Source organism: Coprobacillus sp. AF33-1AC (assembly GCF_003475785.1).
Lineage (GTDB): Bacteria > Bacillota_I > Bacilli_A > Erysipelotrichales > Coprobacillaceae > Faecalibacillus.
Genome location: NZ_QRQB01000016.1, coordinates 1 through 53,130 on the forward strand (window position 1 = coordinate 1; position 53,130 = coordinate 53,130).

The following is a 53,130-nucleotide window of genomic DNA, read 5'->3' on the forward strand; positions in this document are numbered from 1 at the left end:
AAAAACCTATATCTTTATGTAAAGGTATAGGTTTGTCAACAATCTGAGAGAAATAGTTTTGACTATTTCTCGTTATTTAAGTTTTTAAAGGCTGTTGATAACATAAGTTTAATACGGTTTAACTGGTTAACTTCACTTGCACCTGGATCGTAGTCAATTGCTACAATGTTACTTTCAGGATATTTTTTACGTAAAGCCTTAATCGCTCCTTTACCAGTAACATGGTTAGGTAGACAACCAAATGGTTGCATACATACAATATTTGGTGCTCCTGATTCAATTAACTCTATCATTTCCCCAGTTAAGAACCAACCTTCTCCTGTTTGGTTACCGATTGAAACAATTTCATTTGCTTTTTTAGCTAAATGATCAATTGAAGCAGGTGGATCAAATCGATTAGATTTCTTCAATGCTTTAATCATATCTTTTCTTAAGTAATCAACAGCTTTAACACCAAAGTTACATAAACGGGCTGCATTTTTAGTAGCATTAAAATGTTCGTGTTCAAATTGTGTGCTATAGAAACAATATTGGAAGAAGTCAATTAAATCTGGCATGACTGCTTCGCCACCTTCTCTTTCAATAATATCAACAATTTGATTATTTGCTGTTGGATGGAATTTAACTAGGATTTCTCCTACTAAACCAACTCTTGGTTTTTTAATATCTAATAAAGGTAATTCATCAAATTCTTTAACAATTTGATAAACATTCTTTTTAAATTCTTTTAAACTTCCATTACATACATTTTGATTACAACGTTCTAACCATGATTCATATAATTCATTAGCACTATTTTTCTTAGCTTCATATGGTCTTACACGATAAAGAACACGCATAAATAAGTCACCATACATTGCCCCAATAATAACCTTTTTAGCTAGACTATATGTAATTTTGAATCCTGGGTTAGATTCAATTCCTTGTAAGTTAGCACTGATAACCGGAACTTGTTCCATTCCTGCATCTTTTAATGCTTTTCTAATAAAGGCAATATAGTTGGTAGCACGACATCCTCCACCAGTTTGCGAGATAATAACTGCTGTTTTATTGATATCATATTTTCCACTTGTTAATGCTTCCATCATTTGTCCAGCTACTAAAATACTTGGATAACATGCATCATTATTTACATATTTTAAACCAGCTTCAATAGCACCTTTATCTACTGATGGTAAGACAACTAAATTATAACCACTGTTTTGCATTGCTTTTTCTACAAATTGGAAATGAATTGGTGACATTTGAGGACATAAAATAGTCCATCCTTGTTCTTTCATTTCTTTTGTAAATGGGACTTTAGTTGGCTGATAACGTGGTGGTAAAGTTTCCGTTTGTTCTTGTTTTAAGATTGTTGCTTTTAAAGAACGGATACGAATACGAATAGCTCCTAAGTTACTTCCTTCATCAATCTTAATTAAAGTATAGATTTTATGACGAGCATTTAAGATTTCAGCAACTTGATCAGCAGTCACTGCGTCTAAACCACATCCAAATGATGTTAATTGGATTAATTGTAATTGTGGTTGGGTAGAAACAAATGAAGCTGCATGATACATTCTTGAGTGATATGTCCATTGATCTACAACACGCAATTCATCAAGTTCTTGATCTAAATGACAAACACTGTCTTCTGTAAGAACCGCCATTCCTTCACCAGTAATCAAATCAGCAATACCATGATTAATTTCTGGGTCAACATGATAAGGTCTACCTGATAAAACAACCCCCATCATATTGTTTTCTTTTAGATATTTTAAAACAGTTTCTCCTTGTTCTCTAATATCTAATCGACATTGTTGTAATTCTTGATAAGCATGTTCAATTGCTTTTTTTAGTTCACTATCTTTAATTTGGAATGATTTAAATTCATCTTTTAAGTTAGTAAACATTGTCTTTTTATTACTTAAATCCATAAATGGATTTCTAAAAATAATTTGATCTTCTTCTAAATGATCTACGTTATTTCTAATAACTTCAGGATAAGAAGTGACAACTGGACAGTTATAATGGTTTCCTTGATGAATATTTTCTATTCTTTCATAAGCTACTGATGGATAGAATATGTATTTAATTCCTTTTTCAATCAATGACTCAATATGTCCATGAACTAATTTAGCTGGATAACATACACTTTCTGAAGGAATTGTTTCAATTCCTTTTTCATATATCTTTTTACTTGAACGAGGAGATAAAACAACTCTAAATCCTAAATCAGTAAATAATGTATGCCAGAAAGGATAGTTTTCATACATATTTAATACTCTAGGAATACCTACCGTACCACGATATGCCTTTTCATTAGATAAAGAACGATAGTTAAAGATACGACGATATTTATAATCATATAAGTTTGGTAATTTTTTAGATACTGGAGGTAAGTTTGCTCCTCTTTCACATCTATTACCACTGATATGTTCACTACCATCATTAAATGTAGAAACTGTTAACATACAATGGTTAGTACATTTTTGACAATAACGAATAGAACTATCATATGTAAATTCATTTAATTGTTGGCGATTTAAAATTGTTGAGCCTTTTCCTTCATCACGTTCTCTTGCTAGTAAAGCAATTCCAAATGCTCCCATTAATCCTGCAATATCAGGACGAATAGCATGAATACCTGTTTCTTGTTCAAAGGCACGTAATACTGATTCATTATAGAATGTTCCCCCTTGAACTAATACTGATTGACCAATACTTTCTGGTGATCTTAATTTAATAACTTTATATAGTGCATTTTTAATAACTGAATAAGCTAAACCGGCTGAGATATCTTCTATCTTAGCACCTTCTTTTTGTGCTTGTTTTACTTTAGAATTCATAAATACCGTACAACGTGATCCTAAGTCAATTGGGGCTGTTGATTCTAATGCTAGATTAGCAAAATCTTGTACGTTATATCCTAATGATTTAGAAAATGTTTCGATAAATGAACCACATCCTGATGAACATGCTTCATTTAATAAGATATCTTGAATAATACCATCTTCTATTTTAATTGCTTTCATATCCTGACCACCAATATCAAGAATGAAAGAAACATCTTCTTTAAAATATTTAGCTGCTGTAAAGTGAGAAATTGTTTCTACTTCACTGGTATCTAATTTAAATGCTGCTTTAATTAAAGCTTCACCATACCCTGTTGATCCTGCATAAGCGAGTTCAACACCCTCAGGCATGACATCATATAATTCGTTTAATATCTTAACTACAACTTGAATAGGGTTTCCTTCATTAGAAGAATAGAAAGTATATAAGACTGATCCTTGATCATCAATTAATACAGCTTTAGATGTTGTAGATCCTACATCAATTCCTAAATAAGCTTTACCTTGATATGTTTTTAAATCATTTTTCTTTACTTTTGTATGATAATGACGTTCTCTAAATTCTTTTTTATCTTCTTCAGATTCAAATAATGGTTTTAATGTTTGAGTTTCATCATGAATACCATCTTTTAGATTTTCTAATTCAGTAACAAGATGTGCTAATGATGTTGTTTTAATTTTATCTTCTTTAGATAAAATACATGCTCCCATCGCCACAAATAATTGTGAATTTTGAGGGAAAATAATATCTTCATCTTTTAGATTTAAGGTATCTATAAAACGTTGACGTAATTGATCTAAGAAATATAATGGTCCTCCTAAAAAAGCAACTTTTCCACGAATTGGTTTTCCACAAGCTAAACCACTAATAGTTTGATTGACAACAGCTTGGAAAATACTCATTGCAATATCTTCTTTATTAGCCCCTTCATTAATTAAAGGTTGTATATCAGTTTTAGCGAAAACCCCACAACGTGATGCTATTGGATAAATCTGAGTATAATCTTTAGCTAATTCATTTAAACCTCCTGCATCAGTTTGTAATAAAGATGCCATTTGGTCAATGAATGCTCCTGTTCCTCCGGCACATGTACCGTTCATACGTTGTTCTAATGAAGATTCAAAATAAGTAATTTTTGCATCTTCACCACCTAATTCAATTGCTACATCACATTCAGGAATATAGGTTTCTACTGTCTTAGTACAAGCAATCACTTCTTGTACAAATTCAACATCTAAGTATTTTGATAATGATAAACCACCTGATCCAGTCATCACAACATTAACTGGTAAATCACCAAATTGGTCTTTGACTTCTTTTAATAAGGTTTCAATTGTTGCTTTTACATCAGAAAAGTGGCGCATATATTTTGAAAAAACACATTCACCTTGTTCATTTTCTAAATAAATCTTGACTGTCGTACTTCCTACGTCAATCCCCATATAATACTTCTTATCCATTTTTCTCCTCCTTATTGAGATTGTTTTTCATCTTATTTACCACATTAAAAAAACAATCAATCTCTTCTGGATTCAATCCTTGAATTAATTTTAATTCGATATCTTTTTTTCTCTCTGTAATACTTTGACTTATACATAACGCTTTTTCCGTAACCACCAATTTTTTTAACCTTGCATCATAGTTTACTTCTTCCTTTATAATATAACCTTGTTGTTCTAATGAATGAAGTAAACCTGTAGCAGTTGAACGACGAATATCAAATTCTCTTTCAATATCTTTTTGAAAAACATCTTCTTCACTACTCAATAAATAAGCAAGGATTAATCCTTGCGGTCCTGATATTTTTTCATTTGGCTGATTACAAATTCCATTTAACTTTCTACCAATTAATCTTGATAGAATCATAATTTCTAATCCGACACCTTTATGCATTTTTTTCTCCTTTTGTTAGGTCGCTAACATTATACTTTTTTATTCCTTAATGTCAATAAATAAGCCAAAATAAAAGTAGACAAAATTGTCTACTCATCTTTAAATAATGCTCTACCAATACGAATATATGTTGCTCCATGTTTTAATGCTTGATGATAGTCATTAGACATTCCCATTGATAACTGATTAAGTTCATACATTGGATAATCTTTTTGTAATCTTTGAAGTAATGCTTGTGTTTGTGCAAAATACTTTTCTGTTTCAGTCTCATCAATGTTAGGTGCCATCATCATGAGTCCTTTTACATCAATATGTTTATACTGTTGAACTTGTTGGAAAACTTCATCTATTTCTTCAACTTCAAAACCATGTTTACTTTCTTCTTTAGCAATATTGACTTGAATTAATACCGGCATCACTAAATCATGTTTTGCTGCCTGTTTTTCAATTTCTTTCATTAACGAATAACGATCTACAGCATGAATTAACTTAACTTTATCAATAATGTATTTTACTTTATTAGGTTGTAATGTTCCAATAAAATGAAAATCACCTTGACCATGATATTTTTCATATTTATCTAGAAAAGCTTGTACTCTATTTTCTCCAAAACATTGAACACCTAATGCTTCTAACTTTTCGATTTCTTTTTCATCTACATATTTTGTTGCTGCAACAAGTGTTGCTGGTTGTACTTCATTAAGTATTTGTTTTACTGCTGTTTCATTTACTATCATATTATCACCGTTCCTTTAATCATTATCTATTGTAAAACGAAACCAGGGTTATTGTCTAGGTTTTGTTTTTTATAAACTGTCCATTATTTTTTAGGCAAATTGGCTATTTTTTTAATGACAGTATAGTGATAACATAGGTTCAAGTTTTATAGAGGGGGAAAATAAAAATGAATAATAAAACTTTAAAGATTGCAACCGTAGGGTTAATGGCAGCTTTAGCTTACATTAGTTTTACATTCTTGCAAATAAAGATTCCAACACCTGGGGGTTATACTTCTTTCCATTTAGGAAATACCTTTGTTGTTTTAGCTGCCTTATTAGTAGGTGGTGTACCTGGTGGAATTGCTGGTTCTATTGGTATGGGAATTGGGGATTTACTAGATCCTATTTATGTTACATATGCGCCTAAGACAATTATTTTAAAATTAATGATTGGGGTTGTCACTGGACTTGTTGCTCATCATGTGTTTCACGTGAAGGAATTAGAAGGAAAAAGATTATATATTGCAGTAATTGTTTCAAGTATTGCTGGTTTATTCTTCAATGTTGTTGGAGAACCATTATTTGGATACTTCTATAACAGTGTCATTCTTGGTGCACCAGCAGATGCAGCAAAAGCACTTGCAGCATGGAATGGTATCACAACTTCAACAAATGCAATTATTAGTGTTATCGTTGCTTCATTATTATATATAGCTATTCAACCAGCATTAAAGAAATCTGGTTTACTTGATAAATTAGCTCCAAAAAAATAACAAGGTTCACATTGAACCTTGTTTTAATTTTATTCTTTCTGACTCTTTTTTTAATACCTTCATCAGTATAGGGGCACATATTAAATAGAAGAAGAAATTTCCAACAGCGTGAAACGTATCAAATAAAAGACCTGCTGTATAATAAACAATATATAAAGCTGGACCACCTAACATAAGCTGTTCTAATGAAACAACTATTCCAAATGCATAACCCATAAAAAATGAAAATATCGCCATAGGGAACACTTTCGGTTCCTTATTTATTTTCTTTAAAAAATCTAATAAAATTTGCGTTATTAAACAAATAACAACCCATGCAAGTATTTGAAAGAACGTCCATGTTCCCATTCCTAAAAACAAATTAGAAACAACTGTCGTCACTATACTTAATTTTACTCCAAAAGATAAACCAAATAACATAACAGAAATAATAATAATGGATGTTACTGGTTTAATGTTCGGTAATGCTTGAAGATATATTCTTGAAGCAATATTCACTGCTGCTAATATTCCTATTAAACTTATTTCCTTTACTTTATCTGAATTCATTTTTTATTCCTTTAATTATAATTGACATAGCGCCATACAATTTTATCATTATTTTCTAAACTATAATAACCACATGATTTATTGGGAAATACTCCATTAACACTATACATCCATCCCGACATATTACCATGTTGTTTTTCGAATAAATCGCCAATACCTTTTACATATATTTTACTTCCGTAAACACCTAGTCCATTTTGTGATGCAACTTTAGTCAAAACATCATAAACACTTGTTCCTTTTTCAACATTAACATTTCCACTCATCATTAAGTTTCCCATTCCATAAACTTGAATGCTCACATTTATTGCTTCTTCATTTGGGGTTTGAGATGTTGACTGATGATTTGATTGATTATTGTTTGTTGATTGACTTCCAGATTGTACTTGGTTATTTTGTGATGTACTGGTTTCACTATGACTCGATTTGTTTGCTTCATTACTTTTATTACTTGATGATGATGTTGTACTTTTGGAAGTACTTTGATTAGCCTCGTTACTAACAACATTACTTTGAGAATCTACATTTTTACTCTCCTCATTTTCTTGTTGATTAGTATCTTCTTTTTTTACTTTCTTTTTCTTAGTATTCTTTTGACTTATAGTATCTTTTTGTACTATCGATTGATTTTGATAATTTCCTGTGATTCCATTGTAAAATGAAAAACCACCTATAAAAACAAAAGAAATTGTAATAAAAATTATTACAATTCTTTTACTTAAATCTAATGCTTTAAATTTATTAACAAGCTTTTTCATTTTCTTTTCTTAATACTAAGAATAATCCTGCTGAAATCATAGATAATGAAACAAATACAGTAACACTTGTATTATCTCCAGTTTTTACAGCAGTAGCTGTTTGATCTTTTTTTGGTGATTGACTATCGTTTTTATTTTCTGTTTGAGTTGGAGTTTGAGCAGGTTTAACTTCTACTCTTGTTAATGTTGAATCAGGATTTCCATAACCGATTGCTTTATAAATTACGCTACCGTTAATAATAGTACCCATTGCTCTTGCAGCATCTTGAGTAGCATATCTATTTTCTTCTCCTGCATTATTGTACCAAAATGATCCTGTATCAGTATTTTGATAATTTAATAAAACATCAATTTGATTTGAATTATTTTTATTGTATAAACCATTTAATAAGTCATCTCTATTATATACAGATAATCCTTCAATTGCACAAGCTTGACTATCTGGGTTAACTGATCCATAATCAGGAAATCCTACATCATTTTGTTGTTCTTTTAAATATCCAATTGCTTTTTGAATAGTTGAAGAATATTGTTTTTTCCCTGCAATACTTAAAGCTTCAATACCCCAACCAGTAACATCACATCCTGAATTCTTTTTAGTTGAATCATAGTAGTCAAAATTCCAAAATCCACCATCTTCATTAATATCTGAGGCGATATGGTTTGCAACTAATTGGACTTTAGATGATGAAACTGATTCTAAAGCAAGTAATCCCCAAATATCAATGTTGCTTCCTAACTTTTTACCAAAACATCCCTTATCATCTATTTTGCTTTCTAATTCATTTACTAAATTTACTGATGAACCATTAATAGTTAAATTTGTAGGATCTTTCTTTAATAATTTTGCAACAATGATTTCTTTGGCAAGTGCATTTACAGTTGATATATTCCCATTTAAATTTGATTCAAAATCAGAAATATCAAAATCATCTTCTACTTCTCCACCTAAAGCTTCATAAGCAATCATATCATTGAGATAATCTCCTAAATTATTATAAGTTTGCCCATAATATTCATAAGTACTATATTTTGTTAAACCATTTTTCTTATAATAAGCTTTTACTTTATCTGCTGCATCTAACAATTTGTTTGTATCATATGTATTTGCTGCTGATACACCAGATATTGCAGTCATAAAACATAGTACAGATATCATAAGACTGCAAATAATTTTTTTCATTTTCATGTTCTTTCCCCTTTCAAATTAAATAACTTCTAAATAAAAAACTAGGCATAGTTATCCTAGTTAAAATCTAGAAGAACTACTTTATACTCCGTAAAGTGTATCCTTAGATATAGGCAAGTATTCCGACTCTGTTTCATTGTTTAAGCGTCTTCCCAGTTTTCCAGTGACTTTTGCTTATTCTCCACATTACGGCGGCGGGACCGTTCAGGTATTTCACCTGATTCCTTCTTAATTCAAGATAGTGTAAATATATTGAAACCTATAAATATTATTCAATTTTACTTTGTACTTGCCTATTATAATATATATCTTTTTAAAAATATAGTCATAATTAAAAAAACGCATGGTTTCATGCGTTCTTTTTACTATCTAATTGTTGTACCGTTAGGTAAGTCTCCAGCATCTAATACACCTAATACTTTTTTATCTCCACCTGCAAGAATCATACCTTGAGATTCTACACCTCTAAGTTTTGCAGGTTTTAAATTAGATACTACTACAACTTTTCTTCCTACAAATTCTTCTGGTTTGTATAGTTCAGCAATACCACTTACAATTTGTCTTGGTTGATCTTCACCAATATCAATTTGACTTACTAATAATTTATCTGCATTAGGATGTTTTTCACATTTTAATACTGTTCCTACTTTTAATTCTATTTTAGAGAAATCATCAATTGTAATTTCTTCTTTTGTTTCTAATTTTTCTTTTGCTTTTTTAATAGATGCTTTTTGCTTAGCTTCTATTTCAGATACTTTTTTAGCAATTTCTTTAGGATCCAATCTTGCAAATAACATTTCTGGTTTTTCAACTACTTTAGTACCAGATTTATATACACCAAATTCTTTTAAACTATCAAAATCTCTAGCATCTGTATTAATTTGATCTAAGATTTTTTGAGCTGTAGATGGAATATATGGAACTAACATAACCGCACTAAAACGAATAGCTTCAATTAAGTTATATAAAACTGTAGCTAAACGATCTTTTTTAGTTTCATCTTTAGCTAATGCCCATGGCATAGTTTCGTCAATGTATTTATTTGTTCTTCTTAATAAATTAAAGATTTCATCTAATGCATTTGATGCTTTATATTCATCCATTTTTTCAATGGCTTTTGCTGGCATTGCTAGTGCTAGATCTTTTAATTCTTGATCAACATCTTCAGATACGTTTTTATTTTCAACAATACCCCCAAAATATTTATTAGACATAGCTATTGTACGATTAACTAAGTTACCTAATACATTAGCTAAATCACTATTAATTCTTTCTACTAATAAATCCCATGTAATACTTCCATCATTATCATATGGAATTTCATGTAATACATAATATCTAACTGCATCTACACCAAATAAATCAACTAAGTCATCAGCATAAATAACATTACCTTTTGATTTAGACATTTTACTTTCACCTTGTAATAACCAAGGATGACCAAATACTTGTTTTGGTAAAGGAATATCTAATGCCATTAACATAATTGGCCAGTAAATTGTATGGAATCTAACAATATCTTTACCAATTAAATGTAAATCTGCAGGCCAATACTTTTTATATAAGTCACCATGATTTCCATCAACGTCATAACCTAATCCTGTAATATAGTTTGTTAAGGCATCAATCCATACATACACAACATGTTTTGGATCAAAGTCAACTGGAATAGACCATTTAAATGATGTACGAGATACACATAAATCTTGTAAACCTGGTTTTAAGAAGTTATTCATCATTTCATTTTTTCTTGATACAGGTTGAATAAATTCTGGATGTTCTTCAATATGTTTAATTAAACGATCTTGATATTTGGATAATTTAAAGAAATAAGCTTCTTCTTTTGCATCATGTACCGGTCCACCACAATCAGGACATTTACCATCTACTAATTGTGATTCTGTGAAAAATGATTCACATGCTGTACAATATTTACCTTCATAATGTCCTAAATAAATATCACCTTGATCATATAATTTTTTAAAAATCTTTTGAACTTGTTTTTCATGATATTCATCAGTTGTACGCATAAAACGATCATATGTTGTATCCATCATATCCCAAATACGTTTTACTTCACCAGCTACTTTATCAACATAAGCTTTAGGTTCAATTCCTGCTTCATTGGCCTTAATTTCAATTTTTTGTCCATGTTCATCTGTACCAGTTTGAAAATAAACATTGTAACCTTCTTGTCTTTTAAATCTCGCTATTGCATCAGCTAAAATAATTTCATATGTATTTCCAATATGAGGTTTACCTGATGTATAAGTAATTGCAGTTGTTAAATAAAAATCTTTTTTTTCTTTCATACTTTCCTCCCAATAAAAAAATCGTCCTTCTGTAAAAGGACGAATAATCGCGGTACCACCTTTTTTACATACAATACAATGTATGTCACTCAAAACTTTAACGCAGTTAACGTTTATCCTTAACTATTCAGGATAACTGCTCATGGCCCATCACATAAAGCTAACTACTAGTTTTCACCAACCACTAGTTCTCTAAAAAGTATTACTTTATCATTTTCCAATCTTTGCATTTTTCATACTATTAAACTTTATCAAACTCTAATTTAAAAGTCAACTTTATGCTTGTTAACACTATTATTTTAACCAATAATGTTTCACGTGAAACATTATTGATGATATTCTTTGTAAACAGCATTTTTATTTAGACTTCTTTGTTTTGCAACTTCCTTGATTGCATCTTTTGTTGACATACCCTTTTCAATATACATATCAACATCTTCTTTAATTGTTGTCTCAAATTCAATGACTTCTTCTTGTTCATTATTTCCTTCAACAACAATTACCATTTCACCTTTTAATTCATCTACAATTTCTAATACTTCTGAGATTGTTCCACGAATAATTTCTTCATGTTTCTTAGTTAGTTCTCTACATAATGAAATATGTCTATCTCCTAAAATTTTATGCATTAAATTTAATGTCTTTTTAATTCTATGTGGTGATTCATAATATACGATTGTTTCTTTATAATTTTTTAAACTTTCTAATTCTTTCTTTTTTTTCTTGTCTAAATGATCTAAGAATCCATAAAACATAAACGGTTGTGGCGTAATACCTGAAACTACCAAAGCATCTAAGCATGCATTAGCACCACTGATTGGTACTACATTAATGTTTTCGTTAATGCAAGCTTTAACCAACTCATATCCAGGATCAGAAATAGCTGGATATCCTGCATCACTTACCAAAGCTATATCGTTACCTTCTTTTAATAATGAAATTAATTTAGGTATTGACTTCTCTATATTGTGTTCATGATGAGAAATAAGTTTTGTTGAAATATTAAAATGATTAAGTAACTTAATAGTATTACGTGTATCTTCTGCAGCAATATAATTGACTTCTTCTAATATTTTTAATGATCTGATTGTCATTTCATCTAGATTACCTATTGGTGTAGCAACAATATATAATGTAGATAAATTGTTTTCAAAACTTTTTTGTCTATTCATCAATAATCTCTCCAAACATTTTTCTTACTTCATTACTGTAACTTCCATCGTCATTATGAGCATATAAAGGTGGTTCTATTTTTATTCCTTTTTTACCTTTAAATATTCCTTCAACTAAAAGTACATGAGAATCTCTATTTACTTTAGGATATACAAAACGTATTCTTTTAGGCTCAATATCATACTTTTGCATAAGATTCAATATTTCAATCATGCGATCTGGTCGATGAACCATTGCCAAACGTCCCTTGTTATCTAATATTCGTGCAGCACTTTTTATAATACCTTCAAGATCAATTTTGATTTCATGTCTTGCAATTGTTAGATATTCATTTTCATTTAAATTACTATCCTCATCAACTCTAAAAAATGGTGGATTACAAACAACTAATTGAGCTTTTGTATTACAATCAATAACATGATTTGCTATATCATCATGAATGATTTCAATTTGGTCATTTAGTTGATTCATTGATACATTTTTTTTAGCTAAATCTGCTGCTTCTTCTTGTATTTCGATTCCTGTTATGTGTTTATGAGTTCTTTTTGATAACAATAAAGGAATTGCAGCATTGTTAGTACCAAAGTCAACAATTTCCTTTACATCTTTATTAATTGTACAGAAGTTTGCAAGTAAAACAGTATCCAAAGAAAAATGGAACATGTCCTTTCTTTGGATAATCTTAAGATCTTTATGTGCTAATAGATAGTTAAGTATTTCGTTATCGTTCATTTTTTTTACCTTTATGTACATGATGATTATTGTTATGATTATTATTATTTTTATCAAATGTAATCTCATCTAAACTAACAAAGATAACTCCATTTTTTGAGTCAATCTTTACTAAATCACTAATAACATTAAGTCCTAATACTTTAACATCATTTCCTTCATATTTCACTTTTGATCCAATTTTAGGAAATCTTTTCTTTTCTTGAGTATAAATATCATCCTCATATTTTAAACAACATAATAATCTACCACAAGCACCTGATATTTTATCAATATTAATCGCAAGCATTTGATTTTTTGCCATGTTAATAGAAACACCATTAAATTCGCCAAGCATTGTTGAACAACAAAGTGGTAAACCACATGTACCAATTCCACCAACAACCTTAGCCTTATCTCGGGGACCAATTTGTCTTAACTCAATACGACATCTAAATACAGTAGCTAATTCTTTAAGTAATTCTCTGAAGTCAACTCGATCGTCTGATGTATACATAAAGATAATCTTAGCCTTATCTAACGTATATTCGCATTTAGTTAATTGCATGTTAATATCATAACGAGAAACGATTTCTTTACATGTTTCTAATGCTTTTTGAGCATCAATTAAGTTTTTTTCAAAATTATCAATATCTCTTTTTGTTGCTTTTCTTAAAATATGTTTAAGTTCTGTATCTAAATCGAACTCTGATAAATCTTTTAATTCTTGAGATATTTCCCCTAACTCAAGACCTCTAGCAGTTTCAACAACTACATTTTCACCTTTATCTAATAATAGATCAGTAGAGAAATAATATACTTTACCAGCGTTCTTAAATTTTACACTTGCTAGTTTTTTTTCAGCCATATGCATATCCTTTCTATAATCTAAACATCATACTATCCATAAGTAATGAAATATTCGCATTTGTATCTATAAGATACAAAGTTTCTAATACTAATTCAATCTTCTTAATTATATCATCATTGTCAAATTCTAGCGACTTAAATAAATCTATATGATTAACATAATATATAAATTCTTGATTATGTTTCACGTGAAACATATCTTTTAACGCAAGCGTTAATAAACGTAAAAATAATTTTATACTGTCCTTATCTTTATATGTCTTTAAAAGATTAGTTTGTGTATTAATAATAAGATTTTCTCTTTTAGTAAATAAATCTTCAACAAAATTAATCACTTGTAAAATAATATAATCGAGTTTTTCATCATCATACTGGTCAATAGCATCTACATCTCTAGTTAAATCAGATAAGATATTTGCTTTTTCTTGATCAATACCTTTTTCAATGAGTCGATTGATAAATTCTAATTGACTATCAGGTTTAAGTTCAATCACTTCACATCGTGATCGAATTGTTGGTAAAACCTTATTCATATTTTTTGTTGTAAAAATAGAATAAATACCTGGTATTGGTTCTTCTAACATTTTTAACAATGTATTCATGGCTTCTTTAGATGAGTATTCAATATTTTTTAATATATATAATTTATTTTTCCCTTCTAAAGATGTTTTATTAAAAGTTTCTTGTATGTATTCGATATTTGTTTTTTTGATTGAAGACTCTAAACCATCAAATACGATCATATCCGCATATTTATGATTCAAAACTTTTTGACAATCAACACATTGCTCGCAAGCAAGTTTTTGATCACAAATAAAAGACATGGCTAGAAATTGTAATGCTTTTTCAGTATTGTTGCCTGATAAAATAAAAGCATGGGGAATTTTATTGTTTTCAAATTGATTTTTAATTATTTGATAAAAAATGGGTTGATTTTCAATTAAATAATCTTTTATCATAAGATTTTATTAATTTCCTCTAATAATTGATGTGTCACTTCATTACGTGATAAACTCGCATCAATCTTAACAATACGATCAGGATATTTATCACAGATTTCTAAATAGCCTTCATATACCTGTTTATGAAATTGTGTAGATTCCAAATCTAAACGATTTGTTTCTCTTTGATTATCTTGAATACGTTTTAATCCATCTAAATAATTAATATCAAAAAATATAGTTTTATCTGGCATGACATCATTAATTGCAAATAAATTCATTTGGTATACTTCATCTATTCCTAAATTTCTGGCAACACCTTGATATGCAAGTGAACTATCTACAAAGCGATCACATAAAACAATATATCCATCTTTTAGAGCTGGTAATACTTTTTCAACAAGATGTTGTCTTCTCGCTGCAGCATACAGTAAGGCTTCTGTTTTATAATCCATTTTCGTATTATTTTTATCTAAAATAATATTTCTAATTTGTTCTGCAATATCAACACCGCCAGGTTCTCTTGTCATTAAAACCTTATATCCTTGTTGTTTTAATATTTCCGCAACATTTTGACATGCTGTTGTCTTTCCACTACCTTCAGGACCTTCTAATGTTATAAATTTTCCCTTCATTACAATCTCACCTCTAATTCAATATTATATCTAAAATAGAACATAAAGTCTAATTATCTCATGATAGTGATGATAACAAAAATTATCAATCCATATATACCAAAAATAAAGAAAAAAATGAAACATAAAATAAATGGAAAATGAATGGTTGAAAATATATTATTAGTAATGATTACTAATAATAAAGATAACATGATTCTCTTTATTAATTTAATAAAAAACACCCCATATAACTATATGAGATGTTTACATTTTTTTTCTTCCTTCTAATGATTTTAACAAAGTTAGCTCATCAGCATAATCAATATTACTTCCTATTGGTAATCCATTAGCAATACGACTTGTCGTAATATTCTTTTTATTTAATAATTTACTTAAAAATAAAGCTGTTGTTTCCCCCTCACGGGTAGGATTCGTTGCAATAATGACTTCCTTTATTTGATCATCTAAACGATTAAATAAAGATTGAATATTTAAATCATCCATCGTTTTACCATCAATAATAGAAATAGTGCCATGTAAAACATGATAAAGACCATGATATTCTTTTACTTTTTCCATTGCAAAAACATCTTTAGGCGATTCGACAACACAGATAGTTGAATGATCTCTTGTTGGATCATTACAAATATCACAAGTATCACCTTCACATATATGTCCACATATCTTACAATAATGAATTTTATCTTGAAAAGTTGATAATACAGAAGCAAATTCTTGTACATGTTCTTTGTCCATTGATAAAACATGATAAGCTAAACGTTCTGCACTTTTTCCACCAATTCCTGGTAATCTTTTAAAACATTCAACCAAATCATCAAAAGCTTTAGGATAATTCATACTTTCCTCCTATTCTTCTATTTCTACAATATCTTTGCCAAACATCTCAATAGCCAATTTTTGGGCATCTGTTAATTGAGGTTTAGGTTCTTGATATTCTTTAATATGATGTAAAATAATAGCTTGTGGTTTTGGTAATTGACCACTTCTATTTAATTCGATGAACTTATTTCTCATTTGTGGCCAATCATCTTCTAAAACCGCTATAAAATCAAATTCTTGACCTAACACTTCCTTTAAAAATTGTTTTAATAAATGATAATTATCTGAATAATTAACATTATTAACATCTGGAAGATGTTTAAACGTTAAAATAAATGCATTTTCTCCTGCTGCTACTGGTTTTCCATCACATAACATTGTCGCAAATTTAGCAGTATTTAAATTATAACGATACTTGCTTATAACTTGCCAACGATCTTGAATATCATTTAAAACTATTCTTTTTGCTTGAACTAAAATATTTAATATATCATCAAATGATACTTCTATATGATCAATATTTTCTTCATGATCATCTTCTTGTGGTTCCTCAATATTATCTTCGATTATTTCTTCTACAACAGGTTGTTTTATTGTTTCTTGAACTTGTACAGGTTGTACCGATTCACTCATAACTTCTTCAATATCTAATTTTTCATAACTATGACTATGTAAAGCAGATTCGACTGGTTGAGTATTGATGACTTCTTGATCATCAATTACAGGTTTATTTTGCGTATTTATTGGTTGAATAACTTCCTCATTTTGGATTTTATGATCTTCTTTTATATGATTACATATTTTTAATACTGCAAGTTCAAAGTATGTATGCGCATTTGTTGATTGATTATAATGCTCACTTGCTTCAATAAATATTTGAATCATATCAAAAGCTTCATCTACTAAAATATAAGGAATAATCGAATCTAAATGACTTTGACGTAAAACAAATAAAACATCTACTGATTGAGTATTTTTATAAATAATAATATCTTTTAAAATATCTATCAAATCAAATGTAAGACGTTTCATATCAATGCTGGCTGACATCATTGTATCTAATGACTCTAATACAGCTTTCATGTCTTTATTTAATAATAATTTAATAAATTTAATCTTATCTTGAATAGATAATAAACCATAAACTTGATTAATATTGGCTACTGTTAAATCATCATTAAAAGCTAAACATTGTTCTAGAATACTTAATGCATCACGCATTCCTCCATCAGCTAATTGAGCAATAATCTCTAATGCTTCAGGTTCAAAATGTTTATTTTCTGATTGTAATACATAAGTCAATCGTTGTTCAATATCTTGATCTTCTACCCTTTTAAAATCAAATCTTTGACAACGAGAAATAATTGTTGGTAGTATTTTATGAGGTTCAGTTGTTGCTAGAATAAAAACAATATGAGCAGGTGGTTCTTCTAATGTCTTTAGTAAAGCATTAAAAGCTCCTGGTGACATCATATGAACTTCATCAATAATATAAACTTTATATTTAGCACTTATCGGTGCATATTTAACTTTATCAATTAAATCTCTTACTTCATCTACACCATTATTGCTGGCAGCATCAATTTCAATGACATCAGGATGTTCGCCGGCAGTAATAGCTTTACAACTATCACATTGATTACATGGCACATGATCTCCATTACAATTGATTGCTTTAGCAAATATTTTTGCAACAGTTGTCTTCCCTGTACCACGAGGTCCAGCAAATAAATAAGCATGCGCAATTTTCCCTTCTTTTATTGCATTTTGTAAGGTCTTTTTTACATGATCTTGTCCTGCTAAGTCTTCAAAACTTTGCGGACGATAAGTACGATATAACGCTTTATATGCCATAATCAATCCACTCCAATCCCCTTTATTATACATTAAAAACGATAGTTATCCTATCGTTTTTGTTTAAAATAATCTTTTATAATTTTAGAACATTGATCAATTAAAATATCCTTTGTTACCATAGGAATATGATTTACAGGATATTGACTATGAATGATTTTATCAAAAGCTAACCATCTTGTATCATGGGCACCATATACAACTCTTTGAATACGACTTTGAATAATGACCCCAGTACACATCAAACAAGGTTCCAATGTCGTATAAAGCGTACAATCATCTAAACGCCATGAATTTAATTTACGACAAGCCTTTTGAATAGCAATTGTTTCAGCATGAGCTGTAGCCATATTTTTAGATTCCCTTTGATTATGACCTCTCGCAATAATTTTACCATCTCTAACAATCACTGCCCCAACAGGTACTTCATCTATTTTTAAAGCCTTTAATGCTTCATGATAAGCTTTTTGCATATAATATTCATCATTCATTCTTTTTTCTCCTTAAAAAAAGCCACTACACATAGACGGTGATTCTTAATGCTGCTACCTTCCGGTCCTGACATGGTTCGAAGCCGCCTATTGTAATGGCAATTATGATTATATCTTATTTTAGATAATTAAGCAATATATTTTATTAAAGAGTTAAAGCCATCATTGTAGCATCATAATAATGATTATCTATCTTAAAACGTTTTGGCATCTTCCCAGTTTCTATAAAACCAAATTTTTTATATAATCCCATAGCTGACATATTATCACTTCTTACTTCTAAATAGATAACATCTATTTGATGCTCCTTAGCATATAAAATTAATTCTTCCATCATTGAAGACCCTATCGACATATGCCAATAATCTTTTTTAACAGAGATCCCTAGCTCACAAGTATGACTCATTCTTGTTTGTGTTTCACCTATTAAAGAAGCTACTGATACAAGTTCGTCATCAATAAAACCAAGCAATAAACAAGATTGTTCTTGTTCATGCATTTCTTCTATAAGTTCCATCTCTGATAAAACATTCATCTTACACTCATTTAATCCATAAGTTAAAAAATCACTTTCTCCACCTACTTGATTAAAGTAATCAATTAACATATCTGCATCTTCTACTTCTGCTTCACTTACAAATAATTCCATATTTTCCTCCATAAAAAATACGTATCGAAGATACGTATTATTTAACAGGTACTAATTTTTCTTTTCCACCCATATACATTTGTAATGGTTTAGGAATATTAATAGAACCATCTTCATTATAATTATTTTCAATAAAAGCAATGACTGCTCGTGTACTTGCTAGTACAGTATTATTTAAAGTAGATACATAATAATTACCATTTTCACCTTTGGCACGAATACCTAAACGTCTAGCTTGTGCATCACCTAAAGTTGAACATGATCCAACTTCAAAGTATTTTTGTTGACGTGGTGACCATGCTTCAACATCACAAGATTTAACTTTTAAATCAGCTAAATCACCAGAACAACATTCAAGCGTTCTTACTGGAATATCCATGCTTCTAAATAATTCTACAGTGTAAGACCACATTTTATCATACCATTCCATTGCTTCTTCTGGTTTACATAAAACAACCATTTCTTGTTTTTCAAATTGATGAACACGATAAATACCACGTTCTTCAATACCATGAGCACCAACTTCTTTTCTAAAGCAAGGAGAATAAGAAGTCATAGTAATTGGTAAATCTTTTTCTTCTACGATTTGTCCTTTAAATTTACCTATCATACTATGTTCACTTGTACCAATTAAGTATAAATCTTCTCCTTCGATTTTATACATCATGGCATCCATTTCTTCAAAAGACATGACTCCAGTGACAACATCACTACGAATCATAAATGGAGGAATACAGTAAGTAAATCCTTTATCAATCATAAAATCTCTTGCATAAGATAACATTGCTGATGATAAACGAGCAATATCTCCCATTAAATAGTAGAATCCATTACCACTTGTTCTACCAGAAGCATCTTTATCTAATCCATTAAAACGAGCAATAATATCAGCATGATATGGAATTTCATATTCTGGTACAACAGGATCACCATATTTTTGAATTTCTACGTTTTCACTATCATCTTTACCAATAGGAACTGAATCATCAATAATGTTAGGAATCTTCATCATAACTTCTTTTAATTCTTTTCCATATTGTTCTTCTTTAGCTTCTAAATCTTTTAATTCATCAGCCATAGAAGTTACTTTTCTTTTATTTTCTTCTGCTGCTTCCTTATTACCTTCACGCATAAAAGCACCAATTTCTTTTGATAACTTATTACGCATACTTCTAATATCACTTGCTTTAGTAAGAACTTCTCGATATTCTCTATCTAATTTATAAGCTTCATCAACTAATTCTACGCGATCTTCTTGAAATTTCTTTCTCATGTTTTCTTTAACAAGCGTAGGATTTTCTCTAATTAATGCAATATCAATCATAATTATCTCCCTTTATTGTTACTAATACGAACTAAATTATACATCAACCACTATCTTTATTCAATTATTTATCTCATTTCTCTCTTGATCCATTCCATAATCAGTCCAACAATCATATCTTGTTGATGAGATGTTAATTGAACACCTGAAGGAATATGATGCCATTTCATCAAACACTGTCGGCAACAACATGCTGTTGCATGTTGAGCTATAAAAACTGGATGGTTTTTCATTGGTGTCTGTTTACCATCATTTTTAATAACTGCCGGTGCTAATCTTTTAGCAATAAAATCATGAGCATGACTTTCAATCACATCATAGCCTTTATCAATAACATATTGTTTATCTTTAGGTTTTAAATGAAATGAACTTCTAAAACGAGAATGAGATAGACGATTTAAAATATCATCATAATCATTCATAAACAAAGAAGAAGCTTAAGCTTCTTCTTCACCTTCTTTCGTTTTTTCTACAACTTCTACCGAAGAGACTTGACTATCATGAACTTTAATTAAACGTACCCCTTGAGTAGCACGTCCTGCTGTTTTAACTTGTTCCATTGGTAAACGAATGACAATACCATCATTAGTAATAATTAATAAATCTTCATCACCATTAACAGCTCTAATAGCGACAATATCACCATTACGTTCAGTAACATTAATTGTTTTAACACCTTTACCACCACGGTTAGATAAACGATATTCATCTATTGGTGACATCTTACCATATCCTTTTTCTGTAACAACCATGATAAGTTTTCCTTCTTTATCAGTTGTCATACCAATAACTTTAGAACCATCAACATTGATTCCTCTAACTCCACTGGCACTTCTACCCATTGGTCTTACATTTTCTTCATTAAAACGAACAAGTTTTCCATTACTTGCTGCAATAAGAACTTCATCATGACCTTGAGTTAATTTAACATTAACTAATTGATCCTCTTCTTTTAACTTGATCGCAATCTTACCAGTTTGTCTAATATTTTCAAACTCATCAATAGCGACACGTTTTACTAAACCTTTTTCTGTAACAAAGAATAAATATTGTTCTGGTTGTTCTTGAATATCCTTTTTATCAATGTTAATCATTGATTTAACACTTTCATCTTTATCTAAATACAATAAATTAACAACCGGTAATCCTTTAGCTGTTCTACCAAATTCAGGAATATTATATCCTTTTAAACGATATACCTTACCTTTATTAGTAAAGAATAATAAATCATCATGCGTAGACATATGAATTAAACTACTTACAATGTCATCATTGTTCGTTGCCATACCTTTGATACCACGACCACCTCTATTTTGAGATTTATAAGTATCTACTGGCATTCTCTTTACATAACCATTATTTGTAAGTGAAATAATAATATCTTCAACCGGAATTAAATCTTCATCTTCAATATCAAAAGTACCTTGAATAATTTCAGTACGACGAGCATCACCATATTTATTTTTCACTTCAATTAATTCTGTTTTAATAATATCTAAAATACGAGATTGATTAGCTAAAATATCTTTTAAATCAGCAATCACTTTTAAAATTTCAGTTAATTCATCTTCAATCTTTTGTCTTTCCAAACCTGCCAAACGTTGTAATTGCATTTCACGAATAGCACGTGCTTGACGATCAGATAAATTAAATTCTTCCATCAATCTATTTTGTACTTCTTCTGTTGTACGACTAGAACGAATTAAATTAATAATAGCGTCAATATGGTCTAAAGCAATTTTTAAACCTTCTAAAATATGCGCTCTCGCTTCCGCTTTATTTAATTCAAATTGTGTACGACGACGAATTACTTCTTCTTGATGTTCTAAATATAAAGTAATTAATTCTTTAATATTTAATGTTTTAGGCTCATTGTTAACTAAAGCAATACTGTTAACTCCAAATGTTGTTTGTAAAGAAGTAAGTTTATATAACTGATTTAATACAACTTCTGCTTGAACATCTCGCTTTAACTCAATAACTAAACGAATTCCTTCTCTATTTGATTCATCACGAACATCTGTAATTCCTTCAACAACTTTATCACGAGCTAATTGTGAAATCTTTTCATGTAATCTTGCTTTATTAACCTGATAAGGAATTTCATTAACTACAATACGAGGTTTTCCTTTATGTTCTTCAATTTCAGTTTTAGCACGCATCACAATTAATCCATTACCAGTTTCATAGGCTTTTTTAATGGCACTTTTACCTAAAATATATCCTCCAGTAGGGAAATCAGGTCCATGTAAATAATTTTCCATTAAATCCAAAATACTAATATCAGGATTTTCACTCACTGCAATAATAGCGTCCACAACTTCATTTAAATTGTGTGGTGGAATATTCGTCGCCATCCCTACTGCAATTCCTGTTGATCCATTAATCAATAAGTTAGGAATACGACAAGGTAATACTGATGGTTCTTTTTCTTCACCATCATAGTTTGGAATAAAATCAATTGTATCTTTATTAATATCTCTTACTAATTCCATTGAGATTTTTGACATTCTGGCTTCAGTATAACGCATGGCTGCAGCACCATCGCCGTCAATGGAACCAAAGTTACCATGTCCATCAACAAGCATATAACGATAACTAAAATCTTGAGCCATTCTTACTAATGCTTCATAAATTGAAGAGTCACCATGAGGGTGATATTTCCCCATTACTTCCCCAACAATACGAGCTGATTTTTTATAGGCTTTATCGCTATAACATCCCAGTTCATTCATTCCATGAATAATTCTTCTTTGAACAGGTTTCATACCATCTCTAACATCTGGCAAAGCACGCGCAACAATAACAGACATTGCATATTGCATGAAGGAATATTTCATTTCAGATGTTAATTTAACTTTTCTAATACCACGTTGGTTATTATTTTCCATACTCTACTCCTTTATTAAATATCTAAGTCTGTAACGTACTTAGCGTTTTCTTGAATAAATTCACGTCGAGGTTCAACTTTTTCACCCATTAAAACATCAAATATCATATCTGCTTCAACAGCTTCATCTAAATCAATTTGATTTAAAATACGATGTTCTGGATCCATTGTTGTTTCCCATAACTGATCAGCATTCATTTCTCCTAAACCTTTATAACGTTGAATTGAATACTTCGCATTTTCACCTAATTTTGTTTTTAAATCTTCTAATTCTTCATCACTATATAAATAGTGATCATCTTTACCATGCTTTAATAAATAAAGTGGTGGTTGCGCTGCATAAACAAATCCTTGTTCAATAAGTGGTCTTAAATAACGATATAAGAACGTTAACATTAAAATACGAATATGCCCACCATCGACATCGGCATCGGTCATAATAACAATCTTATGATATCTTAATTTATTGATATCAAAATCTTCACCAATACCCGTACCAAAAGCCGTAATCATACTTCTAATCGTATCACTTGATAAAACACGATCTAATCTTGCTTTTTCAACATTTAAGATTTTTCCACGTAATGGTAAGATAGCTTGAATACGACGATCACGTCCCATTTTAGCACTACCACCAGCGGAATCCCCTTCGACTATAAAGATTTCGCATTCACTCGCATCTCTACTTGAACAATCTGCAAGTTTTCCGGGTAAAGCTGTTACTTCCATTCCCGTTTTTCTTCTTGTCATTTCACGTGCTTTTTTAGCTGCTAAACGGGCACGTGAAGCCACAATCGCTTTATCCATAATAATTTTAGCTGTATCGGGATTTTCTAATAAGAATTTTTCTAATGATTTAGAAATAATATTTGAAGCAATCTTTCTTACTTCTGCATTTCCTAATTTAGTTTTTGTTTGTCCTTCATATTGAGGATCAGGATGTTTAACCGAAATAATGGCTGTTAATCCTTCTCTTACATCATCTCCACTTAACGCATCATCTTTTTCTTTTAAGAAATTATGATTTCTAGCGTAGTTATTAATAACTCTTGTTAGGGCTAAACGGAAACCTTCTTCATGCGTTCCCCCTTCGTGAGTATTAATATTATTACAGAATGAGTAGATATTTGATTGATAACCATCATTATATTGCATTCCTACTTCAATCTTAATATCATTTTGAATATCTTCTACATAAATAACATCATTATGAATAGGGGTTTTATTTTTATTAATAAATTCAACATATTCTTTAATTCCACCCTCATAATGATAAACATGCTTACGATCTTGATGATCTCTTTGATCAATTAAACTAATACGTAACCCTTTATTTAAGAAAGCTAATTCTCTTATTCTTTGTCTTAAAACTTCATAATCATAAACTGTTGTTTCTTGAAAAATACTAGCATCTGCTTTAAAAGTAACCGATGTTCCCTGTTTATCAGTTGATCCTACTTCTTTTAATGGAAAAACTGGTGTTCCCCCATTTTCAAATCTTTGATAATATTCTTTTCCTTCACGATAAACATGTACTTCTAGCCAAGATGATAAGGCATTAACAACACTGGCACCTACCCCATGTAAACCACCAGATACCTTATATCCGCCACCACCGAATTTACCTCCGGCATGTAACACTGTAAAAATAGTTTCTACTGTAGATTTACCAGTCTTTGGATGTTTTCCAGTTGGCATCCCACGACCATCATCTATGACTTCTACAACATCATCATCTTTAAGTACAACTTGAATATGGCTTGCATATCCCGCTAAAGCTTCATCAATTGAGTTATCAACAATTTCCCATACTAAATGATGTAACCCTCTTGAAGATGTTGTCCCAATATACATCCCTGGTCTTTTTCTTACAGCTTCTAAACCTTCTAAGACTTGAATGTCAGACTCATCATAACTATGTTCTACTTTGTTTTCTTCTGCCATTATTTTTCCTCCTTAATATAAATCTTTTTAGCTAATTGAATCACTTCATGATGAATATCATCAATGGAAGTGGTCGTAATAAAAGTTTGTATTTTATCATTTAATATATTTAATAAATTCGTTTTACGAATAGGATCTAATTCACTTAAAACATCATCTAATAAAAGAACGGGAAATTCTCCAATCTCTGCTTTAATTAGATAAATTAAAGCAATCTTCAAACTTAAAACAATAGAACGCTGTTGTCCTTGAGAAGCAAATTGCCCTGCAATTTTATGATCAATATATATTTTTAGATCATCTTTATGAATTCCATAATGTGTCTGTTGATACTTTAAATCACGATGAAATGCTTTTTTATAAAGATTTAAAATATGATCTTCATTTAATTCTTTAATAAAACAACCATACTCAATATCAACAGTTTCATCTTTAGAAGATATTTGTGGATAAATTGCTTGATAATATTGAGATAAAGAATGAATAAATTCTATTCTCTTCCTCATAATTTCAATTTGAATTTTAGCTAACTGTTCATCCAAAACTAATAAATAATCATCATACGAACCATTATTTTTAGCGAGTAACTTTAAATACTGGTTTCTTTCTTTTAATAATTTATTATATTTAGTCAGATGAAAAACATAAATGGGTGATATTTTAGAAAGTTCTAAATCTAGAAATTTTCTTCTTATACTAGGTGATCCTTTAACTAAAGAAAGATCTTCTGGTACAAAGACCACAACATTTAAATATCCTACATAATCACTTATCTTTAAAATATCTTTTTGATCAACTTTTGCTTTTTTAAATTCTTTGGATAAAACAACTTCTAAAAGATGTTGTTTATTATTTGCAAAAATATTTCCTTTTACTCTTGCAAAATCATGATCAAATTGAATCATTTGATCATTAATATGTGTTCGAAACGATTTACAAACCGATAATAAATATATAGCTTCGATTAAATTCGTTTTCCCCTGAGCATTATCACCAATAAGAATATTAATTCCCTGATGAAACTCAATAAAAAAATGATGATAATTTCTAAACTGAACAAGTTCTAAAGAATTAATCCTCATTAATTACATAAGTATCTTTATCATATTGAATCTTGTCACCACGATAAAGTTTTCTTCCCCTTCTTGTTTCTACTTCACCGTTTACTTTAACTAAACCATCATTAATAATCATCTTTGCATCTAGACCACTACCAACAATCCCAACAAATTTAACAAATTGGCCTAGAGTAATATATTCATCTCTAATTTGTATTTCTTTCATGATTGACCTCTTCTTTTATTTATAATTATACTCCTTAATTATAGCACAATTTTTAAAAAACTCAAAAAATAAAGCGTTATAACGTAAAAAATAAAAAATGATATGTTTATATCATTTTTATTAAAAATTGCTTAAATCTAAAAAAAACAATGAAATATAAAAAGAAAGCAAAATGCTTTCTTAATAAGTTCTAACAGGTAAGACTAATTGAATAAGATCATCTTTTTCAATATCTTTAATAATAAATGGTTTCATTTCACCTGTTAATAAAATACGAATTTTAGTACCTTTAAATGATTTAATAGCGTCACTAGCATATTTACAACTAAATGAAATACTTAAAGGTTCTCCTTTATAGAAAGAAGTAGATAAATTTTCTTCCACCGAACCAATTTCTTGTTGGTAAGAAGATAACATGACTTTATCACTAGATAAATCTAATTTAATAATGTTATTTTGTTCATTTGATAATAAAGATACACGATCAATCGCATTTAAAATATCTACAGTATCAATATCTAATTCATAATCAAAATGATCTGGAATTAAACGTGCAGTATCTGGATAAGATCCATCAATTAAACGGGTTTGAATAATATTTTGATCAAAAACAAATAATACTTTACGATCAGAAACATATAATTCAATGTCTTCATCTTTTTCAATAATTTTACTAATTTCATCTAAACTTAGTTTAGGGATTGTAATATTGAAAGTGACATCTTCATCTAAAGAAATGATCTTTTTAGCTAAACGATAACTGTCAGTAGCAACACATTCTAACGTATTGTTTTTAGCTTTAAAGTTAATTCCTGTTAAAATAGGTTTATTTTCTTTATCACTTGCAGCAAATTTAGTTTCACTGATAATGTTCTTTAAATGAAGAGCATTCATAATAAAATGAGTCCCTGTTTTACTTAAATCAATACGAGGATAATCAATAGCGTCAGTACCATTTAAACTATACTCAATTTGATTACCTTTAATTCTTGTAAGTAAGCCATCAATAATTTCAATTTCAATATCATCACTATTAATCTTTCTTACAATATCTAAAATATAGCGACTACTTAAAACAACAGATCCTTCTTCAATAATTTCTAAATCATCATCTTCATTAATGACTGTTTGAATTGTTAAATCACTATCACTACCTGTAAGCACTAAACGATTTTCTAATAAATCAAATTTAATTCCTGTAAGAACCGGTAACGGACTTCTAACAGAAACAGCTTTGGTTGCTTTTGATAAAGCATTTAATAATTTAATTCTTTTAATTTTAAAATGCATCATTTTTCTCCTTTATATTTATAATTTATAAAAAAGTTATTACTATTATTAGTGTGTGCATAACGTGAACAATCGTAAAAAACATAGATTTAATCAATGTTTTCTATGTGGACATTATGTGGATAAACTTGTGGTTAACTTTGTTGGTTTGTGCCTAACTTTTGTTTTAGTTTATCAATAGCTAATTTATAATCTTTATCTTTTTTTATTTTTGTTTCAACTCTTTTACAAGCTTTCATAATAGTTGAATGATCACGGTTAGAAAAAATCATTCCTATTTCATTAAATGTAATGTCTAATAGTTCTCTCATTAAATACATACATATTTCTCTAGGTGTTGTTAACTTTTGGGTCCTATTTTTAGATGTTAACTGAGAAATTGTTAAATAATAGAATTCAGCAGTTGTTTTTAAGATATATTCCGAAGTTAATTCTTCTTTAGGTTTTTGCGTCATTTTTTGATCTTTAAAGATTTCTGATGCAAAATCCATATCTACATAATCAGTATTGTTCATAATAGAACAGAAAATTAATCTCTTTAATTGTCCTTCTAGACTACGAATATCATTACAGTAATTCATAACCATAAAATCAATAACATCCTCATTAATTTTAAGAGAAGAATTATCTAAGTTTTCTATTTTCTTTTCTAAAATAGCTTTAGCTGTTTCAAATTCAGGTGGATCTATTCCAAAAGATAACCCTGATTTAAAACGGCTGATTAAACGATCTTCAATACCTTGTAAATCTTCAGGCATTTTATCACTGGTAATAACGATTTGACGGTTATTATTAATAATTTCATTGAAGATATGGAAGAACATTTCACTACTTTTCTCTTTACCAAATAAGAATTGAATATCATCAATTAATAGAATATCAATAGATTTATATCTTTCATATAACTGATCAGATTTATTTGTTTTCATTGCTGAAATAATTTCATCTACGAAATCCTTTGAAGTAACATAATAAACTCTTAAATCAGGATTCTTCTTTTTAGCGTAATTTCCAATCGCATTTAATAAATGTGTTTTACCTAGACCAGGATTACTATATATAAATAAAGGATTAAAGTTATTACCTGGATTACTAGAAACAAGTAAGGCCGCATTTTGCGCCATACGGTTACAACTTCCAACAACAAAATTATCAAATGTTAAGTCAGGACGAAGATTATCTTTAAAGTGAACTTTTGTTCTTTGGACTTTCTTTTGATAATCACCTTTAGCCATAACTTCGATATGAACAGGTTTAGAAAATGAATTTGATAAAATAGATTCAATTTCTACCTTCTTTTCTAATATAGGTTGTTTATTCCAATCAAATTCTGTTGTAATAATGACTTTATCTTCATCAACTTCTTCTAAAGTAGCTGGTCTAAAATATGTATCTAACCAAATGTTATCGTCAACTATATGATTTTTTTCTAGCGAATCAATGGCTGATTGCCAAATAGTTGATAAATCGTGCATATTTTCACCCCTTAACGAACTCATTATATAAAGAAAAATATGAAAATAAAAGGTAAAAAAACAAAGCCACACTTCATTCACAATTCTATTCACAAAAATATTGAATATCTATGCTTATTTCACCAGTTATTCACTTTATTCACAACTTTTGGTGTGCACATGGAATAGGTGTGAATGTGAAAATAGAGCGCAAGATATGAAGTCATTTGTAGTGTCCACAACATGTTCACAACAAAAAAGAAACATATATAGACATAATTTTAAGTTTTGCACCTATGTGACTATATTAATTCATATAGGGAATAACTTGTGAGATTATAAGTGCATAAATTAAACGCAAAATAGAACTAAAAATGAAAAAAAGTAGAGAAAATAGGGAAATATTTGATTTTGACATTGACTTAAACCGCTAAACCATATAAAATAGTAGGGCATATGTTATTTGTATAAAAGTAAATAAAATTTTGGAGGTGTAATTAATGAAAAGAACATATCAACCAAATAAAAGAAAAAGATCAAAAACTCATGGTTTTAGAGCTAGAATGGCAACTGTAGGAGGAAGAAAAGTCATCGCACGTCGCCGTAAAAGAGGAAGAAAAGTATTATCTGCTTAATCAAAAATCCACTTTACGGTGGGTTTTTTTTCTAAAACTATATGAAAAAAGAACTTAGAGTAAGAAAAAATGAAGATTTTAGTAAGATTATTGCTAAGAAAAATAGTCTTTCTAATCGATGTTTTATTATTTATAAAAGTCAAAACACTATTGATCATGGACGTGTAGGTCTTTCAGTAAGTAAGAAATTAGGAAATGCAGTAGTTCGTAATAAAATAAAGAGACAAGTAAGAATGATGGTTCAAGAAGTTTTCGATTTTAATCAAAGTTATGATTATATAATTATTGTAAGAAAAAATTTCTTAAAGTATGACTATCATAAGAATTTATCAGAACTTACTTATCTTTATTCAAAAATAGAAAAAAGGACGGTAGGCAAGAATGGTATTAGACAACAAAACTAAAAAATATCTTAAGATTATTTGTTTAGTTTTATTTGTGGCAGTTCTTACAGGGTGTACACAAAACTTAGACAGTAGCGGTCAATTAATTAAGGGTAGAGGAATCACACTTAATACTCCTTGGACATTTAGTAAAGGATGGTTTGATTTCTTATTAGTTATTCCGATTGCTAAAGGGATTTTATATTTAGGAGATAGTTTACTTGGAAATGTAGCGATTGGGGTTGTGATTGTCACAATCATTATCAATATTATTACATTACCAATTATGATTAAATCAACTGTATCTACTCAAAAGATGCAATTAATTCAACCAGAAATTGAAAAGATTCAACGTAAATATCAAGGACGTAAAGATCAAACTTCACAAATGCGTATGAGCAGTGAAATTCAAAATCTTTATAAAAAACATGATATTAGTATGATGTCATCATTTGCGACATTCTTAACATTACCTATTATGTTAGCAATGTGGCAAGCAGTTCAACGTATTCAAATTTTATATCAAACAACATTCTTTGGATTCAATTTAGGTGATAAACCTATGGATCATATCTTCAAGTTTGATATTGCTTATATTTTATTATTAGTTGTTGTTGCAGCAACACAATTCTTCGCTATGAAGATTAATGAAATTATGGCTAAACGTAACCCACGTTATCGTCCAAGTCAACAAATGAAATCAATGAACATGATGAATAACTTTATGACAGTATTTATTATTTATTTTGCTGCCATTATGCCATCAGCCATGTCATTATATTGGATTACAACAAATATTATTAACGTTGTAAGAACTTGGTATATTTATGTACATCATGTTGAAAGAGCACAAAAAGAAGTAGATCAAGCTGATACAAATTATCTAACAAAAAGACAAAATAAAAATAAATAGAAGGTGACATAATGAAAACTTATTCTGGAAAAACAGTACAAGATGCAATTAATCATGCTTGTCAGGATTTAGGAGTTACCACAGATCAATTAAATTATGAAGTAACATTAGAAACAAAAGGTTTATTTACAAAAAAAGCAGAAATTGCTTGTTGGACAATACCAATGGTTCAACAATATATTGAAGACTATATCAGAAAGATTTTAACTGATATGGAATTTGAAGTAGAAACTGTTTCTTATGTTCAAGATGGTCGTATTTATTGTAATATTAATACTGATCATAATTCTATTCTTATTGGAAAAGCAGGAGTTATTTTAAGAGCAATTAATTTGATTGTTAAAAATGCAGTACAAACTACTTTTAAGAAAAGAATTGAATTAAGTGTTGATATTAATGGTTATAAAGAAGAACGTTATAAAAAAGTAGCAGCTATGGCAAGACGCTTTGGAAAAACAGTCTTAAGAACAAAAACAGATTTAAAATTAGACCCAATGCCTGCAGATGAAAGAAAAGTGATGCATCAAGAAATCGCTAAGATGGAACACTTAAAGACTGAATCAAAAGGTGAAGGTAAAAACCGATACATGACAATTTCATATGTAGAATAGAAAACCGCTTATGCGGTTTTTTTAATACCTTTATGTAATAAATATGTCTCATAGTAATAAATAATTATTGATTATTTTATTTGCTTTGTTATAATACTAACAACATAATAAAAGGGGGATTATTTATGAAATATCAGTTTTCAAAAAGATTTGATCAATTTACACCAAGTATGATTAGAGATGTTTTAACTAAAGCAGCAGGAGATGATATGATTAACTTTTCACCAGGTTTTCCTGATAAAAAAACATTTGATGTCGAGACAATCAAAAAATTATCAAATGAAATATTAGATGAAGATGCTTATGAAATCTTACAATATGCGATGAAACCAGCCTATCCAGGCTTAGTTAAATCAGTAAAACAATTCTTTAATTCATTAGAACCTCTTGTTAAAGAGGAAGATGATATTATGATTACTTCTGGTTCAGGGGAAGGACTAGAAATGGCTGCTAAAGTATTTTGTGATGAAGGAGATACCATTGTTGTAGAAGATCCTAGTTTTGTAGGAGCGTTAAATGGATTTAAAAGTAATAATGCAAAATTAATAGGGGTGCCATTAGAAAAAGATGGTTTAAATCTAGAACTACTAGAGAAAGCATTCCAAACTAAGCCTACACCTAAATTGTTGTATATTATTCCAACTTTTCAAAATCCAACATGTATTACAACTTCTTTAGAAAAAAGAAAAGCAATTTATGATTTATGTGTCAAGTATGGGGTATTAATACTTGAAGATAATCCTTATGGAACATTAAGATTCAAAGGAGAAATGGTACCATCTATTAAATCATTTGATACTGAAAATATTGTTGTATATCTTGCTAGTTTATCAAAAATCATTTCACCAGGTATCCGTATTGGAACGGTAGTGGCTAATAAAGAAATCGTAGATAAATTTGCAACAATGAAAGGAGCCAGTGCAGGAGCTGCGACTAACTGGTCTCAATATATCATTACAAAATTCTTAAATACAGTAGATATGGAAGAACATATTAAAAAAGTAAGTCATATTTATAAAGAAAAAAGTACATTAATGATAGAAACAATGAAAGAAACGTTCCATCCAAGTATTGATTTCCATGCACCGGATGGAGGAATGTTTGTATGGTTTACTTTACCTGAAGCTATTAATGCTGATCAATTTTTAGATGAAGCTTTGAAAAAGCATATTGCGATTGTACCCGGAAGTTGTTTTAGTACCGATTATTCTAATAGGGGCTTTAGATTATCATTTACCAGTGAACCACCAGAACAAATAGTAAAAGGGATTACAATGCTAGGTGAAATCACCCATCAATTATATCAATCATGATAACTATCAATAGTATAAAAGAATCTGATTATCAAGAAATAATACAGTTATGGAATAATCAGCCAGGTATTGGTATTCACCATATTGATGATTCATATGATGGATTTTTAGTATTCTTACATCGTAATCCACAAACATGTTTTGTAGTTAAAAGTCAAAATAAAATTATTGGTACATTGCTTGCGGGTTATGATGGCAGAAGAGTCACTCTTTATCATGTGATGATTGATGAGGCATATCAAGGACAAGGAATAGCTAGAAGATTAGTATTACACACAATAAAACAATTAAGAAAACTAAAAATTACAAAAGTAAACTTAGTTGTTTATAAGGATAACCAATTGGGTAATGCCTTTTGGGAAAAAATGAACTTTAAAATAAGAGATGATTTATATTATCGAGACTTAATATTATAAAAAAGAGGGAATAGTTATGGTTAATTTTGATGAAATCATTGATAGAAAAAAGAGTTATTGTGCAAAGTGGGATAGTCAACCTGAGGAAATAAATGATGATCGTTTAATTCCATTATGGGTAGCGGATATGGATTTTAAAGTAGCTCAACCCATTGAAAAAGCGATTGAAAAATGTGTGAAGCATGGAATATACGGGTATGCGACTATTCCTGAGAATTATGATGATGCTATCATAAGTTGGATGGAAAGAAGACATCAATTCAAAGTAGATAAAGATTGGATAGTGCTTACGCCAGGGGTTGTTACTGCTTTAAAAATTGCTGTTCAAGCCTATAGCCAAGTAGATGATGCTGTTTTAGTGTTTAAACCAGTATATCATCCTTTTGATTTTTCAATTGAATTAAATAAAAGAAAACTTGTAGAATGTCCACTTGTAAGAAAAGAAAATCATTATGAAATAGACTTAGAAGATTTAGAGACAAAAATAAAAGAAAATGATGTCAAGCTTATGATTTTATGTAATCCTCATAATCCTGTTGGTAAAGTTTATACGCAAGAAGAACTCTATCAAATTGGCATGATTTGTAAAAAATATCAAGTCAAAGTGATTGTTGATGAAATACATCAAGATTTTGTATTTGGTGATCATGAACATGTCCCATTTTATAATGTTGATGAATCATTTAAAGACTTTTCTATTATTTGTACTGCACCTAGTAAAACATTTAATCTTGCCGGATTACAAACTTCCAACATCATTATCGCAAATGAAAATATGAGAAAACAATTTATAGAAGTCAAGGAAGCTAATGGTATTAATGATCCCCAATTATTTGGTATGGTTGCTTGTATGAGTGCCTATAATGAATGTGAATTATGGGTAGATGAAATGTTAGAATATATTAATGATAATTTTATCTATCTAGATCAATTTTTAAAAACAAATATGCCAGAAATAAAAATGATGGATCATGAGGGCTTATATTTAGCTTGGATAGATTTTACAGCCATGAATATGACACATCAAGAATTGGAAGAATTTATGTTACATAAAGCGCATCTATGGTTAGATGAAGGATATATTTTTGGTACTGGGGGAGCAGGATTTGAAAGGTTTAACTTAGCTTTGCCCAGATCACAATTAGAAAAAGTATGCCAACAATTATTAATAGCGTATAAGGAAAAATCGAGATAACATATCTCGATTTTTTTATATATCGCCATCATTTTTGGCTTCTAATACTTTAATCATATGATAAAGTGTTTCATTAACAGGAGTAGGAATATTTAATTCTTTCCCCATTTTCATGACTTCCTTAGAAAACATATCTACTTCACTATGTCTTTTTTGTCTTAAATCTTGAACCATTGAACAAACATTATCATAAGGAATACGGGATAATAATGCTCTTTGTTGATCAATCCACTCTTGTTTAATATCAATCCCTTTCGCTTTAGCTATTAAGTAAACCTCATGACCAGCCATCATTCGTAAGTGATCAGCATCATCGCTTACCTTCCATGATCCAAAAGGAATATCTAAGATAGCACTGACTTGGTTTTCACTTACATTACAATAATATTTAAACCATTGATGAGCTAACATATCTTCTGGTATTTCATGATGAATATGAGCGGCAGTGAAGAGTTGATCAATGGTTTTAATATCATCTTGCATAATGGTGTTTTTAGGATGACCAAAATAATAAGTACCACTATTTTTATAAACGATTTGATGATCAATATTTACAGCAGAAATACGGGTAAAGCCATAAATAACCTTATCTTTACCAAAAGCGTCAATCAAAATACCTTCAGATGTTACACCATTTAAAAAAGAAATAATTTTTGTATGATCACTCACATGATTTTTAATATCTTCAATAACACTTGGTAAATGGTTAAATTTAGTACAAATCATAATTAAATCTAAAGGTTCATCATTTTGAGGTTCAATAAAGTTAAACTGATAAACTTGATTATTAATACTTACCCCATTTGCTAAACGTTCTTTACGACTTCCACCAGCAATAATATAAAATTGGTCCTTAAAATAAGTATGAAAAGATACTGCTAAAGAAGAGCCTATAGCCCCTAAGCCAATTAAACCTATTTTTTTAATTTCCATTTTCTCCCTCCTTTATTTATCGAAAAGTATATCATAATCAGTATGTATTAACAACTAATTATCATTTTAATAAAATATTATCTATATAATAAAAATAAGCTATATCAAGCAACATAAAGGATAATGAGGATCATAAAGATATAGATTATTATAAATATAATAATTAATGTTATAATTATTTATTAAAGTGATAAATAATTATTGACAAAATAATTTCCTCTTGTATAATGGACTTAAATAAAAAAAAGAGGGGTGATAACATGATTAAAATAGAAGGGGTCGATAAATATTTTGGAGACAATCATGTTTTAAAAAATGTCAATATACGTGTTAAAGAAGGGGAAAAACTTGTTATCTTAGGTCCTTCTGGTTCAGGTAAATCAACAACTATTCGTTGTGTTAATTTTTTAGAAGAACCAACAGAAGGAAGGATTTTTATTAACGGTGAAGAAATGACAAAGAAAACCAGAACAAGATTAGTCAGAGATAATATCTCAATGGTATTTCAACAGTTTAATCTTTATCCACATATGACAGTTTTAGATAATTTAACATTAGCACCAATGAAACTCAAAAAGATGAGTAAGTGGGATGCTGAAGAATTAGGATTGCAGATGCTAGAAAAAGTTGGTCTCGCTAATAAAGCTCATGCATATCCAGAAGAATTATCTGGTGGTCAACAACAAAGAGTCGCTATTGCCAGAGCATTATGTACAAAATCAAAAATTATTTTATTTGATGAACCAACAAGTGCTCTAGATCCAGAAATGGTTCAAGAGGTATTAGATGTCATGGTCAATCTAGCTAAAGAAAATATTACAATGATTTGTGTAACCCATGAAATGGGGTTTGCAGAAGCCGTTGCAGATCGAGTCATTTTTATGGATGATGGTCAAGTCATTGAAGAGGGAACACCTAAAGAATTCTTTGCTCATCCTAAAACTGATCGAGCTAAAGACTTTTTAAGTAAAATTATTAGAAATTAAGGGGGAAAATATGATGAAGTGGACTAAAAAATTAGCAACAGGAATCACAGTAGGAGCAATGATGTTATCTATTGTTGGATGTAGTAGTTCAAGTAGTTCAGGGGGATCAGTTTTAGAACAAATTGCATCAAGAGGAACATTAAAAGTAGGGGTATCAGAAAATAAATTAGGTTTCGCTTTAGAAAATACTAAAACCGGTAAACTAGATGGTTTAGAAATCATGATAAGCGAACAAATCGCTAAAGATATCGCCAAGAAAGAAAAAGTAGATAAAATAGATGTAGATTTTACTAAGGTTAACGCTAAAACACGTACATCTATGTTAGATGAAGGAACATTAGATTTTTCAGCAGCAAGTGTAACAATTACACAAGAAAGAGCCAAATCATGGAACTTCTCTAGTTCATACTTTAATGATCCAGTATCTGTTATGACAAAGAAAGGGGCTTTTCCAACAGGGGTTAAAGGATTTAAAGATAAAGGGTCTAAAGTTATTATTGGGGTTCTTTTAGGAACAACATCTAAAGATGCCTTAATTAAATACGCTAAAGAAACATTAGGTTTAACTAATTTTGAAAACAATGTTGAATTTAAAGAATTTAATACGAATGATGAAGTTTTAATCGCATTAGATTCAGGAGTGGTAGATGGATATTGTTGTGATTATACGCAATTATTTGCTTATAAAACAAATAAATATGAAATCTTAGGTGAAACTGTAGGAGATAATTTTGAACCACAACCTTTAGGTATTATCACTCGTTATAAAACAGCGACAGATGGAGAAGATAAAGAATTTACAGCCTTTATTCAATCTGAAATTAAAAAATTCTGGAAATCAGGACAAATGGATAAATGGTTTAAAGCTTGTGGATATCCTTCACAAAAAGCACCAACTGATTTAGATTTAAAATATGGTCCATATCATCATGGAAAAAGTGAGTAAAAGCTTATGCAAATCTTATTATCAGGGTTTTCAGATGCATTAGGGCAATTACCAGCATTTATTGGATCTTTTCTAAAAGTTAGTTTAGTCGCATCCTTATTTGCGATGATCATTTCCTTAATCATTGGTGTTATCCTAGGTTTAATGGGAACAAGTAAACATATTCTATTAAAAGGAATATCAAGAGCCTTTGTTGAATTGTTCCAAAACACGCCAATTTTAATATTATTATTCTTCTTATATGCTTTTTCTCCTTATATCTTTGGTAAAACAGTTGACGCTATGACAATAGGAACAATTGTTTTAGGAGTTTATCATGGAGCTTATATGTGTGAAATTGTTCGTTCTGGTATTGAATCAATACCTAAAGGACAAAGTGAAGCAGCGTTATCACAAGGATTTAGTTATGTAGATATAATGCGTTATATTATCTTACCACAAGCTTTAAGAAAAATGGTGCCATCACTTACAACTCAAATTGTAGGGATTGTCAAAAATTCATCAATTTTACAATGTATTGCTGTAGCTGATTTGATGTATCAAGCAGAAGTATGGACATCTTATTCAGGACATTGTGGACCTGCTTATATTATTGCTGCTATGATTTACTTTATTGCTTGTTATCCTTTAACTTGTTTATCTCGTTATTTAGAAAACAAGGTTAAAGAAGGATATGCTACAAAAAAAGTTAAAAAAGTAAGAAAAGAAAAAATACCAGGAGGTGTTGAGAATGCTTCATAGTTTTTCCCATATCTTAACATCCGCTAATATTAATTATTTACTTAAAGGTTTATTACTTACATTACAATTTTCGATAATCAATATTCTTCTTAGTTTTATCTTAGGTTTAATATTAGCGATTGCTAGAAATTATGGTTCTAAAATCATTAAATCGTTAGTTATTATTTATGTTGAAATATTTAGAAATACACCTTTATTATTATGGTTGTTATTTGCTAGATTTGCTCTTACAAGAGCCTTTGGGATCCAACCCTATACTGCTGTTATTGCCATGTTTGTATGTTTCTTTGCTTCCATATTATGTGAACAAATTCGTTCCGGTATTAACTCTATTCCCGTTGGTCAATTTGAAGCAGCTCAATCACAAGGATTTACTTTTGTACAAACATTAAGATATATTATTATTCCTCAAGCAGTAAAGATGTTAATTCCTCAATTACTTTCAACTCTCATTACTATTATTAAAGATACATCTTATTTAAGTACTATTGCTATTGCAGATTTTATGTATCAAGCAAGAGCAGTGATGGCAAATTATATTACTGTACAAGATAAAATCGCATGTTATGCTATTATTGTCTTAGTATACTTCATTGTTAATTTCTTACTATCATGTCTTGTCAGATATTTATCATCAGATAAAAGAAAGAAAAATAAGAAATATAAATTAAAACAAGCCTTGAATTAATCCTACATCTCTTACTTAAACACCAAAGTAAGAGATGTATTTTTTTATTGTATATTAATATATAAATAAGTTATAATCTTTTGAAGAAAGGCGGTTTTTAAATGAATGAAGATATCATTGTAGCGATAGCTACATCACGTTTAGAAGCAGCAATCTCACTGATAAGATTGTCTGGTAAAGGAAGTATTGAATTTGTTCAACAATTTTTTACGGGAAAAATAATAAATAAAGAAAGTCATACCATTACTTATGGTTATATTCAAGATCAAGGGAAAAAAGTAGATGAAGTTCTCGTTAATATTTATCGTGGTAAAAAGACTTTTACGGGTGAAGAAATGGTAGAAATAAACTGTCATGGTGGTATTTTTATTACTCAAAAAGTATTAAATGTATGTTTAAAATATGGTGCTAGATTAGCCCAGCGTGGGGAATTTTCCAAAAGAGCCTTTTTAAATGGGCGAATTGATTTATCACAGGCTGAAGCAATTAGTGATTTGATTAGTGCTAAAAATGATTATGCCAGTGAGTTAGCTTTAAAGGGAATTCAAGGAAATATTAGTCATTTTATTGAAGACTTAAGAGAAGATTTAATTCAAATTATTACCCAAATAGAAGTCAATATTGATTATCCTGAATATGAAGATGTTGAAGAATTAACAGCACAAAAACTCTTACCACGCAGTGAACAATTACAAGCTAAGATGGATAAAATTATAGATGCTTCTAAAAATGTTCATTTATTAAAAGATGGTATTTCTACCGTGATTATTGGTAGACCCAATGTAGGGAAATCAAGTTTACTTAATGCTTTATTACAAGAAGATAAAGCAATTGTGACTGATATTGCTGGAACAACAAGAGATATTGTAGAAGGATCAATTCGTTTAGATAATATTGTGTTAAATATGATTGATACTGCAGGAATTAGGGAAACCAATGATGTAGTAGAAAGTATCGGGGTTAATAAGTCTAAAGAACTTATTAAAAGAGCTGATCTTGTTTTATTAGTGATTGATGGTTCAAAGCCTTTAACTAAGGAGGATGAAGAATTATTAGAATTATCAAAAGATACAACAAGAATTATTGTTTTAAATAAAGAAGATCAAGGAACCAATAATGATTTAGATGGTATTACTATCAGTGCTAAACAAAATCATATTCAACCACTCATTGATAAAATGAAAGAAATGTTTGCTTTAGGTAAAATTACTTCAGGTACTGAAGATATTTTAGCTAATGCTAGACAAATTCAATTATTAGAAAAAGCAAAACAATCTTTACAAATAGCGATTGATGCTATGCATCAATCTATTCCAACAGATTTAATTGTTGAAGATTTATATGACAGTTGGGAAAACTTAAAAGAAATATTAGGAGAGCAGGCAAAAGAGGATCTTTTAGATGAACTCTTTAAAAGATTCTGCATAGGTAAATAAGATGAAAACAAATCAAGCAATAGGTTATCGCTTTTTAAGATTTTTTAAATATTTAAGAAATCTAGCTATTATGAGTTTTATCATTTTTATCATTATTAATGCTATTAATACAGGAAATACGATTTTGTATTGGATTACTTATGCATGTATGATGATTTTTATTGTATCAGCGCTTCAAAGTGTTGTCTTGTATTTATTATCTAAATATTATTTATCAAAGAAGTAGGTGAAGTTATGATTAATATTTATAATCAAATTGATGGATTATTTGTTAATGGGATGATCAATGGTTTAATGGCTATCTTATTTGCAAGTGTTATTATTTTTGGAATCAATAAATTATGTAATCGATTTATTTGTAAGAAATGGCCAGAAAATCATAATACGCAAATGAGAATGAAAAAAACAATTATTGTATTTATTATGATTGCGATTATTTCAGGAGAGATTAAGGCTTTAAGTTCTTTAGCTAAAGCTTTACTTGCTTCAGGAGGAATCTTAGCAGTCGTGATTGGGTTGGCCAGTCAAGAAGCAGCAAGTAATTTAATTAATGGGTTAATGGTTATTTCTTATAAACCATTTAAAGAGGGAGACTTTGTTCATTTACCACAACAAAATATCTCTGGTAAAGTCATTGATGTCAGTTTAAGACATACAGTAATTGAAACTTTAGAAAAGACACAAGTCATTATTCCTAATACAATTATGAATAAAGAAGTGATAGAAAATATTAGTCAGGTAGAACGTACAAAAGCTAACCATTTGTTTGTGGATATTGCTTATGAAAGTGATATTGATCAAGCTATTTCTATTATTCAAAAATTAGCTGAAGCCCATCCATTATCAATAGATGGTAGAACAAAGGCAGAAAAACGAAAGGGAGCACCTAAAGTTGCTGTACATATTATTGATTTTAAAGATAGTGGTATTGCTTTAAGAGCAACAATTCATTCTAAAAATAATATTACCGGTTTTAATATGTTATCTGATTTAAGAAAAGAAATTATTCATGAGTTTAATCAAGCAGGAATTGAAATTCCTTATCCCCATATGGAAGTCATTAATAAAGAATGAGGTAAATAAATGAACAGAACAGAGGAAGCTATCATAGAATCATTTTGGCAATTATTAGAAGAAAAACCATTTAATAAAATAACAGTTCAAAATATTGTGGAACGCTGTGAAGTTAATCGCAATACGTTTTATTACCATTTTCAAGATATCCCTACTTTAGCTCAACAAAGTGTAAAAAGATGGGTTGATGAAGTCATCGAAACACATTATGAATTTGGTTCACCGTTGACATGTTTAATTCCGCTAACAGAAGAATTTATAAAACGTAAAGAAGCATTTAAACACCTTTATTTCTCATCTCAAAGAGATGACTTTATGCGTTATACGGATCATTTGGCTTATCATGTTGTTCGTTTATACATGAAACAAGATTCACATTATATATCCATATCAAATCAAGAAAAGGAAATGATCGTTCATCTATATAAATGTCTATTAATAGGTATTATTTTAGATTGGTTAGAAAGTGATACAAATTATGACTTATCATTATTTGTTAAAAATATATGTCAATTATTTGAAAGATTTCCTAGGCAATAGTTAAATACAAACAAAGAAGATTCAATTTAAGGAGTCATCTTAAATTGAATCTTCTTTGTTATTATTCCATAATTCCTCAGCAACAGGTTCCCAGTTTTTAGCATATTCATCACATTTACTACATAAATGGTCTACTGATTCTAGAGATTGTAAATCAGTTGACTGAGCATGTGTATCATGTACCATTTTTCTTAACATTTGAGGATTTTCTAACATGGGGCATGGTTGTAACATATTTTTATTAAATGGTTGATTTTGATGATAAGCCATTAACATAGGTGATTGTAAAGCTTCAAGTAATGTTTTTTCACGAATATTAGAGTCAGAATAATGAACAAAAACACAAGGATCAATATCTCCATGAGCATTAATATGTAAATAACGACGACCTCCAGCAATACATCCACCTACATATTCAGCATCATTTTGAAAATCCATAGCAAACAATGGTTTAGTAGCACGGTAATGACGAATACGTTCATATGTTTCTTTTCTTTGCTTAGGAGTAGGCATAAGTTCAGGGGCAGCATCATTACCTACTGGCATATAATGGAAATACCAAATAAAGTAGGCTCCCATTTCAATTAAACTATCATAAAATTCTTCAGATGTTATAGATTCAAAGTTTGCACTGGTGTAACAAGATGAAATACCAAAAACTAATTTTTTATCATGAAGTAATTTCATGGCTTTGATAACTTTTTGATAGACTCCTGCACCACGACGATCATCTGTAGCTTTTTCAAATCCTTCAATAGAAATAGCAGGAACAAAATTTCCTACTTCTAACATTTCATCAGCAAATGCTTCATCAATTAAAGTTGCATTAGTAAAACATAAGAAGATACAATCATCATGTTTTTTACATAATTGAATGATATCTTTCTTTTTAACCAGGGGTTCACCACCAGTATAAATATACATATAAATACCAAGCTTTTTACCTTGATTGATAATATCATCAATTTCATCAAAAGAGAGATTTAATTTGTTTCCATATTCAGCAGCCCAACAACCAGTACAATGTAAATTACAAGCAGAAGTAGGATCTAATAAAATAGTCCAAGGAATATTACATTGATATTTTTTACGACATGCTTCTTGTTTTTTCCAACCATCAATACCTGCATTAATAAAGAAATTACTAGCAAGTGTTTGCATGACATGAGGATCAACATCATTAATAATTTTTCTAATAAATGAATAATAAGGATGATCAGGATTATTCATGGCTTCACGTACCATTTTTCTTTGTGATTCAAATTCATTGCCAGCAAAACGATCAACCCAATCCATAATTTTCATCATATTATGTTCAGGATCTTTATAAATATATTGAAAAGCTTTTTCTAATCCGTATTTTTTGATAGTATTTGATGCATTCATGTTAACTCCTCCTCAAACATCATTATATGAATTATTTCTTTTTACATGACTATTTTATAGTCATATTTAAAATAACAACAATAGACAAAAAAACGAATATAACCAAAAATTAGACATTTTAATACTGATTGTCTAAATTTTAGTTATTTCATTAAAATTATCTATTTCATCTTGAATAAAAAAGACTATATTAAAAGTAGAAGGAGATGTTTAAAATGAAAACATTAAATAAAATTAAAATGAGTTTTGCAATGAATGCGATTCTTGCTTTGATAATAGGTTTATTATTTATTGTAAATCCTCATGACTCTTTTACAATCATTACAATGATTTGTGGTATATATATTGTTGTAAAAGGAATGATAGATTTAGTTTATTATTATCATTCTTGGTTAGAACCTTTCTTTCTTACAAGTACATTATTAAATGGGATTATAAAATGTGTAATTGGAATATTTATTTTGACACATATTTCAGCGATGACAATTTTATTTTCATATATGTTAAGTCTCTTTATTATTATTGATGGTATCTATTGTTTAGAAGCCTATGTATTTATGAGATCCTTTACACAAGAAACATTTAAAATAGATTATCTATTATCTTGGATTGTTATTATTTGTGGTATTGTATTATTCTTTATGGCACCTGATACGATTATGTCAGTTTCTTATGTTATTGGGGGATTATTAGTTATTTATGGTGTAATGAATTTAATTATTGTAGGGCGTTTAAGTCATATTGTAAGAAAATATAAAAACCTTATAGAATAAACTTCTATAAGGTTTTCATTGATTCATAATCATGATGAAAACGAGATGATAGTGGTTGATGATGAAAGTAATCAAGTAATATTTTTTCAGTTTCATTTAGTGTTTGTTGATATAAAATATCTAAATGATCTAATTCATGATCAAGATAATGATTTGTTTTATAATTCATGACTAGACCTTGTAAGTCTTTAAAATGACCTGTAAGTTGGAATCCTAAATAAAGGATTCCTCTTTTTAATATGTTGGGTGCTAATAAGAGATGATCGTAAGTATGCATACTACGAAGTATTTCTTCGATTTCTAGATATGAAAATTGAGGAAAGAAGTGTTGAATATGAGAGACTGTATATTCATTTACAACAATATGACGATACAATAAAGTATGAGTAGGTTTTAAATGATTTTTAATCATAAATCTTGCATCATATTGTGACTCTATTTCAAAGTGACTTATATGCTTTGTATTGATGATTTCTTGAATATAGCCATGTAAACGACTATCTAATAAATAATGACAGATAAATCCTAAAATATAGACTAACTGATCTTCGTTTTCTATATGTTGTCTTGCTTGATTAAAAAAAGGAGCAGCCATAGTGTGGTGCATGTTATTGCCATATCTATTTAACTTATCTTTGAAATAATAAGGACGATGATAAAAGAAAATATCTGGTCCATGAAGACCAATATTAAATAAGTCTATATGTTTTAAAATCATTTCTTTTAATTCTTGATTTTGCATTTGGCAAAGCAAATCTTGACCAAATTGATAATGTGTGTATCCGGCTGGCATTTTATTTACCTAATTTTTCATATTCTGTTTCTTTAAAGCCAACAAGGACATGATCATCGGTTTCTAAAATAGGTCTTTTGATTAACATACCATCACTAGCTAAAAGTTCTAATTGTTGTTCTTCGCTCATATTTGGTAATTTATCTTTTAAATTTAATTCTCGATATTTCATACCTGAAGTATTAAAGAATCTTTTTAGTGGTAAACCACTTTTTAAATAGAGAGCCTTCATTTCTTCTTTATTTAATTTTTCTTCTACAATATGACGATCATGAAATGAAATTTGATGCTCCTGTAGGTATTTTTTTGCTTTTTTACATGTTGAACATTTAGGATACTCAATAAATTGATACATTTTTTATTCCTCCTTTAGTATATATAAAAATATTAACATACTTTTTACTTTAAAAGATAAAACTTTGTGTTAAAATAAATGAGGTTAGGAGGTGGTAAAATGATAATCGACCCGATACCCGGTGGAAATGATGATAATCACGAGGATCATTTGCCACCCTCGGTAAATAATCCTCTTTAAAAGGAGGAAAATATGACAAAGAAAATGACATCAGAAGAATTAAAGAATTTAATTCTTCATGGAAATGTTGAAATTCTTAAAGAAGTTATGGAAAGTGTCCATCCTGCTGATATTTTGGATATCTTACATGATGATGAAGAATCAACAAAAGAAATTCTAGAACATTTACCTAATGAAGTTATTGGGGATATTTTAGATGAAGAAGATGATGAAGAAACTATTTATGAATGGTTAAATTTATTTTCTAAATACAAACAAAAACAAATTTTAAATGAAGTCAGTAATGACGTTATTACCGATTTAATTGGTGCCTTAGAAGATGATAAAAAAGAAGAAATTCTTAAATTATTAGCTCAAGATGATAAGGAAGACGTAGAACAATTACTACAATATGATCCTGAAACTGCAGGGGGGATCATGACAACAGAATATATAGATATTCGTGCTAAAAATACAGTTAAAGATACTTTACTTTTTTTACAACAAAACACAGAAGAAGATGCACGTTATTATTTATATGTTGTTGATCAAGATAATGTATTAAAAGGAGTTGTATCTTTAAGAGATTTAGTAACAAGTCCTTTTGATACACCAATGATGGAAATAACAAATCAAAATGTTAAATCTATTTTATATTATGAAGATCAAGAAGAAGTAGCAAAAACCTTTAGTAAATATGGTTTTATCTTAATGCCAGTTGTTGATGAAGAAAATCATTTATTAGGGGTTATTGATTTTGATGATGTTATGGATGTCATCGAAGAAGAAACTACTGAAGATATGAACTTATTAGGTGGGGTTGGTTCTGAAGAAAGATTAGACTCTACTTTATATGAATCATTTAGAAATAGAATCCCATGGCTTATTGTAAATTTATTTACAGCCATCATGGCTTCAAGTGTTGTTAATGTATTTGAAGGAACTATTGCTAAGGTTGTTGCTTTAGCGACGATCAGTCCGATTATTACTGGAATGGGTGGTAATGCCGGAACTCAAACATTAACAATTATTGTTCGAGGTTTATCTTTAGGAGAACTCGATAAAGAAAATGCTAGAAAAATCTTATTTAAAGAAATTGGACTAGGAATTTTAAATGGTATTGTTATAGGGGCTATGGTCAGTCTAGGAGCATGGGCTTTTGCTGGAAATCCATGGTTTGGTATTGTAACTGGTTTAGCGATGATCAGTAATATGATTATTGCGACATTATCTGGTTATTTTGTACCTGTTATTTTAGATAAATTAAAGGTTGATCCAGCACTAGCAAGTGGCGTATTTGTTACAACATGTACAGATATGTTTGGCTTCTTTGCCTTTTTGGGACTTGCTACAATATCTATGCCATACTTAATAAAATAAAGGACTAAACTTGGGGAAGTTTAGTCCTTTATCTTTTAAATAAGTGTCTTAAGATCAGCAAAACGAACTAATCTATTTTTTATTTTATCCAAAGAGGAATCAGCCGATAGGTCCCATGATGCCAGGTAGAATGTAATACCAGCGTGGCATGCTGATAGGTAATCACTATAAGTATCACCTACATAAATAGAATTTTCTTTTTGACTATTTAGTTGATTTAAAGCATAGGTAATGGGTTCACCATCGGGCTTTGGATGAGTGATATCATCAGATGTGACAATGATATCAAATAAATGATTAATATTTAATTTATCAAAATCATTTTTCATATGTTCTTTTGTTTTTGATGTAACAATACCTAATTTTATATTTTTGGATTTAAGAAACAAGAGTGTATCCTGTACATCATGATATAGATTTGGTAAATTGGGATTATTTTTAACATAATAAGTCCAACTGTCTTGTAGTTCTTGTTGTTTTATGGGCTGCTTAGTAAACAAGGCAGCGACTTCTTTTTCATGCATTCCCATTGTAGATTCAAGAGTACTTATAGGAACTTCTATATCGAGAGTTTTTTTTAATGCTAGTTTTAAACATGATAAAAGGCATGATTTGCTATCGAGCATTGTTCCATCAATATCTAAAAGAATTGTGTCAATCATTATATCACCCTCTTTCAATATAAAATGATAAATAATTAAAGTAAACAAAATATTAAAAAATAAATATTTGTTTAAAATTAATACTCAGGTTCAAAGATTTTGCGCTCTTCATCAACTAAATTTTCAACATTTAGTTTATAACTAATTGGTTGTTTACTTTTAGCACATATTGAAATAGCTGTATAACCATAGCGCATAATCTTTTGCCAAGATAATTGTTTTTGTAACCCCCAAATAATCACACTGGTTAAAATAGCTGTTGCTCCATTAGTGTTAGAAATATCTGTTAGAGTCTTTTTAATATGGAGTTTATGTTCTTTACTTTCAAAATAGAGACCTTGATTAACTGAATAAACTGCGATATGTCTAATATTTTTAGTAAGCAAGAAACGAATAGCACTTTTAATATCAGTAAATTTTTTACCATAGTAGTTAAGTAATGCTTCTAATTCTTTTGGTGTAGTGACTAAAACATCAATTTGCATATTCTCTTGTAGAATACGAATATCTTTATTGATTGAAGTTGTTTTAATGATAATAGGAACTTCAACATGCTCATATAGATAATTAAAACTTTCTTCGGGTATATTAGTATCTAATGCACAATATTGAGAACTATTGATTTTATCTAAATATTTAGATAAGAAAGTGGGTGTCATTCGATTATAGATTTCCATATCATTAATACCAACAATTTTAATTCCTTGAGAATTATCAATATACATAAAAGAAGAGGTATGTTCTCCATCCATCTTTTCACAACAAGAAACATCCATATTGTTATCTTTACAATCACGAATAAACTTCTCACCATTAAGATCATCTCCATATACCGAGATAAAATAATTTTGGACATTGAGTTTTGTAAGTCCAAAGGCAATATTACGTCCAGCACCTCCTAAAGAGTAATAGATTTTACCGGGGTTAGAGTTGTTGGTAATTAAACGATCATTAGGAATTCCTAGAATATCTAAATTGTTTCCCCCAATTACAGAAACAAAATTATCTTGATTAATAATATATCCTTTTCCTTTGATATATCCTTTTTTCATCAAGTTATGAATATGAGCAGCAACACCAGAACGAGTGATCATCAGTTGACTAGCTAATTCATCTTGAGAAATAAGAGGATTATTTTTTAATATTTCTAATATTTCAAGTTCACGTTCAGTCATTTTTATTTATCCTTTCATCTTGTAAGCGTTAGTAAATATTTTAAACTTTCGTTTATTTTTTTATTATTTGTTTATAAAATACGCCTTTTTGTTAGAAAAATCAATAAACAAAAGTTCAGATTGTAAACATTTGTTACGTTGGAAGCGTTTACCGCATATAATTTAAGTGTCGAAAGAAATAAAACGTAACAAACGAAAGGATGAAAAGAAATGAAAGATTATGTAGTTGTAGTTGGAGGACTTAACATCGATATCGCTGGATTATCTGGTAAAGTATATCGTGAAAAAGATTCTAACATTGGAGAAGTAACAATTAATATTGGTGGTGTTGGACAAAACATCGCGCAAAACTTAACAAGATTAGATACACCAACATATTTAGTAACAGTATATGGTGATGATAACTTTGGTAAAATTGCTCAAATGGAATGTCAAAAAAATAACATCAGTTTAGAATATGCTGAACAAATTAAAGATTCTAGAAGTTCTATTTACTTATATGTAAATGATAATGAAGGAGATTTAGTTACAGGTATTAATGATATGAAAATCTGTGAAAATATTACTCCTGAATTCTTAGCAAAAAGATTAGACTTCATTAATGGAGCTAAAATTGTTGTTGTAGATTGTAACTTATCTAAAGAATCAATCGAATGGCTTTGTGAAAATGTAACAAGTCCAATCTTTGTTGATCCTGTATCAGTTGCTAAAGTAGATCGTATTGAAAATGTATTAGATAAACTTGATACTTTAAAACCAAATGAATTAGAAGCAGAACTTTTAACTGGTATTAAAGTTGTTGATGAAGAAACTGCTCGTCAAGCAGCAACAGCATTAAATAATAAAGGTGTTAAAAATGTCTTTATCTCTCTTGGATCACATGGTATTTTATGTTCTAAAGAAGGAGAAGAAGCACTTGTTAAACCTTTAGCTAAAAAGATTGTAAGTACTAATGGTGCAGGTGATTGTTCAATGGCTACATTAGTATGGGCAAGATTTAATCATGGTGAAGAACTTCCTTTAGAAGAAGTTGGTCTTTATACTCAAGCAGCAGCAAGTATTAATGTTGAATCTCCTTTAGCTGTATCACCTGAATTAAATGTTAAAGAAGTATTAAAACGTGTAGAAGAAGCAAAATAGAAGGGAAATAGAAGTAAAAATGGTAGTAAAACAAATTTATTCAATCGTTAATTATAACGAAGCAGTACAAGTTATGGATGCAGGAGCTGATCATATTGGATTAGTGCCTATGCAATCTGGTGGAGTTCCAGCACATCGTGTTCCTTATGATGTTGTTGATAAAATCTATGGAGAAGCAAAAGCAAGAGGTGTTAAAACTGTAGCCATCATGCTTAATAAAGATGTTGAAGAAATGTTCTTCATTGTTAAAAGAATTAAACCTGATATCGTACATATCGCTGGTATGGATTATACAGCAGATCAAGCATTCGCAGATCGTCTTCATAAAGAATGTCCAGGTGTTAAATTAATGCAAGCTATCTTAGTTGATGGACCTGGTGCTGTAGATCGTGCTAAAGAATATGCTAAATATTGTGATTTCTTATTAACAGATACAGGACTTGCTAAAGATACAGGAATTGGAGCAAGTGGAAAAACACATGATTGGGACATTGATGTTCAAATCGTAAACGCTGTTAATGTTCCAGTTATTATTGCTGGAGGTTTAGGACCTGATAATGTAGAAGAATGTATTAGAACAATTAAACCTTATGGTGTTGATTCTTTATCTAAAACTTCATTTAAATTCAATGATGGTGTGATTGAAAAGAACATTCCTGCAGTAAAAGAATTCTGTGAAAAAGCAGATAAAACATCTAAAGAATTAGGTTTATAGGAGTAAGAAGTATGAATTATAAGTTAGAACAAAAAGCAAAGGTTTGTGTTTCATATGATTTTTCTTCCGATTTATTAGATACATTAAAAACAGCAAACTATACTAAACCTTTAATTGCTATTGATCGTTTCTTACTTCAATCACCAGTAGTGAATCAAGCATTAGATGCTTTAAAACAAGAAAATATGGCTTATGTTATTTATGATGAAATTGTACCTGAACCTCCATTTGAAATTGTAAATAAAGGTGCAAAATTATATCAAGAAAACCAATGTGATTCTATTATTGCTATTGGTGGTGGAAGTGTTATAGATGCTTCTAGAGGAATAAATATTGTAAGTCATTGTGGTGGACAAATCCAAGAATACATTCAAGATAAAACAGTAGATCATCGTATTTTAGGATTAATTGCAGTACCAACAACATCTGGAACAGGTAGTGAATTATCTAACGCGCTTGTTGTAACAGATGTTGAAAAACAAGAAAAATTAGCAGTGTTATCTGATGAAGCTATCAGTGAATATGTTATCTTAGTTCCTGAACTAGCAAAATCAATGCCACAAGGACTCACTGTTTCAACAGGACTTGATGTCTTTGCTCATGCATTAGAAGCTTATACTTCTAATCTATCTACACCTGTTGTTAATGCCATCTGTGAAAAAATCATGTTCTTAGTATTTAAATACTTACCAACGGCTGTTCATCATGGTGAAGATTTAGATGCAAGAGAAAGAATGATGGTGGCGGCAGCCTTAGGTGGATGGGTTTTAAATAATGGTGGTACGCATTTAGGACATTCTATTGGTCATGTCGTGGGTGCTAAATATCACTTAGCTCATGGTGTTGCTTGTGCTTATGCATTACCAGGAGTTATTGAAAAAACAGCTTTGGTAGAACCAAAGAAAATTAGAGAAATAGGAAATATCTTAGAATTATCACTTCCTCATGATTTATCAAATGAATCATTAGGAAAAGAAGTAGCAAAAGGATTCAGACAATTTAGAGATGAAGTATTAGGATTAGAACCTTGTAAGTTAAATAAGGAAGATGTTCTAAGCTTAACAGATCAAGTTGTTCATGAAAGATTTGCTACAAATTCACCATTTGATGTAACACATGATATGGTGAAATCAATATTAGAAAATTATGGGTAGGTAAATATATGAGTATTATTAGAGGGTTAATTGGATTTGCGTTCATATTCCTTATCGCATTTCTATTTTGTAAAGAAAAAAAGAATATTAAATATAAAAACATTATTTTAATGATTGTTATTCAAGTATTATTAACATTCTTATTATTAAATACAGGAGTAGGATTGACTATCTTATCAGCAATCTCTGACTTCTTTACTTGGCTTACTGCTCAAGGTATGGCTGGATGTGATTTCGTATTTGGTGGAATTACTGTTGCTAAAGGATCTTCAGTATTCTTCTTCAATGTATTAATGCCATTAGTATTCATTTCAGCTTTAATTGGTATTTTAAAATGGTTAGGTGTTTTAGATTTCATCGTTAAATGGATTGGATGGATCTTCAATAAAGTAACAGGTTTAGGAGAAGTAGAAAGTTATGTTCCTATCGCTACTACTTTACTTGGATCACCACAAATCTTTATGACTATTCAAAGTCAAATTAAAAAAATGAACTTTAACCAATTATTTACAGTTTGTTTAACAGTTATTTCTGGTATGTCTGCATCAATGTTAGCAAGTTATATGACTATGATTGATGGTAAATATGTTGTTATCGCTGTAGTATTAAACTTATTTTCAGGATTAATCATCAGTGCTATCATGAATCCATATAATGAAAAAATTGCTACTGCTGATGAAGAAGTTGCTAAAGAAAAAGCAGAAAAAGAACCAAAAGAACCTTTCTTTTCAATGTTAGGAGATTACATTTCTTCAGGATTTAACTTAGCTATTATCGTAGCTGCAATGTGTATTGGATTTATTTCATTAATTAGTTTCTTAAATAATGGATTAGCTGCTATTTGTGGTATTTCATTTACTGATATCTTAGGATATGTATTTGCGCCAATCGCTTATGTTATTGGTGTTCCATTACAAGATGTTGTTAAAATTGGTGGATTAATGGCTACTAAATTATTAACAAACGAATTCGTAGCTATGGGACAAGTAGCAAGTATGACTACTTTAACTGCTAAATCAGTAGCAATGATTTCTGTATACTTAGTAAGTTTCGTTAACTTCGGTACTTTAGGAATTATCTCTGGAGCAGTTAAATCAATCAGCGAAGAAAAAGCAAAAGATGTTGCTAAATTCTCACTTAAATTAATCTTAGGTGGTACATTAGCTGGATTATTAAGTGCTGCTATTGTTGGTTTATTCTTCTAATTAATAGGCTAAAGGCTTTATTGTGAACCCCAAAAGTTGGACTTAAATTTTAAATCGATTATA

General features: G+C 29.5%; 52 protein-coding genes, 1 other RNA gene, 1 riboswitch and 1 other annotated feature. Of the genes, 22 read left to right on the forward strand and 31 right to left on the reverse strand.

Annotation, left to right across the window (positions count from 1 at the left end; all coding sequences use genetic code 11):
• Positions 1 to 62: 62 nt before the first annotated feature.
• From DWZ53_RS06880 to DWZ53_RS06890, 3 genes are all read right to left on the reverse strand, one after another.
• Positions 63 to 4,295 carry a 2-hydroxyacyl-CoA dehydratase gene (locus DWZ53_RS06880; protein WP_118432958.1) on the reverse strand — a complete coding sequence of 1,411 codons (4,233 nt, stop codon included), beginning with the start codon at positions 4,293 to 4,295 and terminating at the stop codon, positions 63 to 65.
• Complete coding sequence (locus DWZ53_RS06885; protein WP_118432959.1) at positions 4,288 to 4,728, reverse strand: MarR family winged helix-turn-helix transcriptional regulator; 441 nt, start codon at positions 4,726 to 4,728, stop codon at positions 4,288 to 4,290. Before DWZ53_RS06885 ends, DWZ53_RS06880 begins: the two co-directional genes overlap by 8 nt.
• Positions 4,729 to 4,817: 89 nt before the next feature.
• A complete protein-coding gene (locus DWZ53_RS06890) occupies positions 4,818 to 5,465 on the reverse strand; it encodes a YggS family pyridoxal phosphate-dependent enzyme (protein WP_118432960.1) in 648 nt (215 codons plus the stop codon).
• Between the two features lie 167 nt (positions 5,466 to 5,632).
• Here DWZ53_RS06890 and DWZ53_RS06895 point away from each other — a divergent pair, with 167 nt between their 5' ends.
• Positions 5,633 to 6,220 (forward strand): ECF transporter S component, encoded by a 588-nt coding sequence (locus tag DWZ53_RS06895; RefSeq protein ID WP_118432961.1) that lies wholly within the window; start codon positions 5,633 to 5,635, stop codon positions 6,218 to 6,220.
• A gap of 6 nt (positions 6,221 to 6,226) precedes the next feature.
• On the opposite strand, the gene DWZ53_RS06900 is transcribed toward DWZ53_RS06895, so the two are convergent.
• The 22 genes from DWZ53_RS06900 to dnaA form a co-directional block, all read right to left on the reverse strand.
• Positions 6,227 to 6,769 (reverse strand): ECF transporter S component, encoded by a 543-nt coding sequence (locus tag DWZ53_RS06900; RefSeq protein WP_118432962.1) that lies wholly within the window; start codon positions 6,767 to 6,769, stop codon positions 6,227 to 6,229.
• An 11-nt stretch (positions 6,770 to 6,780) separates the two neighbouring features.
• Positions 6,781 to 7,527, reverse strand: coding sequence for a DUF4430 domain-containing protein (locus tag DWZ53_RS06905; RefSeq protein ID WP_118432963.1), 747 nt, complete (start codon positions 7,525 to 7,527; stop codon positions 6,781 to 6,783).
• Positions 7,511 to 8,716: a prenyltransferase/squalene oxidase repeat-containing protein gene (locus tag DWZ53_RS06910; protein ID WP_118432964.1), complete on the reverse strand. Its 1,206-nt coding sequence runs from the start codon at positions 8,714 to 8,716 to the stop codon at positions 7,511 to 7,513. Before DWZ53_RS06910 ends, DWZ53_RS06905 begins: the two co-directional genes overlap by 17 nt.
• A 94-nt stretch (positions 8,717 to 8,810) precedes the next feature.
• Positions 8,811 to 8,994: riboswitch (cobalamin riboswitch) on the reverse strand.
• 87 nt (positions 8,995 to 9,081) lie between these two features.
• Positions 9,082 to 11,073 carry a methionine--tRNA ligase gene (gene metG / locus DWZ53_RS06915; RefSeq protein WP_255415313.1) on the reverse strand — a complete coding sequence of 664 codons (1,992 nt, stop codon included), beginning with the start codon at positions 11,071 to 11,073 and terminating at the stop codon, positions 9,082 to 9,084.
• Positions 11,061 to 11,262, reverse strand: a binding site (T-box leader). It overlaps the preceding gene by 13 nt.
• A gap of 92 nt (positions 11,263 to 11,354) precedes the next feature.
• Complete coding sequence (rsmI, locus tag DWZ53_RS06920) at positions 11,355 to 12,200, reverse strand: 16S rRNA (cytidine(1402)-2'-O)-methyltransferase (protein ID WP_118432966.1); 846 nt, start codon at positions 12,198 to 12,200, stop codon at positions 11,355 to 11,357.
• On the reverse strand, positions 12,193 to 12,933 hold the full coding sequence (locus DWZ53_RS06925) for a tRNA1(Val) (adenine(37)-N6)-methyltransferase (protein ID WP_118432967.1): 741 nt from the start codon (positions 12,931 to 12,933) through the stop codon (positions 12,193 to 12,195). Before DWZ53_RS06925 ends, rsmI begins: the two co-directional genes overlap by 8 nt.
• Positions 12,923 to 13,780, reverse strand: a complete 858-nt coding sequence (locus tag DWZ53_RS06930) for a regulatory iron-sulfur-containing complex subunit RicT (protein WP_118432968.1) — start codon at positions 13,778 to 13,780, stop codon at positions 12,923 to 12,925. The genes DWZ53_RS06925 and DWZ53_RS06930 overlap by 11 nt, the downstream gene beginning before the upstream one ends.
• Before the next feature lie 13 nt (positions 13,781 to 13,793).
• Positions 13,794 to 14,741 carry a hypothetical protein gene (locus DWZ53_RS06935; RefSeq protein WP_233541859.1) on the reverse strand — a complete coding sequence of 316 codons (948 nt, stop codon included), beginning with the start codon at positions 14,739 to 14,741 and terminating at the stop codon, positions 13,794 to 13,796.
• Entirely contained in the window at positions 14,738 to 15,358 is a 621-nt protein-coding gene (tmk, locus tag DWZ53_RS06940) for a dTMP kinase (RefSeq protein WP_118432969.1), read from the reverse strand. The genes DWZ53_RS06935 and tmk overlap by 4 nt, the downstream gene beginning before the upstream one ends.
• Positions 15,359 to 15,604: 246 nt before the next feature.
• Positions 15,605 to 16,198, reverse strand: a complete 594-nt coding sequence (recR, locus tag DWZ53_RS06945; RefSeq protein WP_118432970.1) for a recombination mediator RecR — start codon at positions 16,196 to 16,198, stop codon at positions 15,605 to 15,607.
• 9 nt (positions 16,199 to 16,207) lie between these two features.
• Positions 16,208 to 18,034 (reverse strand): DNA polymerase III subunit gamma/tau, encoded by a 1,827-nt coding sequence (dnaX, locus tag DWZ53_RS06950; RefSeq protein ID WP_118433009.1) that lies wholly within the window; start codon positions 18,032 to 18,034, stop codon positions 16,208 to 16,210.
• Positions 18,035 to 18,084: 50 nt separating this feature from the next.
• On the reverse strand, positions 18,085 to 18,525 hold the full coding sequence (locus tag DWZ53_RS06955) for a nucleoside deaminase (RefSeq protein ID WP_118432971.1): 441 nt from the start codon (positions 18,523 to 18,525) through the stop codon (positions 18,085 to 18,087).
• 9 nt (positions 18,526 to 18,534) lie between these two features.
• Positions 18,535 to 18,632, reverse strand: an RNA gene (gene ffs, locus DWZ53_RS06960) — signal recognition particle sRNA small type.
• A gap of 38 nt (positions 18,633 to 18,670) precedes the next feature.
• Positions 18,671 to 19,174, reverse strand: coding sequence for a GNAT family N-acetyltransferase (locus tag DWZ53_RS06965; protein WP_158568206.1), 504 nt, complete (start codon positions 19,172 to 19,174; stop codon positions 18,671 to 18,673).
• Positions 19,175 to 19,211: 37 nt separating this feature from the next.
• The gene (gene serS, locus DWZ53_RS06970; RefSeq protein ID WP_118432973.1) at positions 19,212 to 20,498 is read right to left on the reverse strand and encodes a serine--tRNA ligase; all 1,287 of its coding nucleotides are present in this window, start codon (positions 20,496 to 20,498) and stop codon (positions 19,212 to 19,214) included.
• A gap of 68 nt (positions 20,499 to 20,566) precedes the next feature.
• The gene (locus tag DWZ53_RS06975; protein ID WP_118432974.1) at positions 20,567 to 20,920 is read right to left on the reverse strand and encodes a DUF4186 domain-containing protein; all 354 of its coding nucleotides are present in this window, start codon (positions 20,918 to 20,920) and stop codon (positions 20,567 to 20,569) included.
• Positions 20,921 to 20,935: 15 nt separating this feature from the next.
• Positions 20,936 to 23,389 (reverse strand): DNA gyrase subunit A, encoded by a 2,454-nt coding sequence (gene gyrA / locus DWZ53_RS06980; RefSeq protein WP_118432975.1) that lies wholly within the window; start codon positions 23,387 to 23,389, stop codon positions 20,936 to 20,938.
• A gap of 14 nt (positions 23,390 to 23,403) precedes the next feature.
• Positions 23,404 to 25,332 (reverse strand): DNA topoisomerase (ATP-hydrolyzing) subunit B, encoded by a 1,929-nt coding sequence (gene gyrB / locus DWZ53_RS06985; protein WP_118432976.1) that lies wholly within the window; start codon positions 25,330 to 25,332, stop codon positions 23,404 to 23,406.
• On the reverse strand, positions 25,332 to 26,414 hold the full coding sequence (gene recF, locus DWZ53_RS06990) for a DNA replication/repair protein RecF (protein ID WP_118432977.1): 1,083 nt from the start codon (positions 26,412 to 26,414) through the stop codon (positions 25,332 to 25,334). Before recF ends, gyrB begins: the two co-directional genes overlap by 1 nt.
• Positions 26,404 to 26,616 carry an RNA-binding S4 domain-containing protein gene (locus DWZ53_RS06995; RefSeq protein WP_118432978.1) on the reverse strand — a complete coding sequence of 71 codons (213 nt, stop codon included), beginning with the start codon at positions 26,614 to 26,616 and terminating at the stop codon, positions 26,404 to 26,406. Before DWZ53_RS06995 ends, recF begins: the two co-directional genes overlap by 11 nt.
• 180 nt (positions 26,617 to 26,796) lie before the next feature.
• Positions 26,797 to 27,906 carry a DNA polymerase III subunit beta gene (dnaN, locus tag DWZ53_RS07000; protein ID WP_118432979.1) on the reverse strand — a complete coding sequence of 370 codons (1,110 nt, stop codon included), beginning with the start codon at positions 27,904 to 27,906 and terminating at the stop codon, positions 26,797 to 26,799.
• 134 nt (positions 27,907 to 28,040) lie between these two features.
• Positions 28,041 to 29,381 carry a chromosomal replication initiator protein DnaA gene (gene dnaA, locus DWZ53_RS07005; RefSeq protein WP_118432980.1) on the reverse strand — a complete coding sequence of 447 codons (1,341 nt, stop codon included), beginning with the start codon at positions 29,379 to 29,381 and terminating at the stop codon, positions 28,041 to 28,043.
• Positions 29,382 to 29,860: 479 nt separating this feature from the next.
• Between dnaA and rpmH the strand changes: the two genes are divergently transcribed.
• The 7 genes from rpmH to DWZ53_RS07040 all read left to right on the forward strand — a co-directional run bounded on the left by rpmH (position 29,861) and on the right by DWZ53_RS07040 (position 34,826).
• On the forward strand, positions 29,861 to 29,995 hold the full coding sequence (gene rpmH / locus DWZ53_RS07010) for a 50S ribosomal protein L34 (protein WP_118432981.1): 135 nt from the start codon (positions 29,861 to 29,863) through the stop codon (positions 29,993 to 29,995).
• 41 nt (positions 29,996 to 30,036) lie between these two features.
• The gene (gene rnpA, locus DWZ53_RS07015; RefSeq protein ID WP_118432982.1) at positions 30,037 to 30,399 is read left to right on the forward strand and encodes a ribonuclease P protein component; all 363 of its coding nucleotides are present in this window, start codon (positions 30,037 to 30,039) and stop codon (positions 30,397 to 30,399) included.
• Entirely contained in the window at positions 30,377 to 31,291 is a 915-nt protein-coding gene (locus tag DWZ53_RS07020) for a YidC/Oxa1 family membrane protein insertase (RefSeq protein ID WP_118432983.1), read from the forward strand. Before rnpA ends, DWZ53_RS07020 begins: the two co-directional genes overlap by 23 nt.
• A gap of 11 nt (positions 31,292 to 31,302) precedes the next feature.
• Positions 31,303 to 31,902, forward strand: coding sequence for a R3H domain-containing nucleic acid-binding protein (locus DWZ53_RS07025; protein ID WP_118432984.1), 600 nt, complete (start codon positions 31,303 to 31,305; stop codon positions 31,900 to 31,902).
• Positions 31,903 to 32,027: 125 nt separating this feature from the next.
• Complete coding sequence (locus tag DWZ53_RS07030) at positions 32,028 to 33,215, forward strand: PLP-dependent aminotransferase family protein (protein WP_118432985.1); 1,188 nt, start codon at positions 32,028 to 32,030, stop codon at positions 33,213 to 33,215.
• The gene (locus tag DWZ53_RS07035; protein WP_118432986.1) at positions 33,212 to 33,631 is read left to right on the forward strand and encodes a GNAT family N-acetyltransferase; all 420 of its coding nucleotides are present in this window, start codon (positions 33,212 to 33,214) and stop codon (positions 33,629 to 33,631) included. The genes DWZ53_RS07030 and DWZ53_RS07035 overlap by 4 nt, the downstream gene beginning before the upstream one ends.
• A gap of 16 nt (positions 33,632 to 33,647) precedes the next feature.
• Positions 33,648 to 34,826 (forward strand): MalY/PatB family protein, encoded by a 1,179-nt coding sequence (locus DWZ53_RS07040; RefSeq protein WP_118432987.1) that lies wholly within the window; start codon positions 33,648 to 33,650, stop codon positions 34,824 to 34,826.
• Positions 34,827 to 34,841: 15 nt separating this feature from the next.
• Here the strand turns inward: DWZ53_RS07040 and DWZ53_RS07045 are convergent, their stop codons facing one another.
• Entirely contained in the window at positions 34,842 to 35,759 is a 918-nt protein-coding gene (locus DWZ53_RS07045; protein ID WP_118432988.1) for a ketopantoate reductase family protein, read from the reverse strand.
• Positions 35,760 to 36,019: 260 nt separating this feature from the next.
• On the opposite strand from DWZ53_RS07045, the gene DWZ53_RS07050 reads away from it, so the two are divergent.
• From DWZ53_RS07050 to DWZ53_RS07085, 8 genes are all read left to right on the forward strand, one after another.
• Positions 36,020 to 36,745, forward strand: coding sequence for an amino acid ABC transporter ATP-binding protein (locus tag DWZ53_RS07050; protein WP_118432989.1), 726 nt, complete (start codon positions 36,020 to 36,022; stop codon positions 36,743 to 36,745).
• Between the two features lie 10 nt (positions 36,746 to 36,755).
• Positions 36,756 to 37,691 carry a transporter substrate-binding domain-containing protein gene (locus tag DWZ53_RS07055; protein WP_118432990.1) on the forward strand — a complete coding sequence of 312 codons (936 nt, stop codon included), beginning with the start codon at positions 36,756 to 36,758 and terminating at the stop codon, positions 37,689 to 37,691.
• A gap of 6 nt (positions 37,692 to 37,697) precedes the next feature.
• Positions 37,698 to 38,432, forward strand: coding sequence for an amino acid ABC transporter permease (locus tag DWZ53_RS07060; RefSeq protein ID WP_118432991.1), 735 nt, complete (start codon positions 37,698 to 37,700; stop codon positions 38,430 to 38,432).
• Complete coding sequence (locus DWZ53_RS07065; RefSeq protein ID WP_118432992.1) at positions 38,422 to 39,120, forward strand: amino acid ABC transporter permease; 699 nt, start codon at positions 38,422 to 38,424, stop codon at positions 39,118 to 39,120. The genes DWZ53_RS07060 and DWZ53_RS07065 overlap by 11 nt, the downstream gene beginning before the upstream one ends.
• A 101-nt stretch (positions 39,121 to 39,221) precedes the next feature.
• Positions 39,222 to 40,556: a tRNA uridine-5-carboxymethylaminomethyl(34) synthesis GTPase MnmE gene (gene mnmE / locus DWZ53_RS07070; RefSeq protein WP_118432993.1), complete on the forward strand. Its 1,335-nt coding sequence runs from the start codon at positions 39,222 to 39,224 to the stop codon at positions 40,554 to 40,556.
• Position 40,557: 1 nt separating this feature from the next.
• Positions 40,558 to 40,782, forward strand: coding sequence for a hypothetical protein (locus tag DWZ53_RS07075; RefSeq protein WP_118432994.1), 225 nt, complete (start codon positions 40,558 to 40,560; stop codon positions 40,780 to 40,782).
• 8 nt (positions 40,783 to 40,790) lie between these two features.
• Positions 40,791 to 41,630 carry a mechanosensitive ion channel family protein gene (locus DWZ53_RS07080; protein WP_118432995.1) on the forward strand — a complete coding sequence of 280 codons (840 nt, stop codon included), beginning with the start codon at positions 40,791 to 40,793 and terminating at the stop codon, positions 41,628 to 41,630.
• 9 nt (positions 41,631 to 41,639) lie between these two features.
• A complete protein-coding gene (locus DWZ53_RS07085) occupies positions 41,640 to 42,170 on the forward strand; it encodes a TetR/AcrR family transcriptional regulator (RefSeq protein WP_118432996.1) in 531 nt (176 codons plus the stop codon).
• A 39-nt stretch (positions 42,171 to 42,209) separates the two neighbouring features.
• On the opposite strand, the gene DWZ53_RS07090 is transcribed toward DWZ53_RS07085, so the two are convergent.
• Positions 42,210 to 43,556 carry a radical SAM protein gene (locus tag DWZ53_RS07090; RefSeq protein WP_118432997.1) on the reverse strand — a complete coding sequence of 449 codons (1,347 nt, stop codon included), beginning with the start codon at positions 43,554 to 43,556 and terminating at the stop codon, positions 42,210 to 42,212.
• Between the two features lie 215 nt (positions 43,557 to 43,771).
• On the opposite strand from DWZ53_RS07090, the gene DWZ53_RS07095 reads away from it, so the two are divergent.
• Complete coding sequence (locus DWZ53_RS07095; RefSeq protein ID WP_158568207.1) at positions 43,772 to 44,329, forward strand: DUF308 domain-containing protein; 558 nt, start codon at positions 43,772 to 43,774, stop codon at positions 44,327 to 44,329.
• A gap of 4 nt (positions 44,330 to 44,333) precedes the next feature.
• Here the strand turns inward: DWZ53_RS07095 and DWZ53_RS07100 are convergent, their stop codons facing one another.
• Together DWZ53_RS07100 and DWZ53_RS07105 are read right to left on the reverse strand one after the other, a co-directional pair.
• A complete protein-coding gene (locus tag DWZ53_RS07100) occupies positions 44,334 to 45,122 on the reverse strand; it encodes a zinc dependent phospholipase C family protein (protein ID WP_118432999.1) in 789 nt (262 codons plus the stop codon).
• A 1-nt stretch (position 45,123) separates the two neighbouring features.
• Positions 45,124 to 45,477 (reverse strand): arsenate reductase family protein, encoded by a 354-nt coding sequence (locus DWZ53_RS07105; RefSeq protein WP_118433000.1) that lies wholly within the window; start codon positions 45,475 to 45,477, stop codon positions 45,124 to 45,126.
• A 192-nt stretch (positions 45,478 to 45,669) separates the two neighbouring features.
• On the opposite strand from DWZ53_RS07105, the gene mgtE reads away from it, so the two are divergent.
• A complete protein-coding gene (gene mgtE / locus DWZ53_RS07110) occupies positions 45,670 to 47,016 on the forward strand; it encodes a magnesium transporter (RefSeq protein WP_118433001.1) in 1,347 nt (448 codons plus the stop codon).
• Positions 47,017 to 47,051: 35 nt separating this feature from the next.
• Here the strand turns inward: mgtE and DWZ53_RS07115 are convergent, their stop codons facing one another.
• Positions 47,052 to 47,678: an HAD family hydrolase gene (locus DWZ53_RS07115; RefSeq protein WP_118433002.1), complete on the reverse strand. Its 627-nt coding sequence runs from the start codon at positions 47,676 to 47,678 to the stop codon at positions 47,052 to 47,054.
• Positions 47,679 to 47,755: 77 nt separating this feature from the next.
• Positions 47,756 to 48,853: a PfkB family carbohydrate kinase gene (locus DWZ53_RS07120; protein ID WP_118433003.1), complete on the reverse strand. Its 1,098-nt coding sequence runs from the start codon at positions 48,851 to 48,853 to the stop codon at positions 47,756 to 47,758.
• Between the two features lie 210 nt (positions 48,854 to 49,063).
• On the opposite strand from DWZ53_RS07120, the gene DWZ53_RS07125 reads away from it, so the two are divergent.
• The 4 genes from DWZ53_RS07125 to DWZ53_RS07140 are packed head-to-tail and all read left to right on the forward strand — an operon-like array spanning position 49,064 to position 53,067.
• Positions 49,064 to 49,993, forward strand: a complete 930-nt coding sequence (locus tag DWZ53_RS07125; RefSeq protein WP_118433004.1) for a PfkB family carbohydrate kinase — start codon at positions 49,064 to 49,066, stop codon at positions 49,991 to 49,993.
• A gap of 19 nt (positions 49,994 to 50,012) precedes the next feature.
• Positions 50,013 to 50,708, forward strand: a complete 696-nt coding sequence (locus DWZ53_RS07130; RefSeq protein ID WP_118433005.1) for a phosphoribosylanthranilate isomerase — start codon at positions 50,013 to 50,015, stop codon at positions 50,706 to 50,708.
• Between the two features lie 11 nt (positions 50,709 to 50,719).
• Complete coding sequence (locus DWZ53_RS07135) at positions 50,720 to 51,862, forward strand: iron-containing alcohol dehydrogenase (RefSeq protein ID WP_118433006.1); 1,143 nt, start codon at positions 50,720 to 50,722, stop codon at positions 51,860 to 51,862.
• A gap of 8 nt (positions 51,863 to 51,870) precedes the next feature.
• Positions 51,871 to 53,067 (forward strand): NupC/NupG family nucleoside CNT transporter, encoded by a 1,197-nt coding sequence (locus DWZ53_RS07140; RefSeq protein WP_118433007.1) that lies wholly within the window; start codon positions 51,871 to 51,873, stop codon positions 53,065 to 53,067.
• Positions 53,068 to 53,130: the final 63 nt, after the last annotated feature.

Coding starts and splice junctions, on each gene's coding strand:
- rpmH (WP_118432981.1), top strand. CDS start 29,861: ATGAAAAGAACATATCAACCAAATAAAAGAAAAAGATCAAAAACTCAT.
- DWZ53_RS07085 (WP_118432996.1), top strand. CDS start 41,640: ATGAACAGAACAGAGGAAGCTATCATAGAATCATTTTGGCAATTATTA.
- recR (WP_118432970.1), bottom strand. CDS start 16,198: ATGAATTATCCTAAAGCTTTTGATGATTTGGTTGAATGTTTTAAAAGA.
- DWZ53_RS06910 (WP_118432964.1), bottom strand. CDS start 8,716: ATGAAAATGAAAAAAATTATTTGCAGTCTTATGATATCTGTACTATGT.
- DWZ53_RS06895 (WP_118432961.1), top strand. CDS start 5,633: ATGAATAATAAAACTTTAAAGATTGCAACCGTAGGGTTAATGGCAGCT.
- dnaX (WP_118433009.1), bottom strand. CDS start 18,034: ATGGCATATAAAGCGTTATATCGTACTTATCGTCCGCAAAGTTTTGAA.
- DWZ53_RS06925 (WP_118432967.1), bottom strand. CDS start 12,933: ATGAACGATAACGAAATACTTAACTATCTATTAGCACATAAAGATCTT.
- DWZ53_RS06955 (WP_118432971.1), bottom strand. CDS start 18,525: ATGAATGATGAATATTATATGCAAAAAGCTTATCATGAAGCATTAAAG.
- recF (WP_118432977.1), bottom strand. CDS start 26,414: ATGAGGATTAATTCTTTAGAACTTGTTCAGTTTAGAAATTATCATCAT.
- dnaN (WP_118432979.1), bottom strand. CDS start 27,906: ATGCATTTTAAAATTAAAAGAATTAAATTATTAAATGCTTTATCAAAA.
- DWZ53_RS06965 (WP_158568206.1), bottom strand. CDS start 19,174: ATGGAATTATTTGTAAGTGAAGCAGAAGTAGAAGATGCAGATATGTTA.
- DWZ53_RS06900 (WP_118432962.1), bottom strand. CDS start 6,769: ATGAATTCAGATAAAGTAAAGGAAATAAGTTTAATAGGAATATTAGCA.
- DWZ53_RS06890 (WP_118432960.1), bottom strand. CDS start 5,465: ATGATAGTAAATGAAACAGCAGTAAAACAAATACTTAATGAAGTACAA.
- DWZ53_RS06880 (WP_118432958.1), bottom strand. CDS start 4,295: ATGGATAAGAAGTATTATATGGGGATTGACGTAGGAAGTACGACAGTC.
- gyrB (WP_118432976.1), bottom strand. CDS start 25,332: ATGGCAGAAGAAAACAAAGTAGAACATAGTTATGATGAGTCTGACATT.
- mgtE (WP_118433001.1), top strand. CDS start 45,670: ATGACAAAGAAAATGACATCAGAAGAATTAAAGAATTTAATTCTTCAT.
- DWZ53_RS06995 (WP_118432978.1), bottom strand. CDS start 26,616: ATGAAAGAAATACAAATTAGAGATGAATATATTACTCTAGGCCAATTT.
- DWZ53_RS07090 (WP_118432997.1), bottom strand. CDS start 43,556: ATGAATGCATCAAATACTATCAAAAAATACGGATTAGAAAAAGCTTTT.
- DWZ53_RS06975 (WP_118432974.1), bottom strand. CDS start 20,920: ATGAATGATTATGATGATATTTTAAATCGTCTATCTCATTCTCGTTTT.
- DWZ53_RS07060 (WP_118432991.1), top strand. CDS start 37,698: ATGCAAATCTTATTATCAGGGTTTTCAGATGCATTAGGGCAATTACCA.
- rnpA (WP_118432982.1), top strand. CDS start 30,037: ATGAAAAAAGAACTTAGAGTAAGAAAAAATGAAGATTTTAGTAAGATT.
- DWZ53_RS07130 (WP_118433005.1), top strand. CDS start 50,013: ATGGTAGTAAAACAAATTTATTCAATCGTTAATTATAACGAAGCAGTA.
- DWZ53_RS07125 (WP_118433004.1), top strand. CDS start 49,064: ATGAAAGATTATGTAGTTGTAGTTGGAGGACTTAACATCGATATCGCT.
- DWZ53_RS07095 (WP_158568207.1), top strand. CDS start 43,772: ATGAAAACATTAAATAAAATTAAAATGAGTTTTGCAATGAATGCGATT.
- DWZ53_RS07035 (WP_118432986.1), top strand. CDS start 33,212: ATGATAACTATCAATAGTATAAAAGAATCTGATTATCAAGAAATAATA.
- DWZ53_RS07140 (WP_118433007.1), top strand. CDS start 51,871: ATGAGTATTATTAGAGGGTTAATTGGATTTGCGTTCATATTCCTTATC.
- DWZ53_RS07120 (WP_118433003.1), bottom strand. CDS start 48,853: ATGACTGAACGTGAACTTGAAATATTAGAAATATTAAAAAATAATCCT.
- tmk (WP_118432969.1), bottom strand. CDS start 15,358: ATGAAGGGAAAATTTATAACATTAGAAGGTCCTGAAGGTAGTGGAAAG.
- rsmI (WP_118432966.1), bottom strand. CDS start 12,200: ATGAATAGACAAAAAAGTTTTGAAAACAATTTATCTACATTATATATT.
- DWZ53_RS07075 (WP_118432994.1), top strand. CDS start 40,558: ATGAAAACAAATCAAGCAATAGGTTATCGCTTTTTAAGATTTTTTAAA.
- DWZ53_RS07025 (WP_118432984.1), top strand. CDS start 31,303: ATGAAAACTTATTCTGGAAAAACAGTACAAGATGCAATTAATCATGCT.
- DWZ53_RS06905 (WP_118432963.1), bottom strand. CDS start 7,527: ATGAAAAAGCTTGTTAATAAATTTAAAGCATTAGATTTAAGTAAAAGA.
- DWZ53_RS07030 (WP_118432985.1), top strand. CDS start 32,028: ATGAAATATCAGTTTTCAAAAAGATTTGATCAATTTACACCAAGTATG.
- DWZ53_RS06885 (WP_118432959.1), bottom strand. CDS start 4,728: ATGCATAAAGGTGTCGGATTAGAAATTATGATTCTATCAAGATTAATT.
- dnaA (WP_118432980.1), bottom strand. CDS start 29,381: ATGCACGATTTATCAACTATTTGGCAATCAGCCATTGATTCGCTAGAA.
- gyrA (WP_118432975.1), bottom strand. CDS start 23,389: ATGGAAAATAATAACCAACGTGGTATTAGAAAAGTTAAATTAACATCT.
- serS (WP_118432973.1), bottom strand. CDS start 20,498: ATGATTGATATTGCATTAATTAGAGAAAATCCTACGCTTGTTAAAGAA.
- mnmE (WP_118432993.1), top strand. CDS start 39,222: ATGAATGAAGATATCATTGTAGCGATAGCTACATCACGTTTAGAAGCA.
- DWZ53_RS07115 (WP_118433002.1), bottom strand. CDS start 47,678: ATGATTGACACAATTCTTTTAGATATTGATGGAACAATGCTCGATAGC.
- DWZ53_RS07080 (WP_118432995.1), top strand. CDS start 40,791: ATGATTAATATTTATAATCAAATTGATGGATTATTTGTTAATGGGATG.
- DWZ53_RS07040 (WP_118432987.1), top strand. CDS start 33,648: ATGGTTAATTTTGATGAAATCATTGATAGAAAAAAGAGTTATTGTGCA.
- DWZ53_RS07100 (WP_118432999.1), bottom strand. CDS start 45,122: ATGCCAGCCGGATACACACATTATCAATTTGGTCAAGATTTGCTTTGC.
- DWZ53_RS07105 (WP_118433000.1), bottom strand. CDS start 45,477: ATGTATCAATTTATTGAGTATCCTAAATGTTCAACATGTAAAAAAGCA.
- DWZ53_RS07065 (WP_118432992.1), top strand. CDS start 38,422: ATGCTTCATAGTTTTTCCCATATCTTAACATCCGCTAATATTAATTAT.
- DWZ53_RS07020 (WP_118432983.1), top strand. CDS start 30,377: ATGGTATTAGACAACAAAACTAAAAAATATCTTAAGATTATTTGTTTA.
- DWZ53_RS07045 (WP_118432988.1), bottom strand. CDS start 35,759: ATGGAAATTAAAAAAATAGGTTTAATTGGCTTAGGGGCTATAGGCTCT.
- DWZ53_RS07135 (WP_118433006.1), top strand. CDS start 50,720: ATGAATTATAAGTTAGAACAAAAAGCAAAGGTTTGTGTTTCATATGAT.
- DWZ53_RS07055 (WP_118432990.1), top strand. CDS start 36,756: ATGATGAAGTGGACTAAAAAATTAGCAACAGGAATCACAGTAGGAGCA.
- DWZ53_RS07050 (WP_118432989.1), top strand. CDS start 36,020: ATGATTAAAATAGAAGGGGTCGATAAATATTTTGGAGACAATCATGTT.
- DWZ53_RS06930 (WP_118432968.1), bottom strand. CDS start 13,780: ATGGCTGAAAAAAAACTAGCAAGTGTAAAATTTAAGAACGCTGGTAAA.
- DWZ53_RS06935 (WP_233541859.1), bottom strand. CDS start 14,741: ATGATAAAAGATTATTTAATTGAAAATCAACCCATTTTTTATCAAATA.